Raw genomic sequence first — 43,114 nt, forward strand, 5'->3', positions numbered from 1 at the left:
GGGCAGATTCGCAAGATCGTCGGCGAGATCAACATCGAAGACCTGCGCATCCCCTACACCGCCGTCGCCGCCGATCTGACCAACCAGCAGGAAATCTGGTTTCAGGAAGGCTGCCTGCATCAGGCCATGCGCGCCTCGGCGGCGATTCCCAGCCTGTTTACCCCGGTGATGCAGGGCAACCGCATGCTGGTCGATGGCGGCATTCTCAATCCGTTGCCGATCGTTCCGGTGGTGTCGAGCCACTGCGATCTGATCATCGCGGTCAACCTCAACGCCACCAATCAGCGCCAGTACAAGTTGCCGGTGATCGAGCGGCCAGCGGCGTTTCGTTCGCGCTTCGACAGTCTGATCAAATCCATGGGTTCGAAGTTGCCATTCCGGCGTAAACAGGCCGAGCAATTGTTGAAGCTGGAACAGGAAGCGTTGCGCGCCGAGGCGGCGGAGATCAATCCGTGGCTCGAAGGCGTCGAACCGGAAAGCCAACAACCGGCCGCCGCGCCGGAACGCGAAGGCGCGCCGAAATCCGCCACCGGTTCGTTCATCATCGATAACGTCGGGCCGGCGTCGTTGCTGGATCTGATCAACCAGAGTTTCGAGGTGATGCAGACCTCACTGGCGCAGTACAAGATTGCCGGGTATCCGCCGGACATCCTGATCAACGTGCCGAAGCGGGTATGCCGGTTTTTCGAGTTCTACAAGGCGCCGGAGTTGATCGCGCTGGGCAGACAGATTGCCAGTGATACGCTGGATCGGTATGAGCAGGAGCAGGGTTGATTACCTGAAGGCTGTGGGTGAATGTTCCGGCCTCATCGCGGGCAAGCCCGCTCCCACAGGGTTCTCGGGGGAAATGAAATCTGGGTGATACATAGCTCACTGTGGGAGCGGGCTTGCCCGCGATGGCGCCCGACCATACAACACAAAACTACAACCCATCAGCACTCAACAACCGATACCCAACCCCCGCCTCAGTCACAATAAACCGTGGCCGGGTCGGGTCATCCGCCAGTTTCTGCCGCAGATGCCCGACCACGATGCGCAGGTAATGACTGTCCTCGGTGTGCGTCGGCCCCCAGATATCCTTGAGCAATTGCTGCTGGGTGATCACCCGCCCCGGATGCCGCGCCAGTTGCGCGAGCACCGCATACTCCTTGCGGGTCAGGGCGACTTCGGCACCGTCGAGCAGCACGCGCCGATAGGCCAGATCCACGGTCAGAGGGCCGAAACTCAGCGCCGCTGGCTGCGCCTCCCCCGCCGGTGCCTGACGCAACAACGCGCGGACCCGGGCGAGAAATTCCTGGATGCCGAACGGTTTGGTCACATAGTCATTGGCGCCGCCATCCAGCGCTTCGACCTTCTGCCCTTCACTGGCGCGCACCGACAGCACCAGCACTGGCGTGGTCGCCCACTCGCGCAGTTCGCGCAGGACCTGCTGACCGTCCATGTCCGGCAACCCGAGGTCGAGCACCACCAGGTCCGGTTTGCTCAGCGCAGCTTGCGCCAGGCCTTCAGCGCCGGTGCCGGCTTCGAGCACTTTGTAGCCTTGTGAAGCGAGGCTGATGCGCAGGAATTTGCGAATCTGCGGTTCGTCGTCGATGACCAAAATGGTCGCGGTCTGGCTCATGAATTCACATCAACACAATAGATTGGCAAGAGAGTAGCGCAGTCGACTTCAAGCTTCACCGTCCATCCCCGGTTGCGCCTGCAACGGCAGATGCAAGGTGATGCAGGTGCCGCGCCCATCGATGCCGTCAGCCACGGAAATGCGCCCACCGTGGGCGCCGACCATGCCCTGACAGATCGCCAGCCCCAACCCCGTGCCCTGCCCGCCGCGATCACCGCGCGCGGCGGTGTAGAACATGTCGAAAATCTTCGCTCGGTCCTCTTCAGGGATCCCCGGGCCTTCATCGCTGACCGCAAAGAAAATCTCCTGCTCATCGGCGCCGGCGCGCAGTTGCAGGCGACCGTGGCTGGGGGAAAAGCGCGCGGCGTTCTCCAGCACATTGACCAGCGCCTGCTCGATCAACGCCGCGTGCACATACAGCAACGGCAGCTCGGCCGGCACTTCGGTGCTGACCTGCAGCGGCGCCAGCACGGCGCGCAGGCGATTGAGCGAACTGCCGACGATATCGGCCGGCGATACCCAGTCCCGCGCCAGCTTCAGGGCGCCGTGGCCGAGGCGGGTCATGTCGAGCAGGTTCTGGATGTAGCGGTCGAGGCGTTCGGCCTCATCGCGGGTGCCTTCGAGCAGCTCGCGGCGATCTTCCAGCGGGATCGCTTCGCCGAGGGCCAGCAGGCTGTCGATGCTGCCGCGCATGGCCGTCAGCGGCGTGCGCAAATCGTGGGACACCGAGGCCAGCAAGGCGCTGCGCAACTGTTCGGTTTCGCCGTGCAGACGCGCCGCTTCGAGGTCATCGGCCAATTGCGCGCGGGCCAGGGCTTGCGCCAGCGGCTGGCTCAGCGCAGTGAGCAAACGCCGGCGCTGACCGCTCAAGCTCTGGCCTTCCTTGGCGCAAACACCGAGCAACGCCAGCGGCCCGTCCTCGACCGACAACGGCCACCACCACCAACGCCCCAGCGGCAAGGTACCGGTGCCCTTGCCCGCCGGTTGATCGTGTTGCCAGGCCCAATCGGCGGCGGCGCGTTCGGCCTCGGTGAATTGCAGCGGCCCGCCGGTTTCGACTTTCCAGCCGCCCTGGCCGTCGCGGTTGAGCAAGCACAATTGCACATCGCTCCAGCCTTCGAGGTGTTGCGCGGCAGCGCTGATCACGGCTTGGCGATCCGTCGCGGCGGTGAGTTTGCGCGACAGGTCGAGCAGTTCGCTGGTCTCTTCCTGGGTATCGCGCAAGGCCTGCAACTGCCGCCGCTGACGCGCCGCGAGGTTGCCGGTGAGCGCCGCCATCAACAGGAAGAACAGCAGCGTCAGCACGTCTTCTTCGCGCTGAATGCTGAAGGAGAAATTCGGTGGAATGAACAGAAAATCGTAGGTCAGAAACGACAACGCCGCACAGGCCAGCGCCGGGCCGAGGCTGCTGCGCACCGCCACCAGCAACACCGCCGCGAGAAACACCAGCGAAATGTTCGGCAGCGGCAACACACTCGATACCGCCCAGGCCAAGGCCGTGGCCAACAACGTCGCGACCAGCGCCAGCGCGTAGTCGAACCACACCAGCGTGACTGAATTACGCGGGCGCGGTTGGTGCTGCTCGTGATCACTGTCGAGCACGTTGATTTCCAGACCGTGCGCCTGACGCAGCAGGCGCGCCGCCAGACCACCGCCGAACAGTCGACGGCGCAAGCGCGGCCGCGACTGGCCGACCAGCAACAGACTGGCGCGGCGCTCGGCGGCGTGTTGAATCAGAGTTTTCGCCACTTCGCCGGCACGCAACAGCACCACTTCGCCACCAAGGCGTTCGGCCAGTTGCTGGGCGCTTTGCAAACGCAACCGCGATTGCTCGTCACGGGCACTGCCGTTGTCGACATGCACCAGACTCCACGGCAGATGCCGACGCTGGGCGACGCGGCTGGCGTGACGCACCAGCCGTTCGGCCTGCGCATCGCCATCGATGCCGACCAGCAAACGCCCGCGCACCGCCGGCGCGGCCTGGCCGAGTTGGCGATAGCCTTGGGCCAGATCGTTGTCGACCTGCGCGGCGGCGGTCTGCATTGCCAGTTCGCGCAGTGCGGTGAGGTTAGTCTGGGTGAAAAAGGCGTCGATCGCAGCGCGGGCCTGTTCCGGCACGTAGACCTTGCCCTCGCGCAGACGCTCAAGCAATTCACGCGGCGGCAAGTCGATCAGCAGCAGCTCGAAAGCTTCCTGCAAAACCCAGTCCGGCAGGGTTTCGCGCACCTGCACGCCGGTGATGCCGCGCACCTGATCGTTGAGGCTTTCCAGGTGCTGGACGTTGACCGTGGTGAACACGTCGATGCCGGCGGCGAGCAGTTCCTGAATGTCTTGCCAGCGCTTGGCGTGACGGCTGCCGGGGGCGTTGCTGTGGGCCAGTTCATCGACCAGCACAAGCTTCGGCTTGGCGGCGAGAATGCCGTCGAGGTCCATTTCTTCAAGCAGCACGCCACGGTATTCGCTGCGCACCAGTGGTTGCTGCGGCAGGCCACCGAGCAAGGCTTCGGTTTCGGCGCGGCCATGGGTTTCGACCACGCCGGCGAGAACCTTCACGCCTTGGCGCAGTTGCGTGTGCGCCGCCTGAAGCATGGCGTAGGTCTTGCCGACCCCGGGCGCCGCGCCGAGAAAAACCTTGAGCCGGCCACGGCCATCGCGGGGCAGGTCTGCTAACAGTGCGTCGGCGCGGCCGGAGTCGCTCATGCTTGATGCTCTCTCTTACGAATGATCGTTCCCACGCTCTGCGTGGGAATGCAGTCCGGGACGCTCTGCGTCCCATAAAAGCAGACGCAGAGCGTCTATTGATGCATTCCCACGCAGAGCGAGGGAACGATCAGTATCAACTGAGTTACAGGTTTTGCAGTGCCAGGTTCAGCTCCAGCACATTCACCACCGGCGGTCCTACCAGTGGCTGTTCGATGTGCTTATCGAGCAATTGCTGCAAGGTCGACACCGGCAGGTTGCGCGCCGCCGCGACACGCGCCAGTTGATAGGCAATTGCTGCCGGTGGCAAGTGCGGATCGAGGCCGCTGGCGGAGGTGGTCAGCAAGGCCAATGGCACCGGCCCCTGCCCAGCGACTTGTTGTTTTTGCGCGTCTTCGATTACGCGGGTCGCCAGGGACGGATTGCTTGGCGCGAGGTTACTGGCGCCGCTGGCGACCGTGGCAAAAGCCCCGGCGGACGGGCGTGGGTGGAACCAGTTGTCGCCGCTGAAATCCTGGGCGATCAGCGACGAGCCGCGGACTTTGCCGTCGGCGTCGTGGATCAGGCTGCCATTGGCCTGAGCCGGGAAAGCGACTTGGGCGATGCCGGTAACCGCGAGTGGATAGGCGACGCCGGTGATCAGGGTCATCAGCGCCAACAGGGTCAGGGCCGGGCGTATCATTGTGGACATTTCAAAATCCTCGAATTCGTTGGGCAAACTTTTGCGGGGTGTCAGGGAGATTTTTCCCCCTCACCCCAGCCCTCTCCCCCAAGGGGGCGAGGGGGAAAGGGAGCCGATCCTTGTGCTGTTCAAAACCCGAGTTAGGCTCGGAATTTCAGGTCGGCGAACCTCGCACAAACACCTCGGTCAGTCCCCTCTCCCCCCGGGAGAGGGTTAGGGTGAGGGGCTCTTTTCAGCCTCACACCAGATGCAACGCCGTAAGCAGCATGTCGATCACCTTGATCCCCACGAACGGCACGACAATCCCGCCGACGCCATAGATCAGCAGATTGCGCCGCAACAACGCCGCCGCACTCGCTGCTTGCACGCGCACACCGCGCAATGCCAATGGAATCAGCACAACGATGATCAAAGCGTTGAAGACAATGGCCGAGAGAATCGCGCTCTGCGGACTGCTCAGGTGCATGATGTTCAGCACGCCCAGTTGCGGGTAAATCGAGGCGAACAGCGCCGGCAGAATCGCGAAGTATTTGGCGATGTCGTTGGCGATGGAAAAGGTCGTCAGCGCGCCACGGGTCACCAGCAATTCCTTGCCGATCTGCACCACGTCGAGCAGCTTGGTCGGGTCGCTGTCGAGGTCGACCATGTTCGCCGCTTCGCGTGCCGCTTGCGTGCCATCGTTCATGGCCATGCCGACGTCGGCCTGAGCCAGCGCCGGGGCGTCGTTGGCGCCGTCGCCGCACATGGCGACCAGGCGACCGTCGTTCTGCTCGTGACGGATCCGCGCGAGTTTTTTCTCCGGCGTGGCTTCGGCGAGCACATCGTCGACGCCGGCTTCAGCGGCGATCGCAGCAGCGGTCAGCGGGTTGTCGCCGGTGACCATCACCGTGCGAATCCCCAGTTTGCGCAGCTCGGCGAAACGCTCGCGGATGCCTGGTTTGACCACGTCCTTGAGATGGATCGCGCCAAGCAACTTACCGTCTGCACAGACCAGCAACGGCGTGCCACCGCTCTGGGCAATCTTGTCGATTTCCCGCGCCAGCGCCGGGGCCAGATCGCTACGTTGCTGACCGAGAAACGCCAGCAGCGAATCCACCGCACCTTTGCGATACACGCGGCCCTGATAATCGACGCCGGACAAGCGGGTTTCCGCGCTGAACGGCACGGCGGTCAGGGTTTCCGGGCCCGGCTCCGGTTGCGGATGCAGGCCACGAAGGAACTCGACGATCGACTTGCCTTCAGCGGTTTCGTCGGCCAGCGAGGCAAACAACGCGCCCTCGGCCAGCTCACGGCCGGTCACACCCGGCGCGGCATACACCGCGCTGCAACGACGGTTGCCGAAGGTGATGGTGCCGGTCTTGTCGAGCAACAGCACATGCACGTCACCCGCCGCCTCCACCGCGCGACCGGATTTGGCGATCACATTCAGGCGCACCAGTCGATCCATCCCGGCGATACCGATGGCCGACAGCAGACCGCCGATGGTGGTCGGGATCAGCGTGACCAATAACGCCACGAGGAATACCAGCGGCAGGCTGCCGTTGGCGAAATGCGCGAACGGTTGCAGGGTGACGACCACCAGCAGAAAGATCAGGGTCAGGCCGATCAGCAGGATATCCAGCGCGACTTCGTTCGGGGTCTTCTGACGCTTGGCGCCTTCGACCAGGGCGATCATGCGGTCGAGGGTCGATTCACCAGGGTTGGTGGTGATCTTCACCAGCAGCCAGTCGGACACCAACCGCGTGTTGCCGGTGACGGCGGAGCGGTCGCCGCCAGACTCGCGGATCACCGGCGCCGATTCGCCAGTGATCGCCGCTTCGTTGACCGCCGCAATACCTTCGATGACTTCGCCGTCACCGGGGATCATTTCCCCGGCTTCGACTCGCACCACGTCGCCCTTGCGCAGATTGGCAGCCGGCACGATCTTGAAGCTGCCATCAGCCTGGCGGCAACGGGCGCTGAGGCCTTCACTGCCGGCCTTGAGGCTGTCGGCGCGAGCCTTGCCACGACCTTCGGCCAAGGCCTCGGCGAAGTTGGCGAACAGCACGGTGAACCACAGCCACAGGGCGATTTGCGCGGCGACGAAGGTAGGCACGTCGGCATCCGGAAGGAAGCACAGCACGGTGGTGAAAATCGCCGTCAGTTCGACCACCAGCATCACTGGCGAACGGGCCAGCTGCCGTGGGTCGAGCTTGACGAAGGCTTGCACCAGCGCCGGACGCCACAGGGCCGAGATCGCGGTTTTGGCTTGTTCCGGCGCTTTGACGGCGGCGGGTTTGATTGCAGGCATATTCATGATGGATTCCTTAGAAGCCCATACTTAAATGTTCGGCGATAGGACCGAGCGCCAGCGTCGGCAAGAACGTCAGGCCGCCCACCAGCAAAATGGTCACGGTCAACAGGGTCACGAACAGCGGGCCGTGGGTCGGGAAGCTGTTCTGGCCGACCGGTGCGCTTTTCTTCATCGCCAGGCTACCGGCCAGTGCCAGCACCGGCAGGATGTAGCCGAAGCGGCCGATCAACATGCCCAGGCCGAGCATCAGGTTGTGGAACGGCGTGTTCGCGCCCAGGCCACCAAATGCCGAACCGTTGTTGGCGCTCGCCGAGGTGTAGGCATAGAGCAACTGACTGAAACCATGCGCGCCGGGGTTGCTGATGGTTGCCGCAGCGCTGGGAACCGTGGCGGCAATCGCGCCGAGCACCAGCACGCCGACCGGCATCACCAGCAGCGTCACCACCAACAATTGCACCTCACGCGCTTGAAGCTTCTTGCCGAGGTATTCCGGCGTCCGACCGATCATCAGACCGGCGAGGAACACCGCGATCAGCACGTTGAGCAACATGCCGTAGAGCCCCGCGCCGACACCGCCGAAGATCACTTCGCCGACCATCATGTTGACCAGCGCGACCATACCGCTGAGCGGGTTGAGGCTGTCGTGCATGCCGTTGACCGAACCGTTCGAAGCCGCCGTCGTGGTCACCGACCACAGCACCGTCGCGGTGGTACCGAAGCGCGCTTCCTTGCCTTCCAGCGGCGCAGTCTGCTCGACAGCGGCGTTGTTCAGGGTCGGATTCGGCTGATACTCGGCCCACAGCGAGGTCGCGCCGCCAATCAGGAACAACGCCAGCATGCAGGCGATGATCGCGCGGCTCTGACGCAGATCCTTGACGTAATGGCCGAAGGTGAACACCAGCGCCACCGGGATCAGAATGATCGAAGCGACTTCGAACAGGTTGCTCCACGCGGTCGGGTTCTCGAAAGGATGCGCCGAGTTGACCCCGAAGAAACCGCCACCGTTGGTGCCCAGCTGCTTGATCGCAATCTGGCTGGCGGCCGGGCCGAGCGGGATCACCTGATCGACGCCTTGCAGGGTCACGGCATTTACATACTGCGCGAAGGTTTGTGGCACGCCCTGCCAGACCAGATACAGCGCCAGCAGCAAGCACAGCGGCAGCAGGCCATAGAGGGTGGCGCGGGTCATGTCGACCCAGAAGTTGCCGAGGGTCTGCGCCGACTTACGGCCGATGCCACGGCACAGCGCGACCAGCACGGCCAGGCCGGTGGCGGCGCTGACGAAGTTCTGCACGGTGAGACCGACCATCTGGCTCAGGTAGCTGAGGGTCGCTTCACCGCTATAGGACTGCCAGTTGGTGTTGGTCATGAAACTGACCGCGGTGTTGAACGCCTGGGTCCATTCCTGGCCCGGCAGGTTTTGCGGGTTCAGCGGCAGGTGATCCTGGAACAGCAGAATCGCAAACAGCAGCAGGAAACCGGCAAGGTTGAACGCCAGCAGCGCCAGCGTGTACTTCTGCCAGCTCTGCTCCGCCTGCGCATCGACCCCGGCAAGACGATAGCAACCGCGCTCGACCGGGCCGAGAATCGGCGTCAGCCAGGTGCGCTGGCCCTCCATGACCTTGTAATAGAAGCGCCCAAGGAACGGCGCCGGCAGCAGAACCAGCGCAAAAAACCCGAGGATCAGCCAATAGTCATAACTGTGCATAGCCGCTCCTAGTTCCGGTCCGCGCGCAACAGCGCAACCAACAGATAAATGAACAGCCCCACTGCCAACAGCAGTGACACCCCGTCCAGAACGCTCATGGAAGATCTCCGTGTAACGGCGTATTGCCGTGTGTGGAGGGATTGTCGGGAAGGAGGCTGTAAAGGAACGAGAGCGAGGGCCGGCGTGGGTCATAAAGAAAGCGTAAAGAGTGGGTTTATGCGGGCTTTACAGCAGGTTTTTGCAGCGTCAGGTCGGACCTCATCGCGGGCAAGCCCGACTCCCACAGGTTATGCGCTGGAATCAAATTCAGCGGACGACGCAGAACCCTGTGGGAGCGGGCTTGCCCGCGAAGGCGGCATAACAGACTCCGCTGCTCCCAACTGGCGCACAAAAAACGCTCATCCAGCTGCGAACATCCCCGCTGCGACAGCTTTGGACTCATTACGACTTGTTTCAGCGTAATGGCACGCCCACTGCACACGCCCTCTCCCGAGCTTTCCAACCATTGCGGGAGCAAGCGCATGAACACACAACTCAAACCCACGCTGGGCACGTTGCACCTGTGGGGCATTGCCGTGGGGCTGGTGATTTCCGGGGAATATTTCGGCTGGAGTTACGGCTGGGGCGTGGCCGGTACGCTGGGTTTTCTGGTGACTTCATTCATGGTCGCGACCATGTACACCTGCTTCATCTTCAGTTTCACCGAACTGACCACCGCGATTCCCCATGCCGGCGGGCCGTTTGCCTACAGCCGCCGCGCGTTTGGCGAAAAAGGCGGATTGATCGCCGGACTGGCCACACTGATCGAATTCGTCTTCGCCCCGCCAGCGATTGCCTTGGCGATTGGCGCGTATCTCAATGTGCAATTTCCGGCGCTCGACCCTAAACACGCAGCGGTTGGCGCCTACATCGTGTTCATGGGCCTGAATATTCTCGGGGTGAAACTGGCCGCGACGTTCGAGCTGATCGTCTGCGTGCTGGCGGTGGCTGAGTTGCTGGTGTTCATGGGCGTGGTCGCGCCGGCGTTCAGCTTCAGCAACTTCGCCCTGAATGGCTGGGCCGGTTCCGACGTCTTCGGCGCGCCGGCGATTGCCGGGATGTTCGCGGCGATCCCGTTTGCAATCTGGTTCTTCCTAGCTATCGAAGGCGCCGCCATGGCCGCCGAAGAAGCCAAGGACCCGAAACGCACGATCCCGAAAGCCTACATCAGCGGCATCCTGACCCTGGTGTTGCTGGCCATGGGCGTGATGTTCTTCGCCGGCGGCGTCGGCGACTGGCGCACCTTGTCCAACATCAACGACCCACTGCCGCAGGCGATGAAAACCGTGGTCGGCGACAACTCCGGCTGGCTGCACATGCTGGTGTGGATCGGCCTGTTCGGCCTGGTCGCCAGTTTCCACGGCATCATCCTTGGTTATTCGCGGCAATTCTTCGCCCTCGCCCGCGCCGGTTACCTGCCTGCCTCATTGGCAAAACTGTCGCGCTTCCAGACCCCGCACCGCGCAATCATCGCTGGCGGCCTTATCGGCATCGCGGCGATCTACAGCGACGGTCTGATCAACCTCGGCGGCATGACACTCACCGCCGCGATGATCACCATGGCCGTGTTCGGCGCCATCGTGATGTACATCATGAGCATGCTCAGCCTGTTCAAACTGCGTAAGTCGGAGCCGAATCTTGAGCGTACTTTCCGTGCACCATGCTATCCGCTGGTTCCACTGATCGCGCTGGTGCTGGCGTTGGTTTGCCTGGTGGCGATGGCGTGGTTCAACACACTGATCGGGCTGATTTTCCTCGGTTTCATGGCGGTGGGGTTCTGCTACTTCATGCTCACCGGGCAACTGCGCGCCGATGCGCCGGCGGATGCGATGTTGACTGGTCTGTAACACGGTTCGGGTGTGCCGGGCATAAGCGGCCTAGAATGGAACCACCGCGAAGTCGTTTCGCTCAAAGGTGGTATGCAGCATCGCACGGCGAAGTCCTCGCCCGTCGAGCTGCCATTAAGGAGAGCCGTTATGCCCTGGTATGCCTGGTTGATTCTGGTCGTTGCGATCGGCTCGATTGTCGGCGGATTGATGATGTTGCGCGACACCGCCAACAAGGTCGAACTGACCGATGAAGAACGCAAGCGCGTCGCACAGCGCAATGCCGAAGCGGATGCCAAGGATGCACAAGACCGCTGATACCAACCCCGCCGCAATGGCGGGGTTTGTTTTTTCAGCACAATCGGACTTACCCGCAGGCTGTTTAGATTTTAGAAGTACAGTCACCATTTAATCTACCGTGGTTAAGATGGCAGCATCGTCGCGGAGAGCTCCACATGCGTTACTCGCCAGATCACAAAGCCCAGACCCATCAACGCATCATCAAGGAGGCTTCCGCCCGATTTCGCAAGGACGGTATCGGCGGCACCGGCCTGCAGCCTTTGATGAAAGCCCTGGGCTTGACCCATGGCGGTTTCTACTCGCACTTCAAATCCAAGGAAGAACTGGTCGAAAAAGCCCTGCAAGAGGCCGGCGAGCAAGTCGCGGGCCTGTGCGAAGAAATCTTCGCGCAGGAAAACCCGCTGCAAGTGTTCATCGACACCTACCTGTCGGAGTGGCATCAGACCTCGCCCCACGAAGGCTGCCCACTGCTGACCATTTCCTCAGAGCTGGGCCTGCGCGGCCAGCCAAGCCCCACCAGTGACGAAGTCCTCAATGCTCGCCTCGAACAAATTCAGGCCACGCTCGATGGCGAGAACAGCGCCGATCGCAGCATTGTCATCATGGCGACCCTGGCCGGTGCACTGCTGCTGTCACGCAGCGTCGCGGATGCCGACTTTGCTCAACGCATCCTCGACGTCACCCGCGAACATCTAAAGCAATCGAGCGATTAACCCTCCCAGCGCTTGAACAACACGCTCGCATTGACCCCGCCAAAACCGAAGCCGTTGGACAATGCATATTCGATTGCCATTGATCGCGCTTCGCCATGGACAATGTCAACACCTACGCTGGCCGGGTCCGGGTTTTCGAAGTTAAGCGTTGGCGGCACCAGCTGATCACGAATCGCCAGGAGCGTGAAAATCGCCTCCAGCCCACCCGCCGCGCCGAGCAAATGACCGGTGGCGGATTTGGTCGAAGTCACGGCGATCTTGTTCTGCGTGCCAAACAACGCCTTGATCGCCGCCAACTCGCCCAGGTCACCGACCGGCGTTGACGTCGCATGTGCGTTGAGATGCTGCACCTGCTCCGGCTTTACACCGCCCTGAGCCAGTGCCAATTGCATCGCCCGGCAAGCGCCACTGCCATCTTCCGGCCCGGCGGTCAGGTGATAGGCGTCGGCGGTGGTGCCGTAACCGACCAGTTCGGCCAGCGGCTTCGCACCGCGTGCCAGAGCATGCTCCAGCGACTCGATGACTAGCAGACCAGCGCCCTCACCCATTACGAAACCGTCACGCCCGCTATCGAATGGACGTGAGGCTTTCTCAGGGGTGTCGTTGTAGCCGCTGGACAATGCCCGTGCCGCAGCGAAACCGGCGAGACTGACGCGATCGATCGAAGCTTCAGCACCGCCACATACTGCGATGTCCGCCTCCCCCGCCCTGATCAACCGCGCTGCATCGCCGATCGCCTGAACCCCGGCGGCACAGGCGGTAACCGGTGCGCCCAACGGCCCTTTGAGGCCATGCTGGATCGACACATGACCCGCCGCGAGATTGACCAGAAACGATGGAATGGTGAACGGCGACAAACGCCGAGGGCCACGGCTGTCGGTGGTACGCACCGCATCGGCAATGGCACCGAAACCACCGACACCCGAGCCGATGATTGTTGCAGTGCGCTCCTGGCTTTCAGCGTCGGCTGGATGCCAGCCGGCCTGCTCCAGCGCCTGCCGCGCCGCTTCCATGGCAAACATGATGAAGCGATCCATTTTCTTCTGTTCCTTGGGCGGCGTCGCACGATCCGGATCAAATCCGGCCTCGGCATCCTCCTCCACCGTCGGCACACTGCCGCCGACCCGGGTCGGCAGATCAGCCACCACAGCGTCCGGCAGATTACGCAACCCGGAACGCCCGGCCAGCAGACGCTGCCAGACGATTTCAACATCACTGCCCAAGGGTGAAACCAGGCCCGTGCCCGTGACGACGACTCGACGTTGGTTCATACCGTGGTTACCCCTTATCAATTCAAAATTCGACGTGCATCGGTGTGCTGCGATTCGACTGCTGAATCAGTCCCGATGGAAATTATTATAGGCATAATCAAGGCGTAATATGATACCCGTAATTTTCAGCGTTCAGGCATCCACCCGTTCAGCGCTCAATAAAAAGGCCGGTCAATGACCGGCCTCTCGGCGTTGAACTGTCAGCTTAGTTCACTTCCAGCTTTTCACGATTGCGATCCAGAATCGCCTTGCCAATCCCCTTCACTTCCAGCAACTCATCCACCGACGCGAACGGCCCGTTTGTATCCCGATACGCAACAATCGCCTGAGCCTTCGCCTCACCCACACCCGCCAACTCCTTCTGCAACGTCGCCGCATCCGCGCCGTTGAGATCGACCTTCGCGCTTGCCGAGGGCGCAGCCGCATCCATCAGCAACGGCGCTTTTGTTGACTCGGTCGGCGCTACAGGCGCAGCAATCGCAGCGATCGAGGCGCTGGTGAGGAAAGCAAAAATCAGCGAGTAGAAATAACCGGTACGCATAAGTGACGCTCCATCATCGTTTTAGAAAGCAGCTTTTCCCAAGCTGCTCTCCAAACGTAGGTCATGATGGAGGGAAGTCAAAAATGCGAGCGTTACAGGATGTGAAATAATCAAGGTTCGAGGCGGCGTTGCTGGTAGATCCAGTCAACGATTTCGCCATCGGGGGTGTAGCCAGAGACGGTTTCGCGCAGGAGTTGGCGGACGCGGGTGTAGTCGTCGGCTTCCACGGCTTTGAGCAGTTCATTCAAGCGGGCTTTCAGAACGTCCCAAGGAAGGTGATCCTCATTGGCGCTCATGATCATCGGATGCGACGTAGCTGCGACGTTGTCACCGATCAGCAACTCCTCGTACAGCTTCTCGCCTGGGCGCAAACCGGTGAACTCTATGGAGATGTCGCCTTGAGGATTGCGCTCCGAACGGATGCTTAAGCCCGAGAGATGGATCATCTTTTCTGCGAGTTCGACGATCCGCACCGGCTCGCCCATATCCAGCACGAAGACGTCTCCGCCCTGCCCCATGGAGCCAGCTTGGATGACCAACTGTGCGGCTTCGGGGATGGTCATGAAATAGCGGGTGATTTTTGGATGGGTGACGGTCAACGGCCCGCCGGCTTTGATTTGGCTATGGAACAGCGGGATGACAGAGCCGGAAGAGCCGAGCACGTTGCCGAAGCGGACCATGGTGAAACGGGTTTTGTTAACGTGAGAAACATTGGAGCTGTCGCCGAACAGAACCGGCGCGACCTCTAGACTTAAAGCCTGTAAGATCAACTCAGCTAAGCGCTTGGTACCGCCCATGACGTTCGTTGGGCGAACTGCTTTATCGGTAGATATTAAAACAAAATTTGATACACCGGATTGCAAAGCCGCTTGGGCAGTATTAAGCGTTCCGATAGCATTATTAAAGACCCCTTCGGCAATATTATGCTCGACCATCGGCACATGTTTATAAGCGGCAGCGTGATATAAAGTATCCACTTTCCAAGTTTTCATTACATCCAGCAACTTCTCCGGATGGCGTATTGAACCGAGGATCGGCAATAAGCGGACAGACGTGGACTCCCTTATCCCTCGTTGTTCCAGCTCGGACAAAATGCTGTATAGATTGAACTCGCTATGCTCGAATAGCAAAAGCACGTTTGGCTTCAGAGAAAAAATCTGTCGGCACAGCTCTGTACCAATCGAGCCACCGGCCCCGGTAACCATTACGGTCTTGCCTCTGATGCAGCGCTCCAGCAGATCAGACTGGGCGGGTACTGCATCACGCCCTAGCAAATCAGCAATATCAATCTCCTGAATATCCTCAACCTTTACCCTTCCACTGGCAAGGTCAGTGAAATTGGGAACACTACGTATATGAAGCGGATACCGTTCAAGGAAATTGAGAATCTCTCTTCGCCGGGCGCGCGTTGAAGACGGCAGGGCCAGAAGAATCTCCTGCGCTCCCGTAACGTCGATCATCTGTTGAATATGTTTAGGCTTATATACTTGAAGCCCAGAAATTGAGCGATCAGCGATACTGGCATCGTCGTCAATAAAAGCCACCGGCCTCATCACGCGTCCCATTCTTAGGGCAGCAACCAATTGATTACCTGCAACACCTGCACCATAAATCGCGACTTTGATCAATCCGTCATCCCGATTTGTGAAAGGTACATGCTGGGCGGCATTGAACCAATCGCCCATGAAGTACTGGCGCATAAATAATCGCAAACCGCCAATGATGACGAGGCTTAACCACCAGTAGTTGAAGATGATAGAACGCGGAACGACGGCTTCGTGATTGCTGTACCAGTAAACAACCAACGCCAGAATAAGCGAGGAGAGGCTCACCGCTTTGATAATCGCAATGAGCGCATCGTTGCCAAAATAACGCATTACGGCACGGTACATACCGAATCGGATGAAAAGCGGAATAGCAATCACTGGTGCGCATGCAAAGAGCCAGAAATGTACGCGCAAGGGATTGTACATATCGTCTAGGCCCAGTCGGACGATGAAAGCTAGCCAGAGCGATACCCACACCAAAAGAAAGTCAGTGGTTATCTGAATCAGCCGCTTCTGGCGGCGAGGCAGATTCAACAGAAAGTCGCGTAATTTATCCATAAATCTCTACCGACAAGGCTGGCCGCTTTCATAGGATGCTTCGTGTAGAAGGCCATCGAATCCTTACACGAGGCGTAGCTTAACACTCAGGAGCTTGATTCGGTTCCTGATTTCGTAGGCCACAACGACTCGGCTCAATGACTCGCACAATCTCAGCCTGCTGAGCAGTTTGCGTTCGGGCCATTGAAGTCCTATCGATGCCATGGCATCCTTCGCCGCTGGCGGATAGGATGAAAAAATGCGCGCAAGACAAATTGACTCACTTACATCTTTACGGTTCTTCGCAGCCGCACTAGTCGTGATATTCCATTCAAAACAAAGCTTCGGCGGCTTCGCGTTCTTCGATGATTTTTCACTCACTCAAGCAGTATCAATGTTCTATGTGCTATCGGGATTTATTCTGGCCCATACTCACAAGACCATCACATCGGGGCGTGAACTGGGAATGTTCTACGCCAGTCGTTTCGCAAGAATTTGGCCGCTTCACTTGATCACCGCCATTGCAGTGATCTTGATAATGAAACACTACAACTACAGCATACCGCTTCGAGATAGCTTCCTTAACTTTACTCTTCTTCAGTCTTGGGTTCCCAACCAAGCTACCTATTTTTCATTGAACGGCGTTTCTTGGAGCCTTTCCAATGAGATATTTTTCTATGCGGTTTTTCCACTTCTAATCTTAAACATTAAAAACACTTGGAAAATAAAACTTGTCACCACCATCGCCATTACGGCGATGATGCTCTTCGCTTTTAAAGACAGCGATGGAGCTTTAATGACGTGGTCTACTTACATATCTCCACTGACTAGGTTGAGCGAGTTCATGCTTGGCATTGCCGCCTACCAGATCTATTTGAAAATATTTAAAGTCACCCACACCCCAACTGCATCCTTTAGCGGTTTCGAGTTAGTTGCGATAGTTATTGCGGCCTTTGCTATGTGGTCACCAAATCTACACTTATTCTCTAACCTTCCCGCAAAACTCAATACCCCAGTGACCATTTGGTTTATTAACTGTGGCGGAGCCTTGGCATTCGCATTTCTAATCATAATCTTGGCGCAGCAACGCGGACTCATCTCCAAGGCGCTACAGGCCCGACCTCTGGTTTACCTGGGAGAAATCAGCTTTGCTCTGTACATGGTTCATCAGGTCGTGATCCGACTGTTTGATATGTATCCCTTCCTGACGGCCGGCTTGAGTTCCGCTAGTGCTTTTGCCGCTTACTACGCAGCTTCCCTACTGGCCGCTGCCATTGCCCACGGACTGATCGAAAAACCAGCACAGAAAGTGGTTCTTGGAGTGCTTGGAAAGTTTAGAAGCATGCCGGCCAATACAAAAAAACTGGACGCACAGCAAAGGGACATATAGGTCACGAGTCCAAGACATTAAAGTCAAAGCACATTAGTAACCTTTGCAGAACCTCATCTAGTGATACCGCTGTACATTGACCTCAAGAATAGCCGGCACAGCGGTGTATTCTTGAGGCGATGTTATTTTATGGGAACTCAGAAAATTCCCTGACCGAACCATCTACAGCGGAATGCCCGCGCTATCAAACCTCGCCGACCACGTATTCTCGGCAATAAAATCGAGACGACTATCGCTAGCATCCTGAAAATCCGTAGCAACAACAAGCAAGCGATCTATATCCATCACTGACCGACTAATGTAAGTCCCAGTAGCGCCCTCGCGGAATCCCATCTCTCCAAAATCAGTCGATACTACTGGCAACCCTAACGCTCGATATTCGTAGTATTTGATAGGATCAACAGAAACTGTTAGCTCACTTCGTTTGAACGGAATAAGGCCTACGTCAAACTCACACATTGCTTGCAACGCTTCGGCATGAGAACAAGGAGGCAACAACTCGACATTTGAAGGCAACTCAAAGGGGGCAGGAGAAAATATCGGCCCGATCAAGCGCACGACATCGCCGGAACGTAGTTTTGCAAGCGCTAGAATCCAATCCCAGTCGAACCACGCGCCTATAGTCCCTACGTAGCCCAAAACCTTGCGTCGGTGTTCGGTTTTAACTTGACGTGCTAAAGGCAATAGAGCCTCGTCAAGAGCATTGGGAACAAAGCAGATACGCGCTTTTTGCCGCTCCCAGCGAATCTTCAGAGCCGTGCTTGAAACCCATACGCTCTCAACGGCTTGTACTATACGGACTTCGCGCCGAGACATCGCCTGGCGGGACAAACCGGAATAAAACGCGGGAAAATCATCCATCGCATCGTAGATCGAGTGTTCCGGACTGAAAAAATCTAACAACTTCAATGCTAAAACGGAGGGCTTCCCGAGAACAATCAGTGGCTCTTCATCGCCGAGTTGAGATTTGAGATCTCTGATCAAGGTCGACCAGAAACGACCATTCAGCCATCCTGAACCGGGTAAAGGCTCAATGGGGAGGGCTCGGGGAGTTAACAGTCGCAACCACTGAGGTGTTGATTGATTCGCTCCTTGTCCCGCCCCTTTGCCTCTTCTCAGGTCACTCAACTTTGGAAAACGCGTGGGATACGGCTCTATCCAGATTACTTGTCGACCCGTGCGCCGGTGAAACCACTCAACAAACTTGTGAGGCCGCTGAGAAAAACTTGCCCAAGGAACAGGCGACAAATAAATCAAACACATCAGCTGAAGTACTCTCGCAACGAATTGACGATGCGCTCTGCACCGTGCCCATCTCCATAAGGAGAAACACCACGGGCCATCTCGCGATAGGCAGCTTCGTCGTCCAATAAGCGTTGAGCTTCATTGACAATTGCGTCGTAGTTGGAACCGACCAGTTTTACAACCCCGTGCTCCACAGCCTCTGGACGTTCTGTTTCTTCGCGCAAGACGAGAACCGGCTTGCCCAAGGCAGGCGCTTCCTCCTGAACACCGCCCGAGTCAGTAAGAATCAGATAGGCACGCTTCATAGCTGCTACGAACGGCGCATATTCCAATGGATCGCACAGCACGAAATTGGCTACCGGACCAAGCAGTTCGTGAGCAACGTCCTTGACGTTAGGGTTTGGATGCACCGGATAAAGGAACTGCACGTCCGGGTTATTCTCAGCCAAGGTGCGCAATGCACGGCAGATGTTGAGAAACGGTTCACCGAAGTTTTCACGGCGGTGCGAGGTCACAAGCACCAGTCGCTTGCCCGGATCAAGTTCGATTCCCAGATCCAGGTCCTTTTCAGCTGTCATCAGCAGTGCATCGATTACAGTGTTGCCAGTGACGATGATATCAGCATCGGGAACACCTTCACGGAGCAGGTTCTGGCGCGAGCCCTCGGTGGGTGCAAAGTGCCAGCGAGCCAGCTTGCCAGCGATGACGCGGTTGGCTTCTTCCGGAAATGGGTTCTGCATATCCCAGGTGCGCAGTCCAGCCTCTACGTGGCCAATTGGAATTCTGTGGTAGAAACAGGCAAGGGCAACGGTCATTACAGTTGTTGTATCACCCTGAACCAGAACGATCTCCGGCTTCTCGGCGCTCAGGACATCATCCATTTCCAGCAGGAGACGAGCAGTCAACGTGGTCAGGGCCTGGTTTGGACGCATGATGTTCAGGTCGATATCTTGTTCAATACCGAAAAAGCTCATGACCTGATCAAGCATATGGCGATGCTGGGCGGTAGCGAGAACACGCACATCGGCCCAAGGCTCATTTTTCAACGCCAGAATGACCGGGGCCATTTTGATCGCTTCCGGACGGGTCCCAACAACGCAAAGTATTTTTCGTTTCACAAGAGTATTCCCACAAATCAGTTATTAGCTTTCGAGATTTTGGAGCTTGTCTGCATAGACTGCCGCTCTAACGTCCCAGCTGTTCTGATCAGCCAAGGTACGTAGCCGCTCACGATACGCCTGATCGTTGCAGACGTTGAGGGCTTGGCGGATCGCCACCGTGAGCCCGGCAGCGTCGCCACCGGAGAAAACCTCTGGATAAACCGTGCACTCGTTCATATCGGCAGTCACAACAACCGGTTTCTCAAGCGCAAAGTACTCATAAAGTTTCAGAGGAGATGTAGAGCGCGCGACATCGCCAGGCTTGAACGGAATGAAGCAGGCGTCAAACAAGCGGGCGGACGCAGGTAACTGGGCATAATTGACCGGACCAAGATAAAGCACATTCGCGCGCTGCGGCAACAATGGGACGCAACCGCTGTAGTCCGGGCCGATAAACACGAACCCCACATCCGGCATCCCGGCGCAAACCTGCTCTACCATTTCATACCAAAGCCATGGGGCAATGGCACCAAAGTAGCCGACGATGTGCCTGTACCGATCTCTGAATTGGGTGAGTGCCTGGGTGACAGAGACGTCTTGTTTTGCAGCACGATAATGTGACACGTCTACGCCGTTGGGGACGCAAACGCAACGCCTTTCCCCGCAGGCTGCCAGCGCCTCCTTTTGGAGAGCCGTAGCCGAGGAGATAATGACATCGGCCTCCCCTTCAAACGCCGCAGCTTTCAGATCAAGCAGTCGACGGATGGCGCCCTTGCCACCGGAAATGGAGGCATCTATATGGTCGATATATTCGTAGACCACCCGGCCCCGAGTGCGTGCAACCGCCATCGCCTCACGAGTGGCCAGAAGTGAAGTACTGTAGAAGCACCGCACCGCACCAGGAATGGCATTGACCGCCTCATCATTGGCGACCCATACATTTTCGGCCACTTGCCTGAAGCCCAGAACGTCATCACCCGTTGTCTGAAAGACAACCAGACAATTGAGACGACCCAGTGCCATTGCCATGTGATGTGGACGTTGAAACAGCGTTATCCCCCAGTCGACATTCGCTTCGAAAATGATGACAAGACGATAGCTGGCTGCGTTCAGCACTTGGCTCTGAAACTCGGCGCCTGTCAGGTCTCCGGTTCGGATCGAAGTTCGCACGCTACGGCTGCGCAGCCATCGAACAATCGCATGCCGAACACCGTGCAGCCGGTTACGCAAGGTAGCCGGCAACAACCAGAAACAACGGCGAGCCAGTGAGTGCACTGAAATACTTGAACGATTGGCCATTTAACCGAGCTTCATCGCGAGAGGTTCACTCACCTGAAGTGTTTGACCACCGATCAGTTGCTGAACGAGTTTCACGTAACTTTGGTAAGTACGCTCTTTGTCGAGCCCTTCAAGCTCACGTTCCGAGAATTGCGGACGAACGCCATTGTTCAGGACACGCAACATGGCCTCGGCCAGACGCTGTTCAAACTGCGCGTTGGAGCGCATCTCAGTAACGCTTCCGGTGAATTGCGCCATGTCATAAACAGGATCGACAAGCTCAATACCAGCATGCTTTGCAAAGTGAGAGGCACAGCCAACATTGGACATGGCAACCGGAATATTCGCTTTGATCGCCTCAAGCAAAGTCAGTGGCCCGCCTTCGAAAAAGGTCGCTGAAGTAAAAGCATCAGCCATGGCCAGGTATTCATGAACATCGGTCGCAGAGCCGCAATATGTGACACGTTCCTGCAAACCTTGCGCTTCGACATAGGCGAGCATCTCGGCGAGCAACTGCGGCTCGTAGACTGGCCCCAGAATGAACAGGCGAAGTTTATCAGTCGAGCGTGCCGCAATCTCGAGCGCCTTGATGACGCCCAGATGATTTTTCTGGTGATTGATCGAGCCAATGTCGATGAATGCAAATTCATCGTCAGCAATACCGTACTGCGCACGCAGGCGAGCACGTGCGGTGTCCCGGTCCAGCTCGTCGAATGGCTTGAAATCAATGCCGTTAGGAATGACCACGCAGCTCTGTGCGGGCACGCCCAGACGAGAAACGCTGTAATCCTTCACTTGCTGCGATACCGCAACAAAAGCACTTGTCTTCTTCGCTACTGAAGCAAACTCCTGACGCTGCTGATCGTTGAACCACATGTAAATATTGTGAATGACCTGCACGAACCCGATGCCTTTATCTCGGTAGACATCTGCACCACTAAACGAGTAATGAGCCAAGACAAGTTTGGGTTGCAACTGGTCGATCATCTCGCCAAGGGATTGCGCCGAGTAAGGACGGCACACCACCATCTGACCTGTATCGCGGGCCCGTTGGACCGCCGCGCCTTGAGTGCCCTGAACAAGCAGCACAACACGCAGCCCGGCCTTGATCATTGTGTCGTTGAGATCAAGTACAACATTTTCCAGGCCGCCAGCCTCAAAGTTATCAACTTGAACCAGGACGTCACAGGTCGGCAGAGTTTCATGCACAACTTCGTACGCAGGGTTAAGGTCGACTGTCTGGACAAGCGGCCGCGACTTTCCCAGGATTGGACGCAGAACACGCCAGACCTTGCGTGCAGCATGCCCATGGAGGGTGCCCGCAGGCAGCACACGCCGCGCGATGTCGGCAACGAACTGGCGCACATTTACTTTTCGCGTATTCTGCTTGCGCGAGTCAAGAACCGGCGGCGTGAAATAGGCAAAGATCTGGTCGGCGCCCGTCTGGCGCACTTCCTTCAAACGCTCGTAAACCGAAAGGTTCGCTTCTGCCAACGCCACTCGCTCTGCTTCATCAGGCAAACTGCCGACGAGGAAGTTCTCCAGAGTGATGTAGTGCATCCCCAACGTCTTGAAATCACCAATGTCTTCGCAGTCGACGATCGGCACGATACCCATTGCAAGGTATTCAACGAGCTTCGTCGGACAGGCCGCACGGTTGACGATGATGTCTTCCCGAAGGATAAACCCGTAGTGGCACTGCGGATAAAGCGTCATCAGTTCAGCGTGGGTTTTACCCTCGACAACCACAGACCCCAACAACTCTGACGGCAGCATGTCTTTGACAATCTGAGGCTCCGGGCAATAAAAGCGGTGATTGCACCGGTCGGCAGTGCGTATGATTGCATCAATCATCTTTGGAACTTGCTGCCACTTGTGCAGGCCACCCGCATAAACCACGACCGGCTTGCCGTCGATAAGCGGACGGGTTGCATGTGTCGGCGTGAAGCGAGGGAAGATCGGGAAAGAAACCGAACGTGCTTTCAGTGCTCCTCGAAACTTCTGCTGGAGATAGTTCTTCATCGCTTCGGTTACAACGATGACGATACCGGCCTTCTCTACGGCAAGCCGCTCCTCTTTCTCGTAAAGAACAGCACTGAAGAAATCGTTGTGCATACGGAATTCTTCAGGCACCACACCGTGAATATCTATAGCCTTGCGAATGAAAGGCAGATGCATGAGTTTGCCGAAGCGGTTGTCATACATACGCAACACACTGTGGAAGTAAATCTTCCGGCAACGCAGAACGGCCATCAGGGCCAGCATGCGCACGAGCATTCTGCGCTTCTTGGAACCATTGATTCGCAGCACCAGCACATTAGGCTCAGGCCGATCAAACCAAATGTTGCGCCCCTTCAGCTCGTCACTTTCAACATAGACGCGCCACCGATCAGCAAACATGCGATCGACAATCTGAATACGCTGAAAGTAACCATCGCTTTGACGCTCAGGGTAGAAATACCCGCCAAAGAAGACGATGCCATCAAACTTCAGAATGAAACCCAGGCTGCGGCGCACGAACCAAAGCAAACGACCCAGGCGGGTTTCAGGGCGTGCAGAAAACGCCGCAGAAGTGGCCGGCGGCGGGAGGTCGACGCCGCTGGTACCGTCCTCGGCTGGGGAGGTGATGAACGTGTGGATGGCGAAATTGCAATCCACTCGCTCATAGACCCCGGTCGCGATGGTTCCAAGATCCGTTTTGAGCGCAGCGGCCTCGTCGGCGCCTACGACCCCACCCGTCGATGCAGACTGAATACGCGCGACGACCTTATCCCAGAGCGAGATCAAATCCCCATAGGAACGTGCAGAAGATACCGCCCTCAGGAGCGCCTCAGGCACAACACGCCCCTGAGCTGCCAACGCCTCAGTCAGTTTGCTGAATTCCGACTCAAAGTAGCTGATCTGTTTGCCTAGATTGTCTACGTACAGCTCAAAAAAAGGGGCTTGCAAAGAAAGCAGCTCTTGATGCGACAGCGCGAATTCGACATCCATTGCAAAAGAGACGATCGGCTTCTCAGGACGTCGACGCCAGGTTATGCCGTGCTTTTGTTCCAGGTATGCCTTGTTGCGCTGCGCTCGCTCGCTGAAATACTGATATTGCAACTGGCCAAACGATGCCGATCCCCAGTGGTGGATAAACACATCTCGCGCCAAATGAATTTCGTAACCAGCGTTACGTGCGCGCAGGCAATAATCGTCATCTTCAAATCCGCCCGGGAAGAACGTATCGTCAAGCAGACCGATTTTTTCAAAGGCCGCCTTGGACACCAGAACGCAAAAGAACGTTACGTCCGTTTCCACCAGATTGCCTCTCCAGGCTGTTCTCCAGCGCTCGGCAAAATTGGCAACGCGCTGATATACCTTATAGTGAAGAGTCTCTGTTCGATGATCCAGGCACTCAGCAAACTCCAACTGATAGTCCACAGGAACACATTGTTCGCCGTCAGCCTTGTTAGTGACCGCACTGATAAGGTCCGACCCGCTTGCCAGCAGATTGTCCAGCCAGAAATCCGTAACGATGACGTCGCTGTTGAGCAAACAGATATGAGTAATTTCTTCGTCGGCAAGAAACTCGGAAATACCGACGTTGTTCCCGCCGGAAAAACCCAGATTGGTATCTTGCTCAACATAGCGCCACGAGGGTCCCACTTCAGCAATATGATGAGACATCGCTTCGCGAATCTTGTCGCGCTCGCCAGACTCCGAAGCGTTATCGACCAGTATTACCTTGCAGGCAGCCTCGTTAAAGGCACGTCGCATGCTCGCCAACGTGATCCTGACTGCTTCGGAGGCATTGTAGGAAACAATGACAATCCCGGTTTTCGTGATTTTGTTACTCATTTCCTAACTCTCCGCTCAATCCCACGCAGGACTCTTTTCCATAAAGGCTGCAACGAACCCTGGCTGCCTTGAGCCAACAGACGAACGACTTCTGCATCTCTTTTGGCAACTTCGCCTAAAAGCATCTGGGCATGGGCATCTTGTTTGATGACTTCCTGAGCAAGACTCTGAGCATGCGCATCCAGTCTCATTACCTCCTGAGCAAGACTTTGGGCATGTTTGTCTTGCGCAACGACTTCGCGAGCCAGCTCGTGAGTTCGGCTTTCCAGCGTGTTGATTTGCTCAACCAGCCCCCGGCACGCGGAATCTTTCTCTTCCAGTGCTGCCATAAGGCTACTGACGGAGTTGCTTACGTCGGTGAGTTTCTGGTCATGCTCGACGAGCTGACGCTCGAAGAAGCCGCTGGATTCCTGGTAAACCAAGCCAGGGCGAAGCGCAACGCTGTCCAAAACGGAAAGCATGTAAGCGGCTCGCGACGCTTTATCAAGCAACTGAGCTGCTTCTGCCAGACCAAAGGGCAGTGGCGACTGAGGATCACCGCTGATATTCAGCCATGTGCCGCTGACAAGACGTTGTACCTCGGCTACCGCGCGAACCAGATAGGTCCGTGCAGCGGGCTCATCGCCGCGAGCGACGGCAAGCTCCGACAACCAGTGCAATGCATCGACGACCTTGTTGCCCAGCAGTGGGCTGTAAGCCAGCACATCTATGCTGGCACACGCAGTGAAACACTCGATAGCATCCTCAAAGCGTCCGTGGAGCCGTGCAAGCTCACCACCGGCAAAGAGCAAGGAGACCTGCCAGCGCAACTGGTGTGGCGACGGATTGGCAATTGCAGCGAAGCGTCGAACTTCGGCCAAAAGCGCCTGGTAGCGCTCGATGGGCAGTTCATCCACCTGGGACTGGGTATAGACCTTTCCGCACAGCGCTGCACCGTAATCGACCGAATCCGGGGCAGCCGTGGCCAATACCCGATCCTGCATCGACTGCAACAACGACGCCGAACGCGCGCGCTGGCCCTGAGCTACCATTCCCCGTACCAGCCATGGATTCTGGTAGTCGCGGGCAAATGCACTGACCGAGAACTCTGGCGAGTCCGGCAGTTGCCATTGAGTTTCCTCGTACGGCACCGCCCCCCCTTCAAGCGGATCGGCCATACCCAACAGCAGTATCCACTCCGCTTCCTGTTCCGGAGTGCGATCGACCGGTACAGTCTCCCACTTACGCGGGGAATGGTGGCACTTCATGGCACCGCCCGCCGTCTGCAACATGCCTTGCTCCAGCAGGAAATGCGTACCGCACTCCTCTACCAGCCGATCCCAGGTATAAACATGCAGATGGTGCGGGTTAGGATCTTTACCGGTTTCGTCCGCCCAGTTATTCGGGGCGCAGACCATCACGCGACCACCCGGCTTGAGCACGCGTTTCAACTGGAGCAGATACTCCATTGGCTCGGGAACATGCTCGATGGTTTCGAATGCGGCAATGAAGTCGATGCTATTGTCTGCAATCGAACTGAGCGCCTGAGCGTCACCAACCTCGAACTCGACCTTGCCAGGGCGACCGTAATGGGCATTCGCATAAGCGATACCAAAATCACTCAGGTCAACGCCCAATACCGATTTGGCCTGCGAAGCTGCGTACAACAGGTAACTGCCATAACCAAGGCCGCACGCAACGTCCAGCACACGATCGCCCGGGCGCACGAACTCGGCGGCCTTCTGATAGCGAATACAGTGCGCGTCACCGCGTCGCCCAACTTCACGCAGCATGTCCGTATGGAGCAGCCGCTCTTCAACCAGAACCGACAAATCGTAGTGGCGCAGCGCCTCGGCAGGCACCTTCTCCAGCAATACGAATATCTGCCGTCCGTCTTCGTTCAATGCTTCATAAGGATTGATCTGGTAGTACAACTCATGCTTTCGAAACCCGGCCTCGAAACACTGGGATTCCCACCAGTCACGCTTGGCCGTCGTCAACAGAGAAGGCTCGCCCGCTTCAGCAGATGTCGTTATCTGCAGAAAAACGTACCGGGCTGATACGCGGTACATCTCGCGCAAGGCTTGCGGCACATCTTCAGGATCAAGATGTTCCAGACAGTTAGTGGAGACTACGGTGTCAAACTGGCCGTCAGCAAACGGCAACGATACCACGGAGCCCTGGCTGAACCGATCAGGAAAGCGTTTGTTGGCAGTTGCCACGGCAAGGGGCGAAACATCCACCCCCGCTGCATTGATGCCCAACGACAGGAGTTCTGAAACCAGTCCACCCAGACCGCAACCGATATCCAACACCGAGCCAGTACCGCAGGTTTTAGCGACCCATCTGGATGTCTCGCGAAAATCGCCATTGCTTTCACCCGATGCAATGACGGCTTTCCAGTAATCGTTGTTGAGCAAGCTGTAATCAATCGAATTCATTGGACTCATCATTACCACCTGGCGGCCATATGTAAGTCGGATATTCCACCGAAAAAGTATTCATCCTGCCGCATCAGTGTCTGGAAAAACGCTGCTTCATCTTTCCAGTGCAAAATTCTTTGGGCGGTGTAGTCAGGCTTGCCTTCGTAGGAAATGGATGCCTGAATCTCGTAGAGGTTCGAACCTAAAGAGCAATCGCATTCCAGCCAGACATGGAATTGCTCTCCTGCCTTGAGCTGACGCTTCCAGAAAAGCTCGCCCTCACGCAGTCCGGCGAGAATCTGCATATCCTGGTTCAAAGTGCCCCACGAATATATTTTTATCCCTTCACGACTGCGGATACGAACACCGACATTGATGCTGTCGGTATCAATGTGTGAAATACAGTTGACCCGAATCCGAATGACGTCGCCGGGGTAGAAAACCGCGCACGGCTCATCATCGGTGCCGAATGTGCCGACAGACACCACTTCAACGCCCCCGTCTCCGAAGGACATCTGATCAGCGCGTCCAGAGACAGCTCGCGCTTGGCTTTTCTCAGAGGATTCGTTCGACTCAGGTGCGGTTTCCGCTTCGCTGGAAGCGCTCGAATCGGCAGGTTTGGAGGCCGAAGCCTGTCCCGTTTCTACGGCAGGCTGCATCAACTTGGAGAAATAATCCGACTCCTCCTGATGCAGCAATTTGCGATAATCGAGCAGGACCTGGGAGGCAGAACCCATCGAAACTTCCCGCCCCCCCTTGAGTAGGATCGCACGATTGGTCAGTGTTCGAACCGACTCCTGATCATGGGATACAAACAACAGAGTCACGCCATCGGAAAGCAGCTTTTCAATCCGGCCAAAACAGCGTTTCTGAAACAGCGCATCACCAACAGCCAGCGCCTCGTCGACGATCAGAATGTCAGGCTCGATTTGAACCTGCACTGCGAAAGCCAAACGTACCAGCATGCCGCTGGAGTAGGTCTTGACTGGTTGATCGAGGTAATCGCCGATATCGGCAAAGGCTGCAATTTTGTCAAAGCGCTCGTCGACCTCATCATGGGTCATACCGAGCAACATGGCATTGAGATAGACGTTGTCCCGACCGGTGAACTCGGGGTTGAAACCCGACCCCAGCTCTAGCAGTGCCGCTACTCGGCCACGTGTTTCAACAGTACCTACCGTCGGTGCGATGGTTCCTGTGATCAACTGGAGAAGCGTGCTTTTCCCGCTACCGTTGCGGCCGACAATACCAAAAGCCTCGCCTTTGCGAATGTCGAACGAAATGTTCTCCAGAGCCCAGTACTCCCGACAAAACGACGACGGTTCACATCCTACCAACCGTTGAATCGGAGGAATAATGAACTGCTTCAAACGGTCACGCGGCGTGGCATAAATCTCGTAGCACTTACCAAGACCATTTACGCGAATCGAGTACTCATCAGAGGACATCTGCAAACCCCTTTCGTGTCTTCTGGAACCAAACAAAACCAAACCATGCAATTGCACAGGAGATCAACAGATAGAGCCCCCAGACCCGCCAGTCCATGGATTCTCCCCAATACATGAGACCTCGCGTTTGCTCGACCGCGACCGTGATGGGACTGACTTGCACTACTGCCTGAAAGCGCTCGGGCAAGCTTTTCAGCGGGTAAAAAACCGGGGACAAAAACATCAGCACCGGTACCAGCGTACTGATGACCTGCGCCACATCGCGCAGGTATACCCCGAGGGAAGCTACGAACCAAGTGACTCCGAGAGTCATGAGGGCCAACGGCAAAAGTACCAGTGGGAAGAACAGCACGCCGAGATGAGGCACACCGTAGAAGATCACATAGAAAACCAGCCAAACCAAAAAGTTCACCATCAAGTGAAAAAGTGCAGATCCCAGCATCACGATCGGTAATATTTCTAATGGAAATATCACTTTCTTAACATAGTTGACATTCGACAGGATCAAACTTGGAGCGCGGTTGATACATTCTGAAAACAAGTTAAAAACCATTAGACCCGCAAACAACACAAGTGCAAACTCAGCCTTTGAATCGCTTCCACCAACCCAACGAGCCTTGAACACCACACTGAATACAAAAGTATAAACAGCCAACATAAGGACAGGGTTAAAAAAAGACCACAACAACCCCAGAACAGAGCCACTATATCTTCCGGCAATATCTCTTTTAACCAGACTATATATCAAACCACGATTTTTTCTGATAGAACGAAACAATGTAATCGGGGATGTTGAGCGAACAGCGTGCGGGTTCATGCGTAGCCCTTTGTGTTTTCTGTCAATTTCATTTTTTTCTTCGACCATCGAGGCAAGTTAACAGCGGCAACCGCTACGAAAACACTCCGGAATCGGGAGTTCCTGAAACCATCCCTGCGCGAGAATCTTCCCCGGGCAGAAAATGTGACCGACATTAGCTTCCTTGACCAACATTCGAACGCCCCACAGTTTTAACGACAAGACTCATGAGCAACAGGGTCAACCTCGTCGAAACGTTTCCAATGCGCGCCTTTGCGATGCGAGCGACAAATAAACCGTCATTCATCGTATAAAAACTCCGATGAATGGGGCATCCACAGCATCAAAATAGTCGGCAATCCTAACAGGTTTGGCCCTCAGCGGACAATGGCAGGGCTGGCAGCGGGTCAAAGCTGACACATTGTCTTTGACCCGAACCACAAGCGCTCCGAGAGGTTTCAAACCTGCAATTCAGCTTTCCCGGCACTAAAGCTGAACGCGAGAAAAATCAACGGCAAACAGGTTACGAGCAAACCTGTAATACCATCCAGATAATCCTTTGCGACCAGAGACGCCATAGGAAATACCCAGAAAACATTTATACAAGTCACAGCCAGTGTAACGACCTTGTGACTGGCAAAATGCCGCGCAGCGTATTGATAAGCGTGACTTCGATGAGCCTGGTAAATCTTCTCTCCTCGCACCAGCCTTCTCAGCAACGTCACAGTTGAATCCACTGTAAAAACGGACAGGAGGATGAGCCAGCTCCACAACAATGCGGAGTTACTCCACGCCACATAAAGCGAAAGAATTCCCAGAACCATACCCAAAAAACCACTTCCGGCATCGCCCATGAAAATACGGGCCGGAGGAAAGTTCCAAAGCAGGAAACCGGCCACTGCACTGGCCAAAAACAAACTCACAAAAAGTACAGAGTGATTTCCGGCCATCAACGAAATCACGCATCCTGCCAGACAGACAAAAATAGCCTGAACACTCGCAATTCCGTCAATACCATCCATGAAGTTATATAAGTTCAGCATCCAGACGAGGTAAATGGCTGCAAGCACACTTCCCGCCCACCCCAGTTGAATACCCATGCCAAATATGGGAACAGGCGCCATGCCTCCCATCCAGTACAACGCCCAGATAGCAGCAAAAAAATGTCCCAACAATCGCCATCTGGCCGCGATATGCCCATGATCATCCGCAAAACCGATCAACGCCACCAACAGACCAGAGCCAAGTAAACCGCAAAACAGGTTGAACTCAAGCAATCCAGAACCATAAAGTGCAGGAAGAGCCAGAACAAAGGACATTACGATCGCCACCCCTCCTCCCCGAGGAGTAGGGACTACGTGAGAACTACGTTCATTGGGAATATCCATCAAACTCTTGGCCAGCGCGTAACGGCGCAAAACGAAGGTCAGCCCCCAAGAGACAATAAATACTGCCGCCAACAGCCACCACACATTCATTGAGCACTGGTATCCAAAAAGTGATTAACAGTTTGCCGCATTGCACGATCAACGCTGACGGGTGGCAACCATCCAAGCAATTCGCGATTCTTGTCGATATCGACCTGCAATGAGCCACACAAGCGTTGCGCGACCGCCTGCATTCCGAACATTGAAGCGGCAAGCTTGAGCAACCATTCAGGCACCGGCAGCAACCGCGCCCGCTTCCCGAATGTCCGGGACAATCGACTCAACAGCTGCGAGGTAGAAAGATCCTCGCCATCACTGACGAGAAAAACCTGATTAGCTGCAGCAGGATGATCGATACAGGCAACGATCAGGCTGATCAGATTCCCTATCGACACCAGGCTTCGCTGATTCCGCAGCCCCCCTAATGGCAGCGGAATTCCCTTACGCAGCCAACCCAACATACTCATGAAGTTGGCCTTGACGCCTGGACCGTACACCAGCGGTGGACGAATGACGACGATCTCCATACCGGTTTCGCGACCAAGCTTGATCAACGCCTCCTCGGCTTCGTATTTGGAGATACCATAGGGTTCCATAGGAGATGGAAGATCATCAGCCCTGAAAGCCTTCCCCGCAGAAGTACTCTCTCCATTCACCTTGATCGAGCTGATGAAAATGAAACGCTTGACACCCGAATGCGCTGCCTGCCGGGCCAGCTTTAGCGTTCCCTGCACATTGACATCACGAAACTCGGCCAGCGCATCCGCAGCCGCTTCACGCATGACGTGTACCCGGGCCGCAGCATGAACCACAACCTGGACCCCCTCAAAAGCAGGCAAAACTTCGGCGCGAGTCAGATCGAAGGGCATCACGCGACACAACCCCTGCAAGCGAGTAGGACCTCGCGCGGCCGCCACAGGACAAAAACGCCTGCCGACCAACAAATGCATAACCAGAGCTTCACCTACAAACCCACTGGCCCCGGTCACTAAAACATTCAGGGGCGTCATTTGACTTTCGTTCCTACGAGCGCGGTTGCCCAGCAAATGCAAAAGAAGAACATCTTGTCACGCCGCCGACGGCGGCAGCGCCAAGCGCTGAATGACAGTCTCAATAGTTGCGTGCGGCGCAAACTCAGCCAACCGCGCACAAAGGGATCGGTTTCTCGCCCCACCAACCGAGCTATCAGTTGAACCTGATTGAACCACCATCCGTCATGAATCGTCTTGTAACGAGATATCAGGGAACTGAGCCCCTTATTGGCGCCGACCTGATTGCGCTGATGCTGGCGGTACTCCATGGACGGCTCGGGATCGATATACCAGCTGAAGCCATGACTGCGAGCAAAGGCATAACAGTACCAATCGTGCAGACTGACATCCTGCAGTTGCTTCCAATTGACGATCATGGAGGATTTGAGCGCGTCAATGACCTTCCTGCTCATCACATAAGTGCATCCCGGCCCGGCAGCCTCGAACAGAAAGTCCCAATCAACCTGCGGCTGAGCTTTGTTCAGTAGATGGGTACTGCCATTCGGCCAGAATGCCGTGACGTTGCTGGAATAGGCATCAATGTGGAGGTCGCGAATGACACTTGTCGCCCGCTCCAACTTGCCTGGACGCCATATATCATCCTGATCTGCAAAAGCCACGAAGTCGAAGCGCTCCAGATCGACGTCGCGGATCAAGCGGAAAAAGTTTCGCGCCGCCCCACCAAAAGCGCCAGCTGGCGGCAAAACGATCACAGACCCATGATCGCTCGCATACTGTTCGCACCAAATCTCTGTGCCATCCGTGGAAGGATCAATGCTGATATAAACGGTTACATCAACGCCTTCTTGAGCAAGGATCGAACTCAACTGCTCTTCGATCCAATGCATGCCGTTATAGGCCGCCAGAAGAACCGCAATTCGAGGATATTTTACTGACATGCAATCCCTGCTGCACCGATTGAGCGCTTCATCTTGAAAGGGTCTCCCTTCCAATCAGCGTGAAGGTGAGTCCAGCAGTTTCTGCAGATATTGCCCATAACCGGTCTTTTTCAACGCATCAGCCTGAGCACGCAATTGCCGCGCGGTGATCCAGCCATTGTGGTAGGCGATCTCTTCCAGACACGCCACTTTCAAACCTTGACGCTGCTCGATGGTATGCACGAAGTGACTGGCTTCAAGAAGCGAATCATGAGTTCCCGTGTCCAGCCACGCAAAACCACGACCCAGCATTTCCACATTGAGCATCTTTTTGTCGAGGTATGCCTGATTGATGTCGGTAATTTCCAACTCCCCGCGAGCCGAGGGTTTTATGCTTTTGGCAATATCGACCACTTGGTTGTCATAGAAGTACAACCCCGTCACGGCGTAGTTGGACTTCGGCTTCATCGGCTTCTCTTCGATACTCAAGGCACGCCCTTGAACATCGAATTCAACAACACCGAAACGCTCCGGATCGGATACGTGATAACCAAACACCGTCGCCCCTTCCGCCTGAGTGCTTGCCGCCCTCAGGTTGTCGGAGAAGTGCTGACCATAGAAGATGTTGTCTCCCAGAATCAAACAGCAAGGATCATTGCCAATGAATTCGTCGCCAATGATGAACGCTTGCGCCAGGCCATCAGGGCTAGGCTGTTCAGCGTAGGAGAGCTTGATCCCGTACACACTGCCGTCGCCCAACAACTTACGGAAACAAGGCAAGTCTTCCGGCGTGGAGATAATCAGAATCTCGCGCATGCCGGCCAACATCAGAACCGACAGCGGATAAAAGATCATCGGCTTGTCGTAGATCGGCAGCATTTGCTTGGAGACGCCTAACGTCAGCGGATGCAATCGGGTGCCCGAACCACCGGCGAGAATGATGCCTTTACGATTTGTCGTGGTCATTTGTTCAGAACTTCCCTAAGCATTCGGGTTACACCACTTTGCCAATCCGGCAAGTGTAGAGAAAAATTGTTGCGCAGCTTCTGAGTATTCAAACGTGAGTTCAGAGGGCGATGTGCAGGTGTCGGATATGCAGTCGTTTCGATAGGACTGACCGTTGTCACAGCCAACTCCTCGCCTTGGGCTTTAGCGAAGTCGATTACGAGACTCGCATAGCCATGCCAGGACACTTCGCCAGCAGCGGCCAAGTGGTAGAGGCCAGCTAATTCTGGTTGCTTGGTAACTTGCTGGATAGCCAACGCCGTTACGTCTGCAATCAGATCAGCCCCGGTCGGCGCACCGATCTGATCTGCAATCACGCTCAACGTTTCGCGATCTTTGGCCAAGCGCAGCATGGTCTTGGCGAAGTTATTGCCGCGAGCACCGTATACCCAACTGGTGCGGAAGATCAGATGGTTGCAACCCGATGCGATAATCGCCTGCTCGCCGGCGAGCTTGCTGGAGCCGTAATGATTCACTGGCGCAACGGCGTCTGTCTCCTGCCATGGCGTGACGCCTTGACCACTGAAGACGTAATCCGTTGAGTAGTGAACCAGCCATGCGCCCAGCGATGCGGCTTCTTCCGCCATCACGCCACTCGCAAGACCATTCACGCGATCCGCCAACTCGGTTTCCGACTCAGCTTTGTCGACCGCCGTATAGGCAGCAGCATTAACTATAACGTCGGGCTTTATCTGACGAATCGTTTTACGCAAGGATTCAAGATTCGACAGATCACCGCTGAGGCCATCAACAACGTGACGATCAAGAGCGACCAGTTCGCCAAGCGGAGCCAGGGAGCGTTGCAACTCCCAACCCACTTGGCCGTTTTTGCCTAGTAGAAGGATCTTCATGCCTTGTTCGTACGATCTGTGTAGTTCTGATCAATCCACTGCTGGTAGCTACCGCTCTTTACGTGCTCAACCCACTCAGTGTTGTTCAGATACCATTCGACCGTCTTGCGGATGCCGGTCTCAAACGTCTCTTCAGGTGTCCATCCCAGCTCACGCTGAATCTTGCTCGCGTCGATCGCATAACGCACGTCATGCCCAGGACGATCCTGAACATAGGTAATGAGGCTCGCATGCGGACGATGTGCCGAATCAGGACGCAACTCATCGAGCAACGCACACAGGGTATGCACTACCTCAATGTTTTGTTTTTCGTTATGACCGCCGATGTTGTAAGTCTCGCCGATCACGCCCTCGGTGACGACTTTGTATAGCGCGCGTGCGTGATCTTCGACATACAGCCAGTCGCGAACCTGGTTGCCTTTGCCGTACACCGGCAGCGGTTTGCCTTCCAGCGCGTTGAGAATGATCAGCGGGATCAGTTTCTCAGGGAAGTGGCATGGGCCGTAGTTGTTCGAGCAGTTGGTGACAAGTGTCGGCAGGCCGTAAGTGCGGGCCCAGGCACGGACCAGGTGGTCGGAGCTGGCCTTGCTGGCCGAGTATGGCGAGCTTGGCTGGTAAGGCGTAGTTTCGGTGAAGAGGTCTTCCGGACCTTCGAGGTCTCCGTAAACTTCGTCAGTCGAAATGTGATGGAAGCGGAAGTTGGCTTTGCGCGTGTCATCCAGCGCAGCCCAGTAGTGGCGCGCGGCTTCGAGCAGCGTGTAGGTGCCAATGATGTTGGTCTGGATGAATTCGGACGGGCCGGAGATCGAACGGTCAACGTGGGATTCTGCGGCCAGGTGCATGATTGCATCAGGTCGGTGTTCACGCAGGACGCGGTCGATCTGATCACGATCGCAGATATCGACACGCTCGAAGGCGTAACGCGAATTCTGGCTGACTTCTGCCAGGGACTCCAGGTTGCCGGCGTAAGTCAACTTATCGACGTTGACGACCGCATCGGCAGTGTTGGAGATGATGTGACGGATGACTGCCGAGCCAATGAAGCCGGCGCCGCCGGTAACTAGAATTTTCACGCGAAGCGATACCCTTGAGCTGCGGACGGCGCTGCCAGCGAGCGCGGTCTAATCCATGAATGCAGAAGCCACTATCAATTGGCATCCGTCAGAGTCAGTCTGAATCGACATGCAAATAAGGCACGATCGAACAAGGGACGCATTTTACAGCTTAATGATGGTTTTACTAATGGATAAAGACAGGCTGATGCGCAATTTCGACAGATGCCGTGCGCCTGTCGCCTTTAGACCAGTCGCTTGCGCGCAGCTCTGGACGAACGTCCAAGAAACCAGCCCAAAATTGGACCGATGAGCATGCCGATCAGCAACGCCAACACCGCAACAACCGACACCGGCAACTGCGGGCCGGAAAAACCCAGAAACAAAAGTGAAACCGATTGCTGGTTTTCCAGCACAAACGCTAGGACAACCAGAACCACCAGCAGAAGAAAAACGCCAACCAGTATGCGTTTCAGATTACGCATTCACGCGCCCTCGAATTTGAATAGCGAAGATCAAGCGCCCTCCTCCTCTTCCTCGTTCACGCGATCACGCAATTCCTTGCCCGGCTTAAAATGCGGAACGAATTTACCGTCCAGACTTACCGACTGGCCGGTCTTTGGATTACGGCCGACGCGCGGTGCGCGGTAGTGCAGGGAGAAGCTGCCAAATCCACGGATCTCGATACGATCACCTGTGGCGAGGCACTGAGACATTTGTTCAAGCATGGTCTTGATGGCCAGCTCCACATCCTTGGATGAGAGTAGCCCTTGATGGGTGACAATTCGTTCGATCAACTCCGACTTCGTCATATTTTTCCCTTCTTTTTCAAGCAGCTAGATCAGCGCTTGAAAGGTTTTAGCATGCCCGGATGATTTTGAACAGCCCAGGGATTGACATATCTTTCCCGGGGGCAAAACGCCCATTTTCAGGGCATTCCCTAGCGAGTCGGGTCGCTGCTCACTTAACGACACATCACCAGCATGGTCCGGGTTACAAAGCCTGCGGGATTGAAGCCGAACGGGTATTCGTCTTCATCTTTGGCATCGTCAGAACGGGTAATGACCTTATAGCCCTTGCCCTTACACTCCTTCGCTGCACGTTTCTGGCACTCTTCCCAACCGGAACCCAACCCGGAGCAATCGACCTCGATACCACTGACGCCGCGCACCGCATGGGTTTTCGCACTGGTGGTGCACCCTGCCAGTGCCAAGACCACTGCAACAACAAGTAACTTGTTCATCCACTTCCTTATGCCAGGCAAGCCTGACGACTAATGCTCAAGATCAAGCTTAGTCGCGAATAGGCGATTGATCCGATTAAAGAAACAGACCCGCAGGCGAAGCCATTGGTTTCATGCACGGACGTACAAAGACCAAATCGCAGACACAAAAAAGGGCGACCGAAGTCGCCCTTTTTAATGATCAAGCAGAACTCAGTTCTGTTTGGCCATTGCTTGACGCAGCAGTGCCGCCATAGTGGTGTCAGCTGCTTCGCCTTCCGGAGCTGCTTTCAGGCTCTGGATGGCTTCTTTCTCTTCAGCGTCGTCTTTCGACTTGATCGAGAGCTGGATTACGCGGCTCTTACGGTCAACGCTGATGATCTTGGCTTCAACTTCCTGGCCTTCTTTCAGAACGTTGCGCGCGTCTTCAACGCGGTCACGGCTGATTTCGGAGGCTTTCAGGGTAGCTTCGATGTCGTCGGCCAGAACGATGATGGCGCCTTTGGCGTCAACTTCTTTCACGGTACCGGTCACGATAGCGCCCTTGTCGTTAACCGAGACGTACTCGGAGAACGGATCGCTTTCCAGTTGCTTGATGCCCAGGGAGATGCGCTCGCGCTCTGGGTCAACCGACAGGATGACGGTGTCCAGCTCGTCGCCCTTCTTGAAACGACGTACGGCTTCTTCGCCCACTTCGTTCCAGGAGATGTCGGACAGGTGAACCAGACCGTCGATGCCGCCGTCCAGACCAATGAAGATACCGAAATCGGTGATCGACTTGATGGTGCCGGAGATCTTGTCGCCCTTGTTGAACTGGCCAGAGAAGTCTTCCCATGGGTTCGACTTGCACTGCTTGATGCCCAGGGAGATACGACGACGCTCTTCGTCGATGTCCAGAACCATGACTTCCACTTCGTCGCCGACTTGTACGACTTTCGAAGGGTGGATGTTCTTGTTGGTCCAGTCCATTTCCGAAACGTGTACCAGACCTTCAACGCCTTCTTCCAGCTCAGCGAAGCAGCCGTAGTCGGTCAGGTTGGTTACACGAGCGGTAACGCGAGTGCCTTCTGGGTAACGGGCTTTGATAGCAACCCATGGATCTTCGCCCAGTTGCTTCAGGCCCAGGGAAACACGGTTGCGTTCGCGATCGTATTTCAGAACCTTGACGTCGATCTCGTCACCAACGTTGACGATCTCGGAAGGATGCTTGATGCGCTTCCAGGCCATGTCGGTGATGTGCAGCAGGCCGTCCACGCCACCCAGATCGACGAATGCGCCGTAATCGGTGAGGTTTTTGACGATACCTTTGACTTGCTGGCCTTCCTGCAGGGATTCCAGCAGAGCTTCACGCTCGGCGGAGTTCTCGGCTTCGAGGACGCTGCGACGGGAAACGACAACGTTGTTGCGCTTCTGGTCCAGCTTGATGACCTTGAATTCCAGCTCTTTGCCTTCCAGGTGCGTGGTGTCGCGCACTGGACGGACGTCAACCAGGGAACCTGGCAGGAACGCACGGATGCCGTTAACGTCGACAGTGAAGCCGCCTTTAACCTTACCGTTGATAACGCCCTTGACCACTTCCTCGGCTGCGAAGGCTGCTTCCAGAACGATCCAGCATTCAGCGCGCTTGGCTTTTTCACGGGACAGCTTGGTTTCGCCAAAGCCGTCTTCAACCGAATCCAGAGCAACGTGAACTTCATCACCAACGTTGATGTTCAGTTCGCCAGCATCGTTGTAGAACTGCTCAAGCGGGATGAGTGCTTCAGACTTCAGACCAGCGTGAACGGTTACCCAGCGAGCCTGGTAATCGATATCAACGATAACACCGGTGATGATGGAGCCTGCCTGAAGGTTCAGGGTTTTCAGGCTTTCTTCAAAGAGTTCCGCAAAGCTTTCGCTCATTTTAATTCCTGTAGATGAGGGCGAAGTAAACGCCCATCTCCACACCCCAGACGGTGTGGGTTAGTTTCATTTAAAAGAAGCACCGCAGGACTATGACTGGTCCCCTGCGGCCCTCTTGGTCACCCGGCGATATCGCGAATGGCGATCTCGCTCATGATGCGTTCAAGCACCTGATCGATGGAAAGCTCCGTTGAATCCAGCTGAATCGCGTCGGCCGCCGGCTTGAGCGGGGCTACTGCGCGCTGGGTGTCACGCTCATCGCGTGCACGGATCTCATCTAGCAGACTCGACAGACTAACACCCTCGACTTTGCCCTTCAACTGCAAATATCGACGTCGCGCCCGCTCCTCGGCACTGGCGGTGAGGAAAATCTTCAGCGGTGCATCCGGAAATACCACCGTACCCATGTCGCGGCCGTCGGCCACCAGCCCCGGCGCTTCCTGGAACGCACGCTGGCGCTGCAGCAGCGCCTCGCGCACGGCGGGCAGCGCAGCCACTTGCGAGGCGCCGGAACCGACGCTTTCGGTGCGAATGACATCGCTGACTTCGTCGCCTTCGAGAATGATCCGCTGCAGCTGACCTTCGGTCGCGGCGATGAATTGCACATCCAGATGAGCGGCCAATGTCTTCAGCAGCTCTTCATTGGTCAGGTCGACGCCATGGTTGTGCGCAGCAAACGCGAGCAAGCGATAAAGCGCACCGGAATCCAGCAGGTTCCAGCCCAGACGCTTGGCCAGAATCCCGGCAACCGTGCCTTTGCCGGAGCCGCTTGGCCCATCGATGGTGATGACCGGTGCAATGTTTTTCACGACTGAGCCTCTTGTGCCACACGAATGCCGACTTGCCCGCACAACGAGAGGAAGTTGGGGAACGAGGTCGCGACGTTGGCGCAATCATGGATGCGGATCGGTGCGGTAGCGCGCAACGAGGCAACGCTGAAGGCCATGGCGATACGGTGGTCGCCGTGACCGTGCACTTCACCGCCGCCGATCTGGCCGCCGTCGATGATGATGCCGTCCGGGGTCGGTTCACACTTGACGCCCAGCGCCAGCAAGCCGTCCGCCATGACCTGAATCCGGTCGGATTCCTTGACTCGCAGCTCTTCGGCGCCGGTCAGCACGGTACGCCCTTCGGCGCACGCAGCCGCGACGAACAGTACCGGGAATTCGTCGATGGCCAGCGGCACCAGTTCCTCCGGAATCTCGATACCTTTGAGTTTAGCTGCGCGCACGCGCAAGTCAGCAACTGGCTCGCCGCCGACTTCACGCTGGTTTTCCAGAGTGATATCGGCGCCCATCAGACGCAGGATATCGATCACGCCAGTACGGGTCGGGTTGATGCCGACGTGCTCGAGCACCAGCTCGGAACCCTCGGCAATCGAGGCCGCGACCAGGAAGAACGCCGACGACGAAATATCGCCCGGCACTTCGATGTGAGTCGCGGTGAGCTTGCCGCCGGACTCGACCGAAGCCGTGGCGCCGTCGACGCTGACCGGGTAGCCGAAACCACGCAGCATGCGCTCGGTGTGATCGCGGGTCGGTGCCGGCTCGGTCACCGTGGTCTTGCCTTCAGCGTAGAGACCGGCAAGCAGCAGGCAGGATTTCACCTGGGCACTGGCCATCGGCATGGTGTAGGTCAAGCCCTTGAGCTTGTGGCCACCGCGAATGGTCATCGGTGGACGACCTTCGGCAGCGGTTTCGATCACAGCGCCCATTTCTCGCAGAGGATTAGCCACGCGATTCATCGGACGCTTGGACAGCGAAGCGTCGCCGGTCAAGGTGCTGTCGAAGTTCTGCGCCGCCAGCAGGCCAGAGAGCAGACGCATCGAGGTGCCGGAGTTGCCCAGGTAGATCGGGCCCGGCGCAGGTTTAAGGCCGTGCAGGCCGACACCGTGAATGGTCACGCGGCCGTGGTGCGGGCCTTCGATGACCACGCCCATGTCGCGAAACGCCTGCAAGGTCGCCAGGGCGTCTTCGCCCTCGAGAAAGCCTTCGACTTCGGTGACGCCTTCGGCCAGCGAGCCGAGCATGATCGAACGGTGGGAAATCGATTTGTCACCCGGTACGCGAATCCGACCGGACAGGCGGCCACCAGGTTGAGCCAGGAAGATCAGATCGTTGGAATTCATAGCGTCCACATAGGCCCTGCGGGCCAGGATTTTACTGAAATGCTCGCGGGCAACCCGGGCGCGCGTGAAAACGCCCAACAATTGGTGCCCATCCCCTGCATCGACCGCGTCGCGCAAGGCGTCGAGGTCGCTGCGAAATGTATCGAGTGTGCGCAGGACAGCCTCGCGGTTGGCGAGGAAGATGTCGTGCCACATGACCGGGTCGCTTCCGGCGATTCTCGTGAAATCGCGGAAACCGCCCGCAGCGTAACGGAAGATCTCCAGATTTTCATTGCGCTTGGCCAACGAATCGACCAGACCGAAGGCCAGCAGATGCGGCAAATGACTGGTCGCGGCCAGCACTTCGTCGTGACGCTCGACCTGCATGTGCTCGACATCGGCGCCCAGTTCGCGCCAGAGACGATCAACCAGCGCCAGCGCGGCAGGATCGGTCTGCTCGAGCGGCGTCAGGATCACCTTGTGCCGGCGGAACAGCTCGGCATTCGAGGCTTCCACCCCGCTCTGCTCGGAACCGGCAATCGGGTGCCCGGGGACGAAACGCGCCGGCATGCCGCCGAACGCTTCGGTCGCCGCGCGCACTACGTTGCCTTTGGCGCTGCCGACATCCGTAAGAATCGCCTGCCCCAGGTCCATGACAGCCAGACGCGCGAGCAGCTTTTCCATGGCCAGAATCGGCACCGCCAGCTGAATCACGTCAGCACCGACGCAAGCCGCCGCCAAGTCGTCTTCGCAGCGATCGACCACACCCAATTCGACCGCGAGCTTGCGCGATTGCGGGTCGAGATCAACGCCGACCACTTCACGGCACAGGCCGCTTTCACGCAAACCCTTGGCAAACGAACCACCGATCAACCCCAGACCGACCACCACGAGGCGACCGATCATAGGTGCAGCAGGTTGCAGCGCAGTGACATCAACCACGAGCCAGAACCTTGCGCAGCGCTTCGAGGAAACGGCTGTTTTCTGCCGGCAGACCGATGGTCACCCGCAGGTGGTTCGGCATGCCGTAATTGGCCACCGGACGCACGATCACGCCTTCGCGCAGCAGGCCCTGGAAAATTGGCGCCGCGACCTGGCCGAGATCGACGCAGATGAAGTTGCCTTTGGACTCGATCCAGCTCAGTCCCAGCTCACGGAAGCCCGCCTGCAACTGCTGCATGCCGGCTTCGTTGAGCTGACGGCTTTGCGCCAGATATTCCTCGTCCTTCAGCGCTGCACACGCCGCCGCCAGGGCGAGGCTGTTGACATTGAACGGCTGGCGAACACGGTTCAGCACGTCCGCCACCACAGGCGTCGACAAGCCATAACCGACGCGCAGCGCGGCCAGACCATAGGCCTTGGAGAAGGTGCGCGACACCAGCAGGTTCGGGTATGCGGCGAGGAAGTCGAGACCGTCCGGCAAATCACTGCCTTCGGCGTACTCGATGTAAGCCTCGTCGAGGACTACCAGCACATGCTCGGGAACGTCCTGCAGGAACTCGCCCAGCGCTTCTGCGCCGAACCAGGTGCCGGTCGGGTTGTTCGGGTTGGCGATAAACACCACGCGGGTATCGGCATCTATGGCTGCGAGCATCGCCGGCAGATCGTGCCCCCAATCCTTGGCAGGAACGACTTTGGCTTGTGCGCCAACGGCTTGGGTAGCAATCGGATACACAGCGAAAGCGTGCTCACTGAACACCGCATTCAGGCCCGGCGCCAGATAGGCACGCGCAACCAGCTCAAGAATGTCGTTTGAGCCATTACCCAGCGTGACCTGATTCAGCTCGACGCGGCACTGCTCGGCGAGCATCGATTTCAGGGCGAAACCATTGCCGTCCGGGTAGCGGGTCAGCTCGGCCAGCTCTTCGCGGATCGCCGCCAATGCCTTCGGGCTGGCGCCCAATGGGTTTTCGTTGCTCGCCAGTTTGACGATTTTTGCCGGATCCAGATCCAGCTCGCGCGCCAGTTCGTCCACAGGCTTGCCCGGAACGTACGGCGAAAGTTGTTGCACGCCCGGCTGTGCCAGAGCGAGGAAGTTGCCACTCATTTGCTACCGCCCTTAGAGAACTGCTTTCGGGTAGGAACCCAGCACTTTGAGTGCTACTGCTTCCTGACTGATCTTTTCCAGCACACCTTTGATCAACGGATCACGGTGGTGGCCGACGAAGTCGATGAAGAACACGTAGGTCCATTTGCCGCTGCGCGACGGACGGGTTTCGATGCGGGTCAGGTCGATGCCATTGTCGTGGAACGGCACCAGCAGCTCATGCAGCGCGCCGGGCTTGTTGCTCATCGACACGATGATCGAGGTCTTGTCGTCGCCGGTCGGCGGCACTTCCTGGTTACCGATCATCAGGAAGCGCGT

General features: G+C 56.9%; 35 protein-coding genes. 5 read left to right on the forward strand and 30 right to left on the reverse strand.

All coding sequences use genetic code 11. From position 1 onward, the window contains the following. Nucleotides 1-774, forward strand: a 774-nt coding sequence (locus D8U70_RS23440) for a patatin-like phospholipase family protein (protein ID WP_130929843.1), incomplete at its 5' end; no start/stop codon positions are given. 148 nt (nucleotides 775-922) lie between these two features. On the opposite strand, the gene D8U70_RS23445 is transcribed toward D8U70_RS23440, so the two are convergent. The 6 genes from D8U70_RS23445 to kdpF form a co-directional block, all read right to left on the reverse strand. After that, nucleotides 923-1,621: a response regulator gene (locus D8U70_RS23445; RefSeq protein WP_056788412.1), complete on the reverse strand. Its 699-nt coding sequence runs from the start codon at nucleotides 1,619-1,621 to the stop codon at nucleotides 923-925. Between the two features lie 48 nt (nucleotides 1,622-1,669). After that, the gene (locus D8U70_RS23450) at nucleotides 1,670-4,321 is read right to left on the reverse strand and encodes a sensor histidine kinase KdpD (RefSeq protein WP_073472405.1); all 2,652 of its coding nucleotides are present in this window, start codon (nucleotides 4,319-4,321) and stop codon (nucleotides 1,670-1,672) included. Nucleotides 4,322-4,466: 145 nt separating this feature from the next. Then, the gene (kdpC, locus tag D8U70_RS23455; protein ID WP_130929844.1) at nucleotides 4,467-5,012 is read right to left on the reverse strand and encodes a potassium-transporting ATPase subunit KdpC; all 546 of its coding nucleotides are present in this window, start codon (nucleotides 5,010-5,012) and stop codon (nucleotides 4,467-4,469) included. Nucleotides 5,013-5,241: 229 nt separating this feature from the next. Then, on the reverse strand, nucleotides 5,242-7,299 hold the full coding sequence (gene kdpB, locus D8U70_RS23460; protein ID WP_130929845.1) for a potassium-transporting ATPase subunit KdpB: 2,058 nt from the start codon (nucleotides 7,297-7,299) through the stop codon (nucleotides 5,242-5,244). Nucleotides 7,300-7,309: 10 nt separating this feature from the next. Further along, nucleotides 7,310-9,004, reverse strand: coding sequence for a potassium-transporting ATPase subunit KdpA (kdpA, locus tag D8U70_RS23465; protein ID WP_056788402.1), 1,695 nt, complete (start codon nucleotides 9,002-9,004; stop codon nucleotides 7,310-7,312). A gap of 8 nt (nucleotides 9,005-9,012) precedes the next feature. Then, the gene (kdpF, locus tag D8U70_RS23470) at nucleotides 9,013-9,102 is read right to left on the reverse strand and encodes a K(+)-transporting ATPase subunit F (protein ID WP_007899818.1); all 90 of its coding nucleotides are present in this window, start codon (nucleotides 9,100-9,102) and stop codon (nucleotides 9,013-9,015) included. 423 nt (nucleotides 9,103-9,525) lie between these two features. Between kdpF and eat the strand changes: the two genes are divergently transcribed. The 3 genes from eat (at nucleotide 9,526) to D8U70_RS23485 (ending at nucleotide 11,882) form a co-directional block, all read left to right on the forward strand. After that, complete coding sequence (eat, locus tag D8U70_RS23475) at nucleotides 9,526-10,890, forward strand: ethanolamine permease (RefSeq protein WP_130929846.1); 1,365 nt, start codon at nucleotides 9,526-9,528, stop codon at nucleotides 10,888-10,890. Between the two features lie 129 nt (nucleotides 10,891-11,019). Continuing rightward, nucleotides 11,020-11,187, forward strand: a complete 168-nt coding sequence (locus D8U70_RS23480) for a DUF2897 family protein (RefSeq protein WP_016770901.1) — start codon at nucleotides 11,020-11,022, stop codon at nucleotides 11,185-11,187. 137 nt (nucleotides 11,188-11,324) lie between these two features. Beyond that, the gene (locus D8U70_RS23485; protein WP_130929847.1) at nucleotides 11,325-11,882 is read left to right on the forward strand and encodes a TetR/AcrR family transcriptional regulator; all 558 of its coding nucleotides are present in this window, start codon (nucleotides 11,325-11,327) and stop codon (nucleotides 11,880-11,882) included. Here the strand turns inward: D8U70_RS23485 and fabF are convergent. The 3 genes from fabF to D8U70_RS23500 all read right to left on the reverse strand — a co-directional run bounded on the left by fabF (nucleotide 11,879) and on the right by D8U70_RS23500 (nucleotide 15,799). Then, nucleotides 11,879-13,153, reverse strand: a complete 1,275-nt coding sequence (fabF, locus tag D8U70_RS23490) for a beta-ketoacyl-ACP synthase II (protein ID WP_130929848.1) — start codon at nucleotides 13,151-13,153, stop codon at nucleotides 11,879-11,881. The genes D8U70_RS23485 and fabF overlap by 4 nt on opposite strands. A 205-nt stretch (nucleotides 13,154-13,358) precedes the next feature. Next, nucleotides 13,359-13,694 (reverse strand): helix-hairpin-helix domain-containing protein, encoded by a 336-nt coding sequence (locus D8U70_RS23495; protein WP_122700150.1) that lies wholly within the window; start codon nucleotides 13,692-13,694, stop codon nucleotides 13,359-13,361. 110 nt (nucleotides 13,695-13,804) lie between these two features. Beyond that, entirely contained in the window at nucleotides 13,805-15,799 is a 1,995-nt protein-coding gene (locus D8U70_RS23500; protein WP_130929849.1) for a nucleoside-diphosphate sugar epimerase/dehydratase, read from the reverse strand. A gap of 238 nt (nucleotides 15,800-16,037) precedes the next feature. On the opposite strand from D8U70_RS23500, the gene D8U70_RS23505 reads away from it, so the two are divergent. Next, nucleotides 16,038-17,168 carry an acyltransferase gene (locus D8U70_RS23505; RefSeq protein ID WP_130929850.1) on the forward strand — a complete coding sequence of 377 codons (1,131 nt, stop codon included), beginning with the start codon at nucleotides 16,038-16,040 and terminating at the stop codon, nucleotides 17,166-17,168. 162 nt (nucleotides 17,169-17,330) lie between these two features. Here D8U70_RS23505 and D8U70_RS23510 read toward each other — a convergent pair whose 3' ends face one another. From D8U70_RS23510 to D8U70_RS23610, 21 genes are all read right to left on the reverse strand, one after another. Then, nucleotides 17,331-18,296, reverse strand: a complete 966-nt coding sequence (locus tag D8U70_RS23510; RefSeq protein ID WP_241664684.1) for a glycosyl transferase — start codon at nucleotides 18,294-18,296, stop codon at nucleotides 17,331-17,333. Between the two features lie 134 nt (nucleotides 18,297-18,430). Beyond that, nucleotides 18,431-19,531 (reverse strand): UDP-N-acetylglucosamine 2-epimerase (non-hydrolyzing), encoded by a 1,101-nt coding sequence (wecB, locus tag D8U70_RS23515; RefSeq protein WP_130929852.1) that lies wholly within the window; start codon nucleotides 19,529-19,531, stop codon nucleotides 18,431-18,433. 24 nt (nucleotides 19,532-19,555) lie between these two features. Next, nucleotides 19,556-20,812, reverse strand: a complete 1,257-nt coding sequence (locus D8U70_RS23520; protein WP_206663055.1) for a hypothetical protein — start codon at nucleotides 20,810-20,812, stop codon at nucleotides 19,556-19,558. After that, a complete protein-coding gene (locus D8U70_RS23525; RefSeq protein ID WP_130929853.1) occupies nucleotides 20,813-24,631 on the reverse strand; it encodes a glycosyltransferase in 3,819 nt (1,272 codons plus the stop codon). After that, nucleotides 24,628-27,051 (reverse strand): methyltransferase domain-containing protein, encoded by a 2,424-nt coding sequence (locus D8U70_RS23530; protein WP_130929854.1) that lies wholly within the window; start codon nucleotides 27,049-27,051, stop codon nucleotides 24,628-24,630. Before D8U70_RS23530 ends, D8U70_RS23525 begins: the two co-directional genes overlap by 4 nt. An 11-nt stretch (nucleotides 27,052-27,062) precedes the next feature. After that, nucleotides 27,063-28,481, reverse strand: coding sequence for an ABC transporter ATP-binding protein (locus D8U70_RS23535; protein WP_130929855.1), 1,419 nt, complete (start codon nucleotides 28,479-28,481; stop codon nucleotides 27,063-27,065). Further along, nucleotides 28,471-29,298 (reverse strand): ABC transporter permease, encoded by an 828-nt coding sequence (locus D8U70_RS23540; RefSeq protein ID WP_130929868.1) that lies wholly within the window; start codon nucleotides 29,296-29,298, stop codon nucleotides 28,471-28,473. The genes D8U70_RS23535 and D8U70_RS23540 overlap by 11 nt, the downstream gene beginning before the upstream one ends. Before the next feature lie 437 nt (nucleotides 29,299-29,735). Continuing rightward, entirely contained in the window at nucleotides 29,736-30,755 is a 1,020-nt protein-coding gene (locus D8U70_RS23545) for a glycosyltransferase family 4 protein (protein WP_130929856.1), read from the reverse strand. Then, a complete protein-coding gene (locus D8U70_RS23550; RefSeq protein ID WP_130929857.1) occupies nucleotides 30,752-31,714 on the reverse strand; it encodes an SDR family oxidoreductase in 963 nt (320 codons plus the stop codon). The genes D8U70_RS23545 and D8U70_RS23550 overlap by 4 nt, the downstream gene beginning before the upstream one ends. Further along, nucleotides 31,711-32,634 (reverse strand): glycosyltransferase, encoded by a 924-nt coding sequence (locus tag D8U70_RS23555; protein ID WP_130929858.1) that lies wholly within the window; start codon nucleotides 32,632-32,634, stop codon nucleotides 31,711-31,713. Before D8U70_RS23555 ends, D8U70_RS23550 begins: the two co-directional genes overlap by 4 nt. A 54-nt stretch (nucleotides 32,635-32,688) precedes the next feature. Further along, nucleotides 32,689-33,579, reverse strand: coding sequence for a glucose-1-phosphate thymidylyltransferase RfbA (rfbA, locus tag D8U70_RS23560; RefSeq protein ID WP_130929859.1), 891 nt, complete (start codon nucleotides 33,577-33,579; stop codon nucleotides 32,689-32,691). After that, entirely contained in the window at nucleotides 33,576-34,469 is an 894-nt protein-coding gene (gene rfbD, locus D8U70_RS23565; protein WP_130929860.1) for a dTDP-4-dehydrorhamnose reductase, read from the reverse strand. Before rfbD ends, rfbA begins: the two co-directional genes overlap by 4 nt. Next, nucleotides 34,466-35,542 (reverse strand): dTDP-glucose 4,6-dehydratase, encoded by a 1,077-nt coding sequence (rfbB, locus tag D8U70_RS23570; protein WP_130929861.1) that lies wholly within the window; start codon nucleotides 35,540-35,542, stop codon nucleotides 34,466-34,468. Before rfbB ends, rfbD begins: the two co-directional genes overlap by 4 nt. 224 nt (nucleotides 35,543-35,766) lie before the next feature. Further along, the gene (locus D8U70_RS23575) at nucleotides 35,767-36,006 is read right to left on the reverse strand and encodes a LapA family protein (protein WP_130929862.1); all 240 of its coding nucleotides are present in this window, start codon (nucleotides 36,004-36,006) and stop codon (nucleotides 35,767-35,769) included. Between the two features lie 30 nt (nucleotides 36,007-36,036). Further along, nucleotides 36,037-36,333 carry an integration host factor subunit beta gene (gene ihfB / locus D8U70_RS23580; protein WP_007950920.1) on the reverse strand — a complete coding sequence of 99 codons (297 nt, stop codon included), beginning with the start codon at nucleotides 36,331-36,333 and terminating at the stop codon, nucleotides 36,037-36,039. Nucleotides 36,334-36,485: 152 nt separating this feature from the next. Continuing rightward, nucleotides 36,486-36,764 carry a hypothetical protein gene (locus tag D8U70_RS23585; RefSeq protein ID WP_130929863.1) on the reverse strand — a complete coding sequence of 93 codons (279 nt, stop codon included), beginning with the start codon at nucleotides 36,762-36,764 and terminating at the stop codon, nucleotides 36,486-36,488. A gap of 192 nt (nucleotides 36,765-36,956) precedes the next feature. Continuing rightward, nucleotides 36,957-38,642: a 30S ribosomal protein S1 gene (rpsA, locus tag D8U70_RS23590; protein WP_016770920.1), complete on the reverse strand. Its 1,686-nt coding sequence runs from the start codon at nucleotides 38,640-38,642 to the stop codon at nucleotides 36,957-36,959. A gap of 119 nt (nucleotides 38,643-38,761) precedes the next feature. Continuing rightward, on the reverse strand, nucleotides 38,762-39,451 hold the full coding sequence (gene cmk, locus D8U70_RS23595) for a (d)CMP kinase (RefSeq protein WP_024013869.1): 690 nt from the start codon (nucleotides 39,449-39,451) through the stop codon (nucleotides 38,762-38,764). Further along, complete coding sequence (locus D8U70_RS23600; protein WP_241664686.1) at nucleotides 39,448-41,655, reverse strand: bifunctional prephenate dehydrogenase/3-phosphoshikimate 1-carboxyvinyltransferase; 2,208 nt, start codon at nucleotides 41,653-41,655, stop codon at nucleotides 39,448-39,450. The genes cmk and D8U70_RS23600 overlap by 4 nt, the downstream gene beginning before the upstream one ends. 28 nt (nucleotides 41,656-41,683) lie before the next feature. After that, the gene (gene hisC, locus D8U70_RS23605) at nucleotides 41,684-42,796 is read right to left on the reverse strand and encodes a histidinol-phosphate transaminase (RefSeq protein ID WP_130929865.1); all 1,113 of its coding nucleotides are present in this window, start codon (nucleotides 42,794-42,796) and stop codon (nucleotides 41,684-41,686) included. A 12-nt stretch (nucleotides 42,797-42,808) separates the two neighbouring features. Further along, a partial coding sequence (locus tag D8U70_RS23610) for an ACT domain-containing protein (protein ID WP_130929866.1) occupies nucleotides 42,809-43,114 on the reverse strand: 306 nt, incomplete at its 5' end.

The organism is Pseudomonas sp. Sample_20, from assembly GCF_004307585.1.
Lineage (GTDB): Bacteria > Pseudomonadota > Gammaproteobacteria > Pseudomonadales > Pseudomonadaceae > Aquipseudomonas > Aquipseudomonas atacamensis.

What these genes read in the sequence shown, in the direction of transcription:
- D8U70_RS23445 (WP_056788412.1), bottom strand. Translation starts at nt 1,621, where the DNA reads ATGAGCCAGACCGCGACCATTTTGGTCATCGACGACGAACCGCAGATT.
- D8U70_RS23450 (WP_073472405.1), bottom strand. Translation starts at nt 4,321, where the DNA reads ATGAGCGACTCCGGCCGCGCCGACGCACTGTTAGCAGACCTGCCCCGC.
- kdpC (WP_130929844.1), bottom strand. Translation starts at nt 5,012, where the DNA reads ATGTCCACAATGATACGCCCGGCCCTGACCCTGTTGGCGCTGATGACC.
- kdpB (WP_130929845.1), bottom strand. Translation starts at nt 7,299, where the DNA reads ATGAATATGCCTGCAATCAAACCCGCCGCCGTCAAAGCGCCGGAACAA.
- kdpA (WP_056788402.1), bottom strand. Translation starts at nt 9,004, where the DNA reads ATGCACAGTTATGACTATTGGCTGATCCTCGGGTTTTTTGCGCTGGTT.
- kdpF (WP_007899818.1), bottom strand. Translation starts at nt 9,102, where the DNA reads ATGAGCGTTCTGGACGGGGTGTCACTGCTGTTGGCAGTGGGGCTGTTC.
- eat (WP_130929846.1), top strand. Translation starts at nt 9,526, where the DNA reads ATGAACACACAACTCAAACCCACGCTGGGCACGTTGCACCTGTGGGGC.
- D8U70_RS23480 (WP_016770901.1), top strand. Translation starts at nt 11,020, where the DNA reads ATGCCCTGGTATGCCTGGTTGATTCTGGTCGTTGCGATCGGCTCGATT.
- D8U70_RS23485 (WP_130929847.1), top strand. Translation starts at nt 11,325, where the DNA reads ATGCGTTACTCGCCAGATCACAAAGCCCAGACCCATCAACGCATCATC.
- fabF (WP_130929848.1), bottom strand. Translation starts at nt 13,153, where the DNA reads ATGAACCAACGTCGAGTCGTCGTCACGGGCACGGGCCTGGTTTCACCC.
- D8U70_RS23495 (WP_122700150.1), bottom strand. Translation starts at nt 13,694, where the DNA reads ATGCGTACCGGTTATTTCTACTCGCTGATTTTTGCTTTCCTCACCAGC.
- D8U70_RS23500 (WP_130929849.1), bottom strand. Translation starts at nt 15,799, where the DNA reads ATGGATAAATTACGCGACTTTCTGTTGAATCTGCCTCGCCGCCAGAAG.
- D8U70_RS23505 (WP_130929850.1), top strand. Translation starts at nt 16,038, where the DNA reads ATGCGCGCAAGACAAATTGACTCACTTACATCTTTACGGTTCTTCGCA.
- D8U70_RS23520 (WP_206663055.1), bottom strand. Translation starts at nt 20,812, where the DNA reads ATGGCCAATCGTTCAAGTATTTCAGTGCACTCACTGGCTCGCCGTTGT.
- D8U70_RS23525 (WP_130929853.1), bottom strand. Translation starts at nt 24,631, where the DNA reads ATGAGTAACAAAATCACGAAAACCGGGATTGTCATTGTTTCCTACAAT.
- D8U70_RS23530 (WP_130929854.1), bottom strand. Translation starts at nt 27,051, where the DNA reads ATGAATTCGATTGATTACAGCTTGCTCAACAACGATTACTGGAAAGCC.
- D8U70_RS23535 (WP_130929855.1), bottom strand. Translation starts at nt 28,481, where the DNA reads ATGTCCTCTGATGAGTACTCGATTCGCGTAAATGGTCTTGGTAAGTGC.
- D8U70_RS23540 (WP_130929868.1), bottom strand. Translation starts at nt 29,298, where the DNA reads ATGAACCCGCACGCTGTTCGCTCAACATCCCCGATTACATTGTTTCGT.
- D8U70_RS23545 (WP_130929856.1), bottom strand. Translation starts at nt 30,755, where the DNA reads ATGAATGTGTGGTGGCTGTTGGCGGCAGTATTTATTGTCTCTTGGGGG.
- D8U70_RS23550 (WP_130929857.1), bottom strand. Translation starts at nt 31,714, where the DNA reads ATGACGCCCCTGAATGTTTTAGTGACCGGGGCCAGTGGGTTTGTAGGT.
- D8U70_RS23555 (WP_130929858.1), bottom strand. Translation starts at nt 32,634, where the DNA reads ATGTCAGTAAAATATCCTCGAATTGCGGTTCTTCTGGCGGCCTATAAC.
- rfbA (WP_130929859.1), bottom strand. Translation starts at nt 33,579, where the DNA reads ATGACCACGACAAATCGTAAAGGCATCATTCTCGCCGGTGGTTCGGGC.
- rfbD (WP_130929860.1), bottom strand. Translation starts at nt 34,469, where the DNA reads ATGAAGATCCTTCTACTAGGCAAAAACGGCCAAGTGGGTTGGGAGTTG.
- D8U70_RS23575 (WP_130929862.1), bottom strand. Translation starts at nt 36,006, where the DNA reads ATGCGTAATCTGAAACGCATACTGGTTGGCGTTTTTCTTCTGCTGGTG.
- ihfB (WP_007950920.1), bottom strand. Translation starts at nt 36,333, where the DNA reads ATGACGAAGTCGGAGTTGATCGAACGAATTGTCACCCATCAAGGGCTA.
- D8U70_RS23585 (WP_130929863.1), bottom strand. Translation starts at nt 36,764, where the DNA reads ATGAACAAGTTACTTGTTGTTGCAGTGGTCTTGGCACTGGCAGGGTGC.
- rpsA (WP_016770920.1), bottom strand. Translation starts at nt 38,642, where the DNA reads ATGAGCGAAAGCTTTGCGGAACTCTTTGAAGAAAGCCTGAAAACCCTG.
- D8U70_RS23600 (WP_241664686.1), bottom strand. Translation starts at nt 41,655, where the DNA reads ATGATCGGTCGCCTCGTGGTGGTCGGTCTGGGGTTGATCGGTGGTTCG.
- hisC (WP_130929865.1), bottom strand. Translation starts at nt 42,796, where the DNA reads ATGAGTGGCAACTTCCTCGCTCTGGCACAGCCGGGCGTGCAACAACTT.